This window comes from Romboutsia sp. 1001216sp1, from assembly GCF_039841805.1.
Lineage (GTDB): Bacteria > Bacillota > Clostridia > Peptostreptococcales > Peptostreptococcaceae > Romboutsia_C > Romboutsia_C hominis.
Genome location: NZ_JBDPHA010000008.1, coordinates 1 through 57,671, shown reverse-complemented (window position 1 = coordinate 57,671; position 57,671 = coordinate 1). Strand labels below are relative to the sequence as shown.

Here is a 57,671-nt window from a genome sequence, read left to right as displayed (position 1 = left end):
CAAATTAAAGCTTGCTATGGATAAACATAAAATACATATATTTGATAAAGAAACACAAGAATCTATAAATAAATCTCTAGTTTATATATAAATACTTCTAAATTAATGATATATTTAAAGTAGGATGATTAATCATCTTACTTTTTTAATTGAAAACTTCAGGGGTGGTCTTCATGCAAAATTTGATACAATTTATAGAGGGAAAGACAAATAAAAAAATTAATTTTTTTGAGTATAATAATCAAAATATTAGCAAAAACCAAAATATAGTAACCTTTAATGATAAAACATATGTTATAGAATTTATAGAAGATATAACTATAGATAATATAAAAGGTTATTTTTATATATTCTATCAACAAGACTGTGAAGTAGATAATTTAAAGGGAATATTATATAACTTGTATGATAATATAAAATTATTTTTATACGAAAATTTATTAATATTAAATTCAGATTATAAACTAGACATTAATTTCCATACACCAGAAATAATAGAATCAGAGACTTATAGAAATACTTATATTGTGGATTTAGGTGAAATATATGATATAGATATACTTAAATCTAGAGTATCTATTTTTAATGAAATACCTAAAGAATTCCTTATAAATAACACTTTTTTTAAAAACTACATAACTTTAAAAGATTTAGTAATATATAAATTTATATATTTTATAAAGCATGATAAGTCTTTTTACGATTTGATAGATTTTGAATCTATAAAAACAATGGATATAAACTTGTTAAATACAGGAATATGCTTTATAGAAAATGATCAAAATATTTCTAAAACTTCATCATCATTATTTTTACATAGAAATACACTTATATATAGATTAGATAAAATTAAAGAAATACTAAATCTTGATTTGAAAAACTTTAAAGATGCTTTAATTTTCTATTTAACTATAAAATCTTATATAAACTTTAAATAATAATTTTTATTTTAACTATTAACAGCTTAATCTATTTAAGCTGTTTTTATTTTGCCTAATCTGCATATTACTAAATTACGAATATTTTTATCATAGTTTTTATAAAATAAGATTAGCTATAACTTTAAACAAGGAGGATATTATGGGATTTTTAACTATATTTTTTACAGCATTTGCACTTTCAATGGATGCATTTGCTGTATCTCTTACAAAAGGTATGACTTTAAAGAATATAAATTTTTGGTTAGCTTCTAAAGTAGCTTTTTTCTTTGGATTATTTCAAGGCGGTATGCCTTTAATTGGTTATTTATTAGGTGTAAATTTTGAAAGCTATATAAAAGCATTTGATCACTGGATTGCTTTAATTTTACTAATCTTTCTCGGTTTAAAAATGATTTTAGATGCAAAAGACAAACCTGAAGATACTACTTCATATTACATAAATAATAAAGATCTCATTATATTGTCAATTGCAACTAGCATAGATGCACTTGCTGTTGGAGTTAGTTTTTCCTTTTTAAGTGTAAATATAATTCCTATATCTATTACTATATCTTTAGTTACATTTATAGTATGCTTTTTAGGTGTTTTATTAGGAAAAAAAATTGGTAATTTATTCAAATCATCTGCTCAGATAATAGGTGGAGTATTACTTATTTTAATAGGTTTAAACATATTCAATGATCATACAGGTATTATAAATTTACTATTTTAATATATATTACAATTTTTTAACTTTACTTTTTATTGTATAAATAATATAATATAAAATAGTTCTAAATCTAACCTTATTTAGTCAACATGGAGGTGTAAAGACGTGAAAAATATTTTTAAAATATATAAAAAAGACATAAAGGATATTTTTACAAACAAAGTATTGTTAGTAATAATACTAGGACTAACTGTCTTACCATCATTATATGCCTGGTTTAATATAAAGGCATCTTGGGATCCTTATGGTAGTACTAAAAATATATCAGTTGCTATAGTTAATAATGATAAAGGTACTGAAATAAGAGGTAAGGATATAAATGTTGGTGATGAATTAGTAAAAAAACTTAAGGAAAATGATAATTTAGGTTGGAAATTTGTAGATAAAGCTGACGCAATAAATGGAGTTAAAAAAGGTACATATTATGCCTCAGTTGAAATTCCAGAAAGCTTTTCTAAAGATTTGACTTCATTAACTTCTGATGAAGTCAAAAAAGGTAAGATAATATACACAGTTAATGAAAAAATAAACGCGATAGCCCCTAAAATTACAGATAAAGGTGCTTCAACTATACAAAATGAAGTTAATCAAACAGTAGTAAAAACTGTTAGTCAAATTATATTTGAAGTATCTAATAATTTAGGTATAGAACTTGAAAATCAACTTCCAAAGCTATCTAATTTAGAAAGTGAACTTATAGATGTTCAAAGTAAATTTAAAGATATATATAAAACTGTAAATCTTGCTTCAGATGCTACAGATAAAGTACAAGATCTTGCTAAGGAATTAAAAAAAGATGTTCCTTTAATAACTTCTACTATATCTAATACTAAAAAGTTAGCATCAGATGTAAAAGTATTTTTACAAGATAGCAAAGGTAGCTTAGATAAAGTTGCTCCTGTAATAAAAGAAGATTTGCAAATAGTATCTAAAGTTTCATCAAGTGCTTCATCAAATATATCATCTATAATAGATGCGATAAATAACGGTGCTGATAATATACCTCAACTTATAGATAGCTTATCATCAAAGCTTTCTACTTTATCAAGTACAAGTAATACAGTACTAGACTTTTTAAATAAACTAAATGCTATTAAACCAGGTGGGCCTCTAGAAAATGCTATATCATCTTTACAGTCTATAAATAATAGTTTAAATAATGCTACTAACGCTTTAAATGCTATAAAAGGACAGATTGCAAATGGAGAAAAACCTTCTTTAGATAAGTTAAATAGCATATTAAAGGTTGTAAATGATGTAAACCAAATTTCTACATCAATTTTAAATAATTTTGATTCAAAAATAGTAAATCCTATAAATAACATATTTGAGGGAAGTTTCAATACTGCTAATGAAGTTATTAGTGTGTTAGATAAAGCTCAAGCAAAACTACCTCAAGTTGAGGATATACTAAATACTACGATATCATTATCAGATAGTGCGAAAGATAATATATCATTTATAAGAAAAAAACTACCTATAGCTAAATCAACAGTTGATGAATTAGTTAATGCTATGAAAAAAATAAACTCAAGTGACGATGTTAATGAGTTAATATCTTTACTTAAAAGCGATGCTATAAAACGTGCTGAGTTCTTAAAGCAACCAGTAGAGCTAGTTACAGATAAATTATATCCAGTAGCTAACTACGGAGCTGGTATGACTCCATTTTATACAGTATTATCTTTATGGGTTGGTGTACTTTTATTAATGTCATTACTGTCTGCTAATGTACATGGAGATTACAAACCATTTGAGATATACTTTGGTAGAGGACTTACTTTCTTAACTATAGCTATAATACAAGCTTTTATAGTAAGTGCTGGTGATTTATATATTCTAAATGTTAAAGTTATTGATCCTTTATCATTTGTATTATTATCAATGTTTACAAGTATTGTATTTACAGCTATTGTATACTCATTGGTCTCTATATTTGGAAATGTAGGAAAAGCAATAGGTGTAATACTATTAGTTATACAAGTTGCTGCATCAGGAGGTACTTTCCCTATACAAGTTACTCCTCCATTTTTCCAATACGTAAACCCATTTTTACCATTTACTTATGCTATATCTGCTCTTAGAGAGACTGTAGGTGGTATTTACAAACCAGTATTGATAAAAGATATATATGTATTAATAGTATTCTTAATAATACCTATAATATTAACTATACTATTTAAAGGTATTATTAATAGATATACAAAACCTATAAGTGATAAATTTAATGAAAGTGACTTAACTGGACATTAAAATTTAATATAAAAGATTGATATATATCAATAAAAAAGTCTTCCTAAAATCTTTAGGAAGACTTTTTACTATATTAATGTTTTATGTCGTCGTAATGTATACCAACTCCAGGTCTATGCTTATTCTCTTCTCGTTCTTCATGTTCTCTTTCTTCTATTGCTTTATTTACATATCCTTCTAACTCTTCTTTACTTACATTTGTACAATTTTCTTCTATTATTCTATTTGAATTAAATTCATCTACTTTGCATTTTAGATCATCATCAAAATTATCCATGTCTTCATCACAACAATAAGCTCTGCTATCATAATCATCATAATAATATGATTCATTTTTATAATCATTGCAACAATTGAAATTTTTATTCATTCTTTTATTCTTAATAGCCTTATATGCAAAATACCCCCCTACTCCAACTAAAACTCCTCCTGTATATACTAATGCTTTTTTATTTTTTATGTCGACTCCATTTTTCATTTTACGTTTAACTAAGTACTTTACCATAGAACTTTTTCCTCCTTAAATGTCATATACTATATTAATAGTATTTGTATTATCTAATAAAAAATTCTTCTATTAAAAATAAAAAAATAACCCTTAAATTAGGGTCATTTTTTTTTATATACATATATATAGGTTATAATTAAAGTTAATACTTCAGCAAACACAGCACTTAACCATACTCCATTTACACCTAAGAATATTGGAAGTATAGTTATACCTATTATAATGAGTATAATCCCTCTTGATAATGATATTACATTAGATAATATCCTATGTTCCATGGATTGATAATATGCTCCATTAACTATATTTATCCCCATAAATATAAATGCTAAGAAGTAATATCTTATGGCATTCACAGTTATATCTACAATCTGACCTTTTTCACTTGTAAACACGCCTACTATAAATTGTGGAAATAATATACCTATAATATAGAAACTTAATCCAACAATTATAGAAGTCTTCAGACCTTTTTTTCTTACTCTCTTTACTCTATCTATCTTATTTGCACCATAATTTACACTTATTATAGGTTGCATAGCTTGTGATATCCCCGTAAATATAGCTGCTGCTACTAAAGATACATTTGCTATTATACTATATGCACTAACACCTATATTACCTACTATATTTAGTAATTTCAAGTTAAATATAAATATTACTATTCCAGATGATATTTCAACAATAAAGCTTGGTAAACCATTAAATAGTATCCTTGATATATCTTTTACATTGATTTTAAATTTTATAAATCTTAAGCTACATTTTTTAGATATAAAGTGAGTTAAAAGTATTAATAGGTTTATAAGTGATGCTATTGATGTAGCTAAACCAGCACCTTTTATCCCCATATCAAAAATAAATATTAGTAAATAATCCAAAATAACATTTGATAAACCACTAGTTACAGTAGCTATCATAGCAAGTCTTGGATTATGATCATTTCTTATAAAAGCTGATGTAGTATGAGCTAAGATATAACTAAATGAAAATATTAAAACACCACTTAAATACTCTTTTACCATATATATATTACTTATATTAGCCCCTAGTATATACCCTATTTTCTCAGTAAATATCTTCCCTAAAGTAGATAATGTAATTCCTACTAAAATAGCTATTATAATAGATTTTGTAAATATCCTTTGTGACTCAACTATTTCTCCTTTTCCTCTACTTATACTTAAGGCTGTAGCCCCTCCCATACCAAACAAAAGCCCTAATCCATTAAATAGATTAAATATAGGTATACATATATTTAAAGCAGCTAATCCATCGCTTCCTATACCTTGTCCTATAAACATAGTATCTGCTAGTATACAGAACGATACTGCTAGCATACCCAAGACACTATTAATTAAATACTTATAAAATAACTTATTTATATCTGAATTTAAAAATACACTTTCTTTATCTTTCATTAACTTCTCCTCATACATATATTTATATATAGTATTTGCTATAATGAAAGTATATTATTCATATTAGTAAGCATTCTATAAGCTTATATTTAATATATAGATATGTTTTCTAATAAATAGTAAAAAAAATAATGACATAAAAATATGTCATTATTTTTTGTGTTTTATACTATTTTAAATGGATTTAAATCTATATTACTTTTTAAAACTTCTATATCATGTATATCATCTAAAAATCTCTTCATAACATCCTTAAATATATCTTCAGTTTCAAAGTGCCCACAATCTATTATACACATCCCCATATCTATTGCATCTTGTGCATCATGATATTTAACATCTCCAGTTATTATAACTTCACAACCACTTCTTTGAGCTTTCTTAACCATATCAGCACCAGAACCTGTAACTAAAGCTATTTTACTTATAGTAGTATCTAAACTACCTACTACTCTAATATGTTTCATATTTAGCTTTTCTTTTATAGAATTACTTAAATCTTTTAAACTAATCTTTTCTTTTAACTTAGTAACTCTACCTAAACCAACTGAATTTCCTTTATTCTCTAGTTTATATAAATCATAAGCTACTTCTTCATAAGGATGAGCATTTATCATAGAGCTTAAGACTCCGCCTAATATTTTTTGAGGTACAATAGTTTCTATTTTTACCTCTTTAACACATTCTATCTCTCCTTTTGTTCCTATAAATGGATTTGTGCCCTCTAAAGGCATAAAGTTACCTTCTCCCTCGCATGTAAAGCTACAGTGACTATAATTTCCTATATGACCTGCTCCTGCTTTTCCTAAAGCATTTTTAACCTTATCTATATGAGTCTCAGGAACATAAACTGCTAGCTTATATAATACTTCGTTATTTGTAACTTCTAATACCTTACAATCTTCAAATCCCATTAATTCCATGAAGTAATCATTTAAACCATCAAATGCTATATCAAAGTTTGTATGCATAGAATAAAGTGCTATATCATTTTTTATTAATTTATGTATAAGTCTTCCTTTTAAATCCGATGTATTTATTTTATTCATCTTTTTAAATATAAATGGATGATGAGTTATTATTAAGTCTATATTATTTTCTATAGCTTCATCTATAACTCTTTCATTTGCTTCTAGAACTAATAATACTTTTTTAATATCACTGTTAAAATCACCCACTAAAAGGCCTACATTGTCCCAGTCATAAGCTAAGTTTAATGGGTATTTAGCTTCTATATTTTTTATAAGACTTTTAAGTAACATAATATCATTCCCCTTATAAAGTTTTTAATTTTTCTAATTTAGATATATTAAGTCTACTATCTTCTATTTTCTCATCTATCCCTTTTCCACTTTTTCCTTCTAATTTATTAAGTATTGAAGTGTATGTATGTATTCTTTTATCTATAAACTCATTTAGTAATTCATCTTTATTTTCTATAAGTTTATTTCCTACTTCATAAAATATTTCATCTTCTACATTAGTATTTTTCCCAGTATATTTAGCCACTATTATTTCATATATTCTGAAATCTTCTCTAACTAAAACCTCATCTAATATCTCATATCCATTATTTAATAGATATTTTCTAAGTTCTTTTTGTGCTTGCATTGGTTGAAGTATAAATTTTTCAGTACTTTGTGCTACTTCTATATTAGCTTCTAACAATTCACTTATAAGTATTCCACCCATACCTGCTATTATAACTTCATCAACTTCACATTTCTTTAATACTTCTATACCTGATCCTAATCTCAAATCAACTTTATCAATTAAATTATTATGTCTAACTTCTTTTCTTGCATTTTCAAGCGGTCCTTTATTAACATCTGCAAGTATTGCAAAATCTATGTTTCCTTCATTTAATAAATGTACTGGTATATATCCATGATCTGTTCCTATATCAGCAATTTTTTTGCCTTTAGTAACTAAAGATGCTATTTTTAATAATCTATCTGTTAACTTCATTTATATAGTCCTTTCCTTATTTCTTAGATGCAAAAAAACGCCTTATATAAAGGCGAGTTTTTGGTATAATCTAGTCTAAGTAGTCTTTTAATTTTTTAGATCTACTTGGGTGTCTTAATTTTCTTAAAGCCTTAGCTTCTATTTGTCTTATTCTTTCTCTTGTTACATCAAACTCTTTACCAACTTCTTCAAGAGTTCTTGCTCTTCCATCTTCAAGACCAAATCTTAACTTTAATACTTTTTGTTCTCTTTCATTTAAAGATCCTAAAACTTCTTCTATTTGTTCTTTAAGTAGTGAATATGCTGCAGCTTCTGCTGGTGCTGGTGCTGCATCATCTTCTATGAAATCTCCTAAATGACTATCTTCTTCTTCTCCTATTGGAGTCTCAAGAGATACTGGATCTTGAGCTATTTTCATTATTTCTCTTACTTTTTCTTCTGTCATATCCATTTCTTTAGCTATTTCTTCAGGCTTTGGATCTCTACCTAATTCTTGAAGAAGCTGTCTAGATACTCTTATTAATTTATTTATAGTCTCTACCATATGTACTGGTATTCTTATAGTTCTTGCTTGGTCAGCTATAGCACGAGTTATAGCTTGTCTTATCCACCATGTTGCATAGGTACTAAATTTAAATCCTTTTTCATAGTCAAATTTTTCAACAGCTTTTATAAGACCTAGGTTACCTTCTTGTATTAAATCAAGGAAAAGCATACCTCTTCCTACATATCTTTTAGCTATACTTACAACTAGTCTTAAGTTTGCCTCAACTAGTCTTTGTTTAGCCATTTCGTCCCCTTCATTCATTCTTCTAGCTAATTCTACTTCTTCATGCGGCTTAAGTAAAGGTATCTTACCAATTTCTTTTAGATACATTCTAACAGGATCGTCTATACTTATACCTTTAGGTAATGATAAATCTATAGCTTCTAATTCCATAGGTGCATCATCTTTTGATAATTCTTCATCTACACCATCTTCTAGCACATCTATATCTAAATCATCATCTGATGAGAAATTAATATCAGCATTTTGAGGTTTGCTTTCTATAACCTCTATACCTAAGTTTCCTAAAGTTTCATATAAATTTTCTATTTGATCTTTATCAAGTTCAGTTTCAGAGAAAGCTTCCATTATTTCCCCTAAAGTAAGAGATCCTTGCTTTTTACCTTTTTCAATTAATCCCTTAGCTGTTATTCTTTTTGATTCTTTTTTATTTGTTTTATTTTCCACACTCAGACCTCCCTTCATTAAAGCTTTTGTAGCATTCTTCTTATTTCCACGATTTTTAAAGCAATTTCCATAATCTTACCATCTACCTCTTTCGTGTCACTATTATTTTTATTTTTTTCAATTTCTTTTTGTTCTTTTAATAATCTATTCATTTTTTCATTAAGAGTATTTTTCTTTACATTCTTAATAATATCATCTACACCCTTGACATTATTCAAGCTCATATTATTCAATGATATATTTTCTATATCTTTAATGTATTCTTCGGATATGTTTAAACTTTTAATTTTGTCAATAGTTATTTTGTCCAATTCTTGATTTTTAATTATCCAATTTAAAATTTCTTTACTTTCATCTAATAAAAAATCATTGTCATTTACTTTTAGTACGATTATATCTCTTAGTTTTTTATCTTCTATCATTAATTTTATAAGATTTTTCTCAACAAACTTTTCTCCATTTGTTATAATCTTAGGTTTTTCTATTACAACTTCGTCTTTTTTTATATATTTACTTTTTTGGTATTTATTATTTCCATTTTTATTATAACTTTTTCCATATATTTCCCTTTTTATGGAATCTATACTTATTTGTATTAAATCACTTAAGTATTTAGTATAATAGTCAATTTCAACAGGACTTTTTACTTTTTTTATTATTTTAGATGCCTCTTTTGCAAATTTAACCTTATCTTCATCTTTATTTAGATTAAATTGTTTTTTTAAATTATTTATTCTAAATATTATTTGATTTATTGACTCATCTATTGCCTCTTGGTATCCTTTAACTCCATATTTTCTTATAAATTCATCTGGATCTTTGCAATCCTTTAAATTTAATACTTTAACATTTATATCTATATCACTTAATATTTCTATAGCCCTTAATGTAGCTTTTATACCTGCTTCGTCCGAATCATATGATATAATAACATTATCAGCATATCTTTTAATTAACATACCTTGTTCTTTAGTAAGTGCCGTACCTAACGTAGCTACTACATTTTTTATACCATATTGATAAAGAGATATTAAATCCATATATCCTTCAACTAATATCAAAGTCTTATTTTTTATTTCTTTCCTTGAGAAATTAAGGCCATATAAATTATACCTTTTATTAAACGTTATTGTATCTGGGGAATTTAAGTATTTAGGTAATGAATCATCAAGTACCCTACCTCCAAACCCTATAACATTTCCTCTATAATCAAATATGGGAAACATAACTCTATTTCTAAATTTATCATAAATTTTGTTACTTTCTTTTTTATGTGCTAATAGCCCACATTCTATAAGATCTTTGTTACTATAACCTTTTGATGTTAAATAGTCCATAAGTGAATTCCAAGATGCTAGTGAATACCCAAGTCCAAATTTTTTTATGATTTTGTCATCTAATCCTCTACTTCTTAGGTATGCATATCCACTATTTTTCTTAGTGTGTAGGTTAGAAAAATAAAATCTAGCCGCTTCTGTGTGTATATCTTGGAACTTTTTTATCTTTTCTAATTTTTTCTTAGATTCTTCATCCATATTAGTATTAATTTCAATTCCATACTTCTGAGCTAAAACTTTTACTGCATCAATAAAATCTAGATTTTCCATCTTCATAACGAAGTTAATTACATCTCCACCCTCTCCGCATCCAAAGCATTTATAAATTTGCTTAGATTCATTTACATAAAATGATGGTGTTTTCTCGCCATGAAAAGGACAAAGTCCCTTATAGTTTATCCCAGATGATTTAAGCTCTATATACTGGGATATTGTGCTTACTATGTCACATCTACTTTTAACTTCTTCTATTATATCTTTTATATCATTCATATTATCACCTTCTGGTGTAATTTTTTCTAACATTACTATTTTACATTATATTTTAAATTTGTCAAATCCTCATTATACACAATTCGACTTTTTTTGTTAACATCCTTCTTATTTTTTTATTTTTTTATTATTTAATTCTATCTATATATTTATTATACGTTATTTATCTACAATTTTAAAATATCACATATTTTTTGAATTAAATATGTCTTTTGCAGATTAAATCTATTCTTATATAATTTTTCCTATTTTAATATAAATACCCTTATTTTTTAATATTAATTAAATTAATTTTAGCAAAATAAAAAAAGAGGTAATTACCTCTTTTTTTATAAATTAATTGAATTCATTAAATCTTCAAATTCATTAAAGTGAAGTGACTGCATACCATCTGATAATGCATTTATAGGATCTGGGTGAACTTCTACCATTATACCATCAGCACCTGCTGCAAGAGATGCTATAGACATTGGTTTTACTAAATATCTTACTCCAGTTGCATGAGATGGATCAACTACAATAGGAAGACCTGTCTCCTTTTGTATTATAGGTACAGCTGCTAAATCTAATGTATTTCTAGTATAATCATTATATGTTCTAATTCCTCTTTCACACATGATTATTTTTTGATTTCCACCTATGGCAATATATTCTGCTGCTCCTATCCACTCACTTATAGTAGATGATAAACCTCTTTTTAACATAACAGGCTTATCTTGTTTACCTACTTCAGTAAGTAAACTAAAATTTTGCATGTTTCTAGATCCAATTTGAATTATATCAGCTACTTCATATAGTTTATCTAATTCTCTTGCATCCATAAGTTCAGTTATAACAGGCATTCCTGTTTCTTTCTTAACTGCTTTTAATATTTCTAATCCTTCTTCTTTTAATCCTTGGAATGAATTAGGAGATGTTCTAGGCTTATATGCTCCTCCTCTTAAAATATTTGCTCCTTTTGATTTAACAAATTTAGCTGTTTCTAAGAGTTGTTCATAACTTTCAATAGCACAAGGTCCTGCCATTACAAGCTTATTTTCCTTTACTATTAGCTTAGAGTTTTTATCCGTATTTATCTCAATCCTTATGTTGTCATCAAACAAATTTTTCTTCATCGCCTACGTACTCCTTTACTTGTTCTCTCTCCTCACAAGTTAGCGAATTTAAGTATTCCTCTATAGTTTTATTTTTAATTTTTAATTTTTTATTTAAATCCATAAGAGGGATAAGCACAAATGCTCTCTCACTTATTCTTGGATGAGGTATGTATAAATTTTCATCCTTCAATATTATATCATTGAAAAATAATATATCAATATCTATAGTTCTTGGTCCCCATCTTATAATTCTTTCTCTATTTAACTTTTGTTCTACCTCATGACAAAACTCAAGCAAGTCATATTCATTTAAACTTGTTTCTATTTCTAAGCACATATTTAAAAAATCTGCTTGGTCAGTATATCCCCAAGCCTTTGTTTCATATATCTTAGATTTTTTTAAAACTTTTATTTTACTGTTATTTTGTATTAATTCACAAGCAGAGTCTAAGTAATTAAGTCTATCCCCCATATTTGTTCCAAGACCCAGATATACTTTATTCATCTTTATTTCTCCTTATTTCAACGCCGAAATAGTCATATATTCCATTTACTGGAGCCTCTGGCTTTTTAACTCTAACCATTATGCCTTTAACTAAATCAAACTTCTCAAGTACTTCTTTAGCTATATTTTCTGCTACTGCTTCGATTAAATTAAATCTCTTATTTTCTACAATTTCTTTTACTACAACATATACATCAGCATAACTTACTGATTCATTCATATTATCACTTATTCCTGCTTTTTTTGTGTCTACATTTAATTCTATATCAATAAAAAACTTTTGACCTAATACACTTTCTTCCTTTAAAACACCATGATATCCATAAAAACCTAGGTTATTCATTAATATTTTATCCAATTTAATACCTACTTTCTATATATAGCATCAGCCATTTTTGCTGCCATTAAATTTTCCTTAACATCATGCACTCTTACTATAGAGATACCATCTCTAATACCTAAAACTGTAGTTGCTATAGTTCCTTCTAATCTTTCTTTTGGCTCTACATTTAATACATGTCCTATTACTGACTTTCTAGATGTTCCTAAAAGGATAGGATACCCTAATGAATTTAATTCATCAAGTCTTCTTAATACTTCTAAATTTTGTTCAACATTCTTTCCAAATCCAATACCTGGATCTAGTACTATTTTTTCTTTTTTTATGCCTGCATTAAGTCCTATTTCTATACTTTCTAATAAGGATTTTTTCATTTCTTCTATAATATCACCATCATAATTAGTACCATCTTGGTTATGCATTATACAAACGTGTGCATCATATTTTGCAATAGTACTTGCCATATCTTTATCCTTTTTTAGTCCCCATATATCATTTATCATTTCAACACCTAATTTTAAAGCTTCATCGGCAACCTTAGCTTTATATGTGTCTACTGATATGGGAACATTTACTTCTTTTTTTAATTCCTTTATAACTGGAATGATTCTTTTTATTTCTTCGTCAGCTTCAACATATTTATGACCTGGTCTTGTTGATTCTCCACCTAAGTCTATTATATCTACACCTTCTCTTACCATTTCTTTAGCACGATTTATAGCTTTATCTATATTATTAAAGTCACCGCCATCAGAAAAACTATCTGGTGTAACATTTAATATTCCCATTATATAAGTTCTCTTTGAGTAATCAAACATTTTTAATCTCCTATTACTTCATAGTTATTAAGCTCATAGCTTCTGCTCTAGCCGCTATGTCTTTTTCAAATATACCTCTTACTGCTGATGTTATAGTTTTTGAACCTGGTTTTTTAACACCTCTCATAGTCATACACATATGTTCAGCTTCAACAACAACTATAACTCCATAAGGTTCTAATTCTTGCATTATTATATCCGCTATTCCCTTAGTTATTCTTTCTTGTAATTGTGGTCTTTTAGCGAATGTTTCAACTACCCTTGCCAATTTTGAAAGACCTGTTAATTTACCGTCTTTAGGTATATATGCTATATGAGCCTTTCCAAAGAAAGGAACTATATGGTGTTCACAGCATGAATAAAAAGGTATATCTCTAACTAACACTAATTCTTCATGACTTTCATCTTGGAAAATTACTTTTAAATGCTCACTTGGGTCTTGATGAAGACCTGCAAATATTTCTTCATACATTCTAGCTACTCTATCTGGAGTTCCTATTAGCCCTTCTCTATTTGGATCTTCTCCTATAGCTTCTAATATGTCTCTTACAGCTTTTCTTATTTTATCTTTATCTACCTTGCTCATTGGTTTAGCCCCCTTGATTAGTAAGTTATTTTTATGTTTTTGCTTACTTTTATATTATTAAATGCGTAATTATACACATTTAGTAAGTCTTCATATTTTTTTGTTTTTAGCGTTTGTTCAACTAAATTATATAGATTTATATCTTCTTTTTTTAGTGTACTAAGTAGTTTTTTATCTTTAGGTACCCACTTATTGTTTATAGTAAAATACCCAACTATTATATCTTTTAAATATAAATTCGTCAAAAACTCAAATTCAAAAAAATCTATTTTACTATTATTATTTATTCTATCTAGATTACCTTTTATTTGAGATTTTAAAAACTCTTTTTCGCTTTGTGAAAGTTTTTTAGGCCCTTCGCTTAGCTTTTTTTTACATATGCTTATTAAGTCTTTTGCTTCATCATTTAAATCGTATAATATTTTTGGATTTGACATTTCTTTTAAGAAAAAATACTCTCTTGAATCTATTAACTTATAAATACCTTCTTTTGAAAAAATATTTATATCAAATTCTAAGTTATCTATAGTTTTTATAATTCTAGTTTGAGTATTCCCCTTACTAACTATTACAAATATATCAAAATCATTTATAATCATACTACTATTTTCTATATCTATACTCTTAGAAGAACCTACTAAAAATACACTTTCTGTATTTTCATAACTTATAATTTTTTCTATTTCTTTAGTATATATGTCATAAACCCTATTTCCCATTTATTTCTCCTAATTTCTATTTATATATTTTATCTTTATATGCTTTTGTTATTTTATCAAATAATTCATTTCTATTATTGAATTTGATACCTTCTATCTCAATAACTTTCATCATTTCCATTATGCTATTTGTTATAAATACAAAGTCAAATTCTTTAATTTCATCTATGTTTATATTAGTTTCTACTAGTTGTATATTCAATTCGCCACAAATTTCTATAATCCTTCTTTTTACAGTTCCACTAAGTATAGGAAATTTATCACTTATAGTAAATATCTGTTTATCTTTAATGAAAAATATATTGCTCATAGAACATTCTAGTATGTTATCTTCTGCATCTAAAAATATACCATCATCATATCCATTTTCAGTAGCATAATTTTTAGTATATATATTTTCAAAGTAATTAGTAGTTTTATGTCTATGTATTATACTATCTCCTCTTCTTATAGGGGATATATTTAATCTAAATCCAACTTCATACATTTCTTTGTTATATAGTATATTTCTAACCGATATATTATATCCTTCATCGAATACTGTTAATCTTAAGGCTTTATTTTCAATATTATTCTCTTTAATATATTTTAATATTTCTTCTTTGTAAAATTCTTTATCATTATTAATTAAAATGTTTAACTCACTAAGTGAGTTAAACATTCTATCTATATGTATATCTATATCTATTGGGCTTTTATCTACTTTTATAGTTTCAAAAACCCCTATTCCAAATTTAGCTAAACTGCTAGAAAAATTCACATTATTCTTCATAATAGCCTCTTAATGCTTTCATTATAGATTTTGCTTTATCTAATGTTTCTTGGTATTCATCTTCTGGATTTGAATCCCAAGTCATACCTCCTCCAACTTGGAAGTATACTTTCTTATCTTGTTTTATAATAGTTCTTATTGCTATATTTAAATCCATATCACCATTAAAACCTATATAACCTATAGAACCTGTATATATATTTCTTTGAGTAGGTTCTAATTCATCTATAATTTCCATAGCTCGAATTTTAGGTGCTCCTGTTATAGATCCTCCAGGGAATGTTGCTTTTATAACATCCACACAACTTCTGTTATCATCTAGCTCTCCAACTACTGTTGAAACTAAATGATTTACATTTGCATATGGTTCTATTATAAATAATTCAGGTACCTTTACCGTTCCTATTTTAGATATTCTTCCTATATCATTTCTTTCTAAATCTACTATCATAAGTAGCTCTGCTCTATCTTTTTCACTATTTCTAAGTTCTTCTTGTAATCTTAAATCTTCCTCTTTTGTTGTTCCTCTTGGTCTAGTTCCCTTTATAGGTCTAGTTTCAACTTTTTTATCTATACATTTTATAAATCTTTCTGGAGAGTTAGATAATACATTAGTATCTTCAAAGTTTAAAAAAGCTCCAAATGGTGCTGGACTTATATTTCTTAAATCTCTGTAAAGTTCATAACTAGAAAGTGTAGTTTCTCCTTCAAACCTTTGAGTAAGATTTGCTTGGTATATATCACCTTGTTTTATGTAATCTTGTACTTTTCTAACTGAATTCATAAATTCTTCTTTAGTAAAGTTTGATTTAAGTTTTATAGGATTAACTTCTATTTTTTCATAACATATAGTGTCTATTCCCTTTTTAGTAGCTTCACCAATTCTTTTTTCTATATCAAGGGCTATTTTTCCCTCTTCCTTTTCATTTAAATTTGGTGTGGCTATATATGTCTTTTCTTCTAAGTGATCTATGACTATAACCCAATTGTATAAGCCAAAATATAAATCATAAACATTTGTATCATCTTTTGCAGTCCTAGGCAATTTTTCCATATAATTTCCTAAATCATAAGATAAATATCCAACTGCTCCGCCAATAAAAGGAAGGTGTGTATTATTTTCAACTTTATATTTATTTAATTCTTCTTGTAGATTATCTAGTGGGTTATTCTCTGTATTTTTGTATTTAATAATCTTAAATGGGTTACTACTTATAAATGAATATCTACCTAGTTTATTAGGGTCCATTGCACTATCTAATATAAAACTATTACTATCATCTTTAAATATAGTAAATATTTCAAATGAGTTTAATTTAGTATCTATTAATTTTATCATTATGCTTGTCCCCCTAATCTAGCTTCGTTTATAAAGTTCTTAAGTATGTCATGCCCTTGTTCTGATAAAATAGCTTCTGGGTGAAACTGTACCCCTTCTATTAGATATTTTTTATGTCTAATTCCCATTATCTCATTTTCATTTGTGATTGCAGTTACTTCTAGTTCTTCTGGAAGATTTTTTGTATCAACTACTAAAGAATGATATCTAGTTACATTTAAAGGATTATTAAGACCTTTAAATACTCCTTTATTTGCGTGGTTTATGCTATGTACTTTTCCATGTACTGGCTTTATAGCTTTTATAACATTAGCACCAAATGCATATCCTATAGTTTGATGACCTAAACAAATACCTAGTATTGGCTTTTTACCTTTAAAATAATTTACAACATCAATACATACTCCTGCTTCATTTGGTGAACATGGTCCTGGTGATAAAACTATAATCTCTGGATTTATTCTTTCTATTTCTTCTATCGTTACTTCATCATTTCTTTTAATTATGATTTCTTCACCTAGTTCACCTATATATTGTACTAAGTTATATACAAAAGAATCATAATTATCAATCATAAGAATCATATCTATTGCCCTCCCCTAAATACTACTTTTTATTATGTTTATTCTCTTTAAGTATCTCCTATATACAATATTAATTATATATTTTTATAGAAATCTATGTCAATATAGTCATCTTTGGTCTAATTTTTTATATTTATTTATATAAAAAAAGAGAAGCTATAAACTTCTCTTTACTACTTTATATCCACTATTATAATATTTTTCTTTTTTACCTTTTTGTTTTCTAGCCTCTATTAATTCTTTAATATGATTTATATAATCATCGTCATCTGAAATTCTAACAAGACTAGATAAATAATATACATCTGTGCTTTTAGGTATTTTTTTATTTATAACCAAATCTATTGCCGTTTTTGCTGCTTCAAAATGTTTCAAATGTGTATGACCTTCTTGAAAATCCTTTTTAGTATTATATACAACATATCCTTCTTTTACTTGAAATATTATAAAACCTTTTTTTTCATATATTTTATTATACATATATTAAATCAATCCTTTTCAAGATAGTCTTTAATATATGTATATTATCTCTTTAGTCAATTGTTTCGTTTTTTTATTATTTTTACATTATTTTTAAATTATTTTTTAGATATATCTTAATAGTAAAGTGTATATATTATAAATTATTGCTATATATTATTATTTCATATATATTAGCTACTTTCTATCATTTCTGATACAGTTACAAATTTATATCCTTTTTCTATCATCTTAGGTATTAGTATATCTAGAGCTTCTACAGTGTTATTAGTTGCGTAATCATGTAGTAATACTATATCTCCATTTTTTACATTGTTTATTATTGTATCTGCTATTTTATATGCTTTAGGATTTTGCCAATCTCTTGCATCAACAGTTGTCCAAAGTACTATTTTATATTTATATTTACTTGCTATTTGACCTAAAGTTTTTTGATTATAACTTCCGTATGGTGGCCTAAATAAAGTAGGCTTTACCCCTACAACCTCTTTAATTATTTTTTCACATTTTACTATTTCATCTTCTAATTGTTGTTGACTTAAATTACTTATATCTGGATGATTAAATGTATGATTTCCAATCTCATGTCCTTCTTCTTTAGCTCTAATAATAGGCTTTGGATACCAATTAACATGTTTTCCTGCTACAAAGAATGTTGCTTTAACATTATATTTTTTTAATACATCTAACACTTCATTGGTTTCTTTTGGATGTGGACCGTCATCAAAAGTAAGCGCTATTAATTTTTTATCTCTTGAACCATTTTTTATAAATACTTTATCATTACAACTTACTGGATTTTTTAAACTAGCAATTAGCATTATACTTATTGCTATTGTCATAACTTTTATTATGCTATGCTTCATATTATGTCTTCCTTTCAGATTATATTATCTATAAAAGTTTTGAGTGTAATAAATATTATAATCTCCTCCAAATTCAACTCCTACTCCTATACTATTATAATTACCTAAAATATTTTTTCTATGTCCTTTAGAATTCATTAATGCTTCATGAGCATATATTGCACTAGTTTGACCTGCTGCAATATTTTCTCCTGCACTTATATATTTAATACCTTCTTCATTCATCCTATCAAAAGGTGTTTCATTTTCTTTATTAATATGATCAAAGTAGTTTTTATCTACCATATCTAAGCTATGTTTTTTTGAACTTGTAGTAGCCATTTCACTGTATTTTAACTTATTTAATCCATTTTTTGCTCTCACGCTATTAGTTAAATCTATAACTTGCATTTCAAAACTCTTTTTTAATTTTTCGCTTGGGCTTGCATATATAGATTTCATATCACTTTCATTTTTAGAATCTATAACTTGATATGAACATATTTTATATTCATCATGTATATCATAAAAGAATGTTATATATTTATTATTTATCTCTATTATGTCATATTGACCTTCCGAACTAATAATATATTTAATATTTCCTTTTTTCTTATATTCTATAGGTGTATACAACTTCCTTACATCATCTCTTTTATCACCTATATTTATATTTTCTGTTTCACATGAATTTAATGAATTACTATATATTCCTTTGACAACTTCATCTTCAATACCTACCATAAAAAAATTATTATAATCATTATTATATATATACCAATTAAATCCATATTCACTTTCATCTATTCTATCTGGTTGACCAAATAACGATAATAATTTTTCTTTACGCTCTCCAATTTTTATATTATAAATGTCTTTTGTATTACTAATATTTATAGACTTATTATTAACATTATTATTTGCATCTATCTCTTTTTTGCTATTATCTATATTTAAATTAAAAAGTAATAAGCTTGTTATTACTCCTCCTATTAATAATATACTTTTCAATGTATCACTCTCCCATACAGTTTATATTAGGATGATAGACATCTTTAAAATTATCATACATAATATATACTATATGTGATAATTTTAATAAAAAAATAACCTAGCGTTAAATAACGTAGGTTATTTTATATAAGAAAATATTTCATCCAGTGTTCTATTACATATTGATGGTTTATCAAATTTCCAAGTGCCTTCATATACCAATTCATCATCTATATAAAATATTCCAACACCATGCTTTTTCCCATGTGCAAATTCACCTTCATATCTTTTTCCATTTGGCCATATATAGGTTCCTTTACCATGAGCTAAATTATTTTTCCATTCTCCTTTATATATAAGTTCTTTTTCATGATCATAGCACTCGCCAATACCCTCCATTTTATTGTATTTAAACTCTCCAAAATATATACATCCATCACTCCATGTATATACTCCTACACCATGTCTTTTCCCACTACACCACTCACCTATATATTCATTACCATTACTATATACCATTTTTCCTATTCCGCTCATTAAATCTTCTTTAAACTCACCTATATACATATTTCCATTTGTAAATATGCATTCTCCATTTCCATCTTTCATATTATCTTTAAACTCACCACTATATTCTATTCCTTCTAAAAATGTATATATTCCTTTTCCGTTCATCTTTCCATCTATAACTGTTCCTATATATACATCTCCATTTGAAAAATTGTATACTTTACTAACTGGTCTTCTTGGTTTTATATCACTTTCAATTGTATTCTCTTCTTCTATCGCTTTAACTTCTTCTTCAGTAGCAACTTCTTTTTTCTTTGTCTTTAGCTTTTGTATAAATTTTACTTCTCTTTTTATATTATTTATAAACTTTACATACTGATTATATATATCAAAATATTCATTAGATAAACTCATATTATGCTTCTCCTATCAAATCTAAATTTATTATAGTCTAAACTTATTATATATTATAAATTATATACTTTTCTATATATTTTTAAATATAATAGATTTACATAAAATAAGATATGTTAATAAATTTATATTGCTAAAAAAGGGTATATCTATTTGATATACCCTTTTTATAACCAATTTGTATAATCCTAGTGATCAAAACCATTTTAATCTACCTATAATTTGACAAATCCAAATACTTTTATATATTTAACTATAGAGTTAAGTATATTTAATCATTCTCATATATATTTTTTTACTCATATTTATTTTAACTTTATAAGTACTTTTCTTTAAATCCTCTACCCTTAACCTCACTTACATCATTTACAGATATAAATGATTTTTTATCATATTTTAAAGCAATTTCCTTTATCTTAGGTATCTCATTTGATGATACTATACAGTATATAAGCTTTTTCTTCTCATGAGTATATGCACCTTCAGCTTCTAAGAAGGTTACACCTCTATGAAGTTCACTCATTATCTCTCTTGCTATACTATTGCTTTCTCTAGATACAACCATAACTGACTTTTGATAATTCATAGCATCTTTCACAAAGTTCATACAGTATGCACTTATAAACATACCTATTAATGTGTATAATGCTAAATCCATACCAAATAATACTCCGCCTATAGATACAATTAGTATATTTATAGATAATGTTGTATCTTTCATAGGAATATTTTTCTTAAATTTTAATATTGCAGCTAATATATCTGTACCACCTTGTGATGATTTTGTTCTAAATACAATACCACTTCCAATTCCTGATAATATCCCTCCATAAACACTTTGAAGTAATATATCATTTATAGGTATATATTGAGCTATATCTTGAGTTATACCTAGTAAAAAAGAAAATATCATCATGTTTATTAAACTAGATATACAAAATTCTTTTTCTAAGTATATAAACCCTAATATAAATATAGGTATATTTATTAAAAATGTTAAAAGACCTATATTTATTCCAGTTAAGTAATTTATAGCTGTAGAGGCACCTGGTACTCCCCCACTTAATAGATGTGCTGGTCTTAAAAAACCATTGACACCTATACATGCTATAATCATTCCACCTATTACCACTAAATATCTAAAAAAAGCATTATCTTCTAAAGTGGTGTTAACTTTGCTCATTTTGTTCTCCCTTCAATTCGACCTAAACAAATTACCTAATAAATCAATAGGTAATTTAAATTATGCTTCTCTTTATTCATTGCACATGATATATTATATTATTTTTTTTTAATATGTCTAGTTAATTTTTTTTACCTATTTTACTTTTTTTTAACTTTTGAATAATTATCAAATTATTTAGCAATAAAAGATTTAAACGAATAATTTCTTGCATAATATATAAATACTGAACAATTTAATACACAATAAAAGGCAAGAAACTTATTTTGTTCCTTGCCTTTTATTGTGTATTATATACTTTTTAATTTGAAAATATTTTATTTCAGCCTTCATTTTTTGATATTTTAGTATATATATTTTCATTTATAAGAAAAAACTTTTTATATCATATTGATTATTATAGGTATTAATATGACTGTAATTATCCCAGATATACCTATAGATAATCCACTCATAGCACCTTCTATTTCTCCTAATTCTAAAGCCTTTGATGTTCCAAGTGCATGTGCTGATGTTCCAAGTGCTATTCCTTTTGCTACAGGATGTTTTATTCTTCCAAGCTTAAATACAAGCTCTGCCATTATAGCACCAAGTATACCTGTAAATATTATTGCCACTACAGTTATAGACTCTATACCATTTATAGTATTAGTAAGAGATAATCCCATAGGTGTCGTTATAGATTTAGGTATTAAAGAATTTATTATACTAATATCTGCATCTGTAAAACCAGCTATTATCTTTATAGAAATAAATGATACTACTACACCTGTAGTTATACCTACTAATATTTCTAGTATATGTTTTTTAAATAAGTCAAATTGCTTATATAATGGTACTGCTAATATAACCGTTACAGGCCCTAAAAAGTAATTTATACTATCTGCACCTTTTTTATAACTTTCATATGGTATCTTAGTTATATTTAAAAATAATATAATTCCAACTATTGCAATTAAAAGTGGATTCATTAAAGCACTTTTAGTTTTCCTTTGTATATAAAGTCCTATGTTAAAAAATATTATAGTTATTACTATCCCAAATATAGGTGTGTTTAAAACATTATACATGACTAATTCTCCTTAACTTTGTTTTTAATCATCTTTTCTACTACTATTCCAGTTATGTACATAACTAAAATAGTACTAAAAAATATAGTTATTAGTAATACAAATACATTTTTTTCAATAAGACCTAACGATCTTATAAGTGAAACCCCTGCCGGTATGAAAAATAAAGCCATATTATCTAGCAATAGATTACCTATATCTTCAAGCTTGTCCACTTTTATTATATTGGCTTTTAAAAGTATAAATAGTAATATCATACCAACTATACTACCCGGTACAATTACTATATTTTGTATGAATGAGCTTATGTACTCACCTAAAGCCCATACACCTAGTATTAATACTAATTGATTAAATAATTTCATTTTTGCCTCCTTTAATTCTGACTAAATCTTTAATGAAATTGTAAAGGGAGTTACAATACTCCCCCCGTATAATACTTTATCATATTTTTAGATATTTTCAAATTTATAATAGTAATTTTCCATACTTATCTATATAATTGTTATTTTTTCCATTTATTATTTCAGAGTATCCATCTTTAAAATCAGATAGAGATTCATATATTGGAAGTATCTCTATATCACCACTTTTATTTATAAATCCCCATTTCCCACATTTATTATTATTTATTCCTCTTATGAGTGAGTTAGTATCTATATTAAACCTACCTAACCCTTCTTTAAAGCTACAAGCATAGTCAAATATAGCATCTATAACTACATCACCATTTTTGTTTATATATCCCCATTTTTCATTTATACATACAGCTGCTAATCCTTCGCTAAATGGCTTTGCTTTATCAAACTTAAAATCAATCTTTAATTTCCCATATTTATCTATATATCCCCATTTATTATTATTTCTAACAGCTGCTAATCCTTCACTAAAGTCTGTTGCTATTTCATATGTAGGTTTTATTATAAACTCCCCTTTTCTATTTATATAGCCATACTTATTTTTATATTCTACTAATGAAGTATTATCTTTAAATTGATTTGCATAAGTATATTTTGGAGCTATAATCACTTCTCCATTAGAGTTTATATACCCCCACCTCTTATTTATTTTTATATTAGCTAAACCTTCACTAAAATCACCCGCACATTCATATTTAAAATCTATGGCTAAATCTAAATTTTTATCTAAATATCCATATTTATTGTAGGCTTTGGCTCTAGATAATCCTTCATTAAAATCAGATATACTATCTATGTGTAAATAGACTTTAGTATTTCCTAATTTATCTATATACCCAAATATCCACCTATTGATTCCTCTTATTTTTTTTATATATGTAATGACACTATATCCATCTTTTAGTCGCTCTGATACATACTTGAATTTAGGCCTTACAATAACATTGCCTTCTTTATCTACAAATCCATATTTTCCATCCCTAAGTATCGGGAGAAAAAGCTCTTTATTATCCATACTTATCCTCCTCGCTAAAACTTAATATCCCCTTCTATAAGTTTATTTAAAGGTAGTATTATATATGATTGTGATTTGTAAGATAATAAAAAATAAAACTACCTATTGGTAGTTTTATTTTTCTTTTAATATATCATTAACTTTTGAATTGTTATACATACTATCTGGTACTTCATTTTTTAGCCCATAGAATGTGTTTTTTGCATCTTTTAAGTCACCCATTTTATAATAAAGCATTCCTAATTGGTAAAATGCATCATCATAATATTGATCATTCTTTGTATAAGTATTTATATATTTTTTATAATATTTTACAGCTTCATCATCATTACCTATCTTTTCATTTAATAATGCTAACTGGTATACAGCTTCTGATATATATTTCTTACTTTTTCCTTGAGATACAATATATTCGAAGTTTTTTATAGCCTCTTTATAATTTTTATCCTTAGACTCATCAACTGCTTTATTATATAAAGTTTCCTCATCAGAAACTATAACTTGTGTATCTTCTTTTTTATTTTCGCTTTTTGCATTATCTAATTCTTTTTCTTTCTCTTTTATTTCTTGTTCTTTTTCATTTAGTTTTTTATCAGCTTTATCTAGTTCTTGCTCGTGATTACTTAATTTCTCATTTAATTTATCAATTTTATTTTTGCTATACATATGATATGCACCTAATGCCAAAAGTAAACATACTCCAAATATTAAAAATGGCTTACTATTCTTAGACTTTTTCTTAGGCTTAATATCTTCTTTTTTCTCTTCTTTATCTTCCTTCTTATTTTCAAACAAAGGATTATCTTTATCTACTTCTCTTAATCTACTTAGATAATGTTCTCTCTTTTTAACGTTACCTATCTTATCATATATTAAAGAAAGTATTATATATGGCTCTATTAAATCTGGGTCATCATCTATCATATTTTCAAGTATATGTATTGATTCTTGATTCATCTCCTCATTAATAAATCTTATAGAGTGATTATATCTACCTAAGAATACTTTAAATTCATCAGATGATAACATATCTACATACTTTCTAGATAGTTCATTGTTACCATAACACATAGCAGTGTAAAAACTTTCAAAAGCCTTAGCAAAATCACATTTTAATAGAGTAAGTAATCCTTTTAAATTAAGTATATCTACATCTTTTGGATTTATCTCTATAGCTTTTTCTATTAATTCATAAGCACTAGTTAAATATCCCTTTAAAGATAAATCAAGTGCATTATTATACCTTTTATATGATTCTAACTTTAATTCTTTTGAAGTATCTTCTGAATTACTCTTTAGTGTATTTTGTAAGTTTAATATTGTTTCTTCTTTATAGTTATTAGTTACATAACTTTGCTTTAATGCCTTTAATGTCTCATTCGTTTCTTCTTCATCTATATTAAAAAATGTCAAATCACTTTTGTTATCTTCAACTAAAGATATATCTAAAATTTTTCTAGGCATTTGCTTTATATCTTTTTTGATAATTTTACCTAAAATCATATTCTCCTCCTAATTTAAATATATATTCTAAGATAACACATTTAACACTACAAGTCAAAGATATACATATTTTCATATTTTTAGGCAAATTATTATAAAAAAAGATAACCTACGTTATAGGCTATCTTTTTTTAACTAATATTATAATCTTTCTTAAGATACACTTGGTGTGTCTGGATTAGGATTTTGTTCTGGTGGTGGTGTTAAAGCTTCTGGTTGTACAGGTTTTTGTTCTTGTTGATTTGGTTTTTCTGGTCTTACAGGTTTTTGTTCTGGTGTTTTAACCTCCATAGTTCCAACAGCGATAACACCTTGCTTTTTAGGATAATATGATGTATATACTTTTTCTTTTTTTAGCACTTCTCCATTACTGTTCTTATATACTCTGTAAGTTGATACTGTATATGCATTTCTTGCTTTTTCTAATTGTTTTTCTTTCCCTTTTGGAAGAGTTGGATCATCGACTCTTTTTATAGGAGCTTGAGATACTCCATCTATGTTAGTTAATATATCTACATTTTGCTTATCTGATTTACTACCATAGATTTGACATATAACTCTATTTCCTGATACATAATTTTTTAAATATATAGGCTGCTTTAAGTTATTTTTAAATACAAAGTCTATTCCTCCATCAGTTACAGTTGCATCTCTCCCTTTTGCTACATATGTAGATGGTATAGAATGATTTTTAAGTTCTACAATTTCTAATCCTGAATATAACACCGTATTATATAGTGTAGATGATACCTGACAAACTCCACCTCCTACACCTTCTTGTACTACTCCTTGTACTATAACTGGTGCATTTTTATAACCATTTGATACAGTTCTCATTAAAGTATTTTCATTGTATGAAAATGTCTCACCAGGCATTAGCAATTTATCACTAGTTCTACTTGCTGCTAATTTTATATTAGTTGTTCTACCAGCTACTGATGAATCAAATTTGGTAGAATAGCTAGCTAATAATGTATCTATATGTTGTATATCCTCTTTTTTTACATTCTGATTAGTAACTTTTACTGCTAAATCTTCTTTTTTATTGCCTTTTTTAAGTTGACTAATTATATTTTCTACACTCTTATTTACATCAACTTCTTGTCCTTTATGTCCTGATAATACCTCTACTTTCGAGTTATTTATATCTAATTTTGCATCTTCCATATCAATATTTATATCCTTAGATATATCTTTAACGCATTTTATTAATTTCTCTTTATTATAGTCTATTTTAAGCTCAAGGTTATTTTTTGCTCCGAAATTTGCTTTTATAGTTTTTTTAATATTATCTATCATAGAATCTTCTCTATTTATAGATAGTGCCTCATTAATAGTCTCGTCTAAACTATATTTTAAATCTATATCTTTACTATTTATTTTCCATAACTTATCTGAATATGAAATGTATATTTGTTTTATGTCATATTTTTTATTTAGTACATCTTTAGCTTCTTCTCTTGTCATATTTCCTATTGATATGCTGTTAACATATGTGTTTTTAAGTATTTTATTTCCGTTTATTTGAAAACTTATAAAACCTATAAAAACAATTATCCCCAATAATATTACACCCGCTGCAGCGTATACATATTTTTTTACATCTTTCATGTCTTACTCTCCTCAATCTCCCATTTTTCTCACATATTATTACTTAGCTATAAGGTTTATATATCCTCTTTTATATTTCAATATTTTAAAAAAAGTGTGTTAAAAAACACACTTTTAATATTCTTTAATCTCTTTTTGAGAAATTATATAAACTTTTTCACTATACATATTTATCATAAAAGCTTCTTTAGGTCTAAAGAATCCTTTATTTACAATTTCATAGTAATATAAGCCTTCATTTCCCTTTAATATATTTTCTAATCCTTTTTCATCTTCTACATATCTGTCAGCTTTATTTTTAGATACTTCATATATTTCTTTGTACTTTTCGTCATTTTTTTCTAATTTATTTTGAAGTATAAATTTAGCTTTTTCTTCACTTATTGCAAATTGTACTTTTCCTGAATTATCATATCTAAAATACCCATTACAGTAAGTGTTTTTGTAATCTTTATTACTATCCTTATATGAATATATTTCCTTTGTTTTCGCATTTACTAGTATTTCATCGGTTAACATTCCATACTCTAACACTTCAACACAATAATATTTTTCACCATCTATCATTTGGTAGTAAGAATTTATAGATAGGCTATTTTTAGATATGTTTCCTTTTTTAGATATTAAATTAATAATATCATCTGCTGATAATGTGTATATTGATAATTTTTCCTTATACTTTTTCTCTAAATTTAGTATATTTTCATCATCTGGATAATATTTTTTTACATACTCTATGTATCTTAATGCACTTTCATAGTCTCCATCTTTGTTACTTTCATCAGCCTTTTCTATATAATCATCATACATAAGGTCTATACATTCATCTTTTTCTTTTTGTGCTTTTTTATAATATTTATCATCTTTGTCTAGTACTTTATCATAATCTTGTATTGCTTCATAATACATGTGGTTTTCTTTGTTTTCATTTGCTTTTTCATACACCAATCTAGATTCATGTATTTGTTCTATATTACTTTTATATCCATCTAATTCATTTGAAATTCCATTTAGAGTAGATGCCATACTTATATAAGATAAAGCTGTATCATAATCTGTATTTTCTTCCTTATACATATCAGATACTCTTTGAGATTGTTCTATTATACGACCTACATCTACCTCAATATTTTCTATTGCATTTATGGTATTTATCATACCTACATATTGTTCCTTTGTAATTTCTTTATTTACGTATTTATCTCCACTTTCAAGAAGTAATTTATTTATCTTTTTAGATAATGTTTTATCAATTCTTTTCATTTTAGAATCAGAAAATTTCTTTTCGTAGTTAGAGTAATTGTCAATAGCTATATTGTATCTACGATTTTCTATATTTTCCAATAATGTATCAACCTCTTTTTGTACGCTTAATTCATCACTACTTATGAAAAATACTATAACTAATACTATTACACCTAATACTGATAATGAAATTGTGATTATATTTTTTTTATATATATCTATAAAATCTACACATTTATAAAATAATTCTTTAAAATTCATTATCGTTTCCTTTCCTATTTAGTTTTTATGTAAATATCATTATTTATTATATCATATATGTATATCTTTAACCATATTTTATATTATTAGTAAATATATGTATTTTAATTGTTTATAAATAAAAATAAGTCAATATAATGTCTATAAAACTTTTTAAATACATAATATTGACTTATTTTTTTATTTATATTAAAAACACAATGCTTATATCATCCTGACTTTTTTGCTTGCTTAACTTACTTAGTCGCTGTTTGTAAGTTCTTTTTAGAACTTCCCTAGAAAATACACTCTTATTGTACATATATATTGTATCATTAAGGCTTTTGTACAATTCATTTTTATTGTCAAAAGACTGCTCATATCCATCTGTAAATATAATAATATTTTCTTTGTATTTATTTATTTCATCATCTATATAATACATAATATTTTTATATGAATCTATTCTTCCTAAAGAATCAACTGTATCACTTTTTCTAGTTTCTAATACTTCTTTAAACTCAGTATCATCTTTTATTATAATATTTCCATCTCCTATTTTTAAATATAGCCTAAATCTATTAGTTACCAACACTGCTATTAATGTTGTAGAATATTTTATATATTCTGTTTTAAAAACTAATGGATGAAATCTTTCAAAATCTAACTTAACTAAATCCATCCATTTTGATTGAATTTCCATTTGTATTTTTTTTTCTTCTAGCATATTAACTAAATCTTTTGTATCTAAATCTGCCAAATCTTTAAGCATGCCTACTGCAATATTACAAGCTATTTTAGCTCCTCTATCACTATATTTGAAAAAATCATTACTATGGCCATCAGACACAGCAAAAACTATTCCTTTATCAAAAAAATCGAAATCTAAATAATCTTGAGATTTCGATTTTTTTAATATATTTTTATAACCAGTTACCATTTCTGAAAATATATTGTATTCCATAAGCAACCTCTCCTATAATTGTTCTTAATTATCTTTTATTATAGGTTTTATATATTTATAACTAAAATTTTATTTTCTTAAGTAAAATTTTAACTTTATTTAAGTGACTTTATCTATTACCCAAAAGTTCTTTTTTGCTACCGTGTAAAGTGGTATCATTACTTTTTAACCTATTACTATAAATTCAATAATTATGCATAATTTATAAATAGATATAATAATTAATAAGCAAAAAAAGACACCATAGTTTATTTTATTGTGCCTTTTTAAATCATTTTAATATTAAGATATTTTTCTTTTTGCTTTAACAACTTCTTTTGTATTTCCTCTTTTAATATTTTTACTCTTGCTAACTTTAGTCTTTTGTATATGTTTTTTATTTTTAAATATTCTATTGTAGTCTACAACTACTAACATAACTGTTAAACATAAAGTTAATCCTGTAAATAACATAAAGTAATATTCTAACCCTATAAACACTCCCATAATAGCATTTAACAGTATAAGTCCAAATGTTATAACAAAAGATATAATAGATGATAGAACTAAAACCTTAAATATACTTTCTATCTTTCTTAGGATAGATTTCAACATTCTCACCCCGTATAATAACAAATCTTTACATTTATCTATCTTTAAATATATCAAATATGCACATAAATAGCAATTCTTATTAGTTATTTTTCTAAAAGTATTTACAATTATATTTTCTTCGTAACAATATCACCCCTTAATTAATAAAATATAATTAGGTTATATTTTATTAATTAAGGGGTGATATATATGCCATGCCTTCCAAGTTTAGGATCGAAAGCTCCTGATTTTAAGGCTAACACAACATTTGGACCTATAAAATTATCTGATTATAATGGTAAATGGGTAGTTTTATTTTCTCATCCTGGAGATTTTACTCCAGTATGCACTACAGAATTTCTATGCTTTGCTAAGTACCATAATGAATTTAAAAAAAGAAACACAGAATTAATAGGCCTAAGTGTTGACAGTAATGCGTCTCATCTAGCTTGGATGTATAATATATTTACTATGACAGGTATTGATATTCCTTTTCCAGTTATAGATGATAATGATAAATATGTAGCTAAGCTATACGGTATGATTTCAGAACAAATGAGTAATACTTCTACAGTACGATCTGTTTTTATAATAGATGATAAACAAATACTCAGAACTATACTTTACTATCCTCTCACAACTGGTAGAAATATTCCTGAGATTTTAAGAATTATAGAAGCACTTCAAACTAGTGATAAAGATAAAGTAGTAACTCCTGCTAACTGGTTTCCTGGTATGCCAGTCATAACACCATCTCCTAAAACTTATAAAGAGTTAAAAAATAAAATTAAAAACTGTGAGAAAGAATATGCGTATATGGACTGGTATCTTTGCTTTATGCCTGATAAGGATAGACCAACTATTAATGTAAAACATAATAAAGATGTATTTATAAAATCTAAAAATACTAAAAAGTGCCAAAGACCTGAAATAACAGACCCAGATAAACAGCCTGCTATAAGTTGTCCTGATGTTAGTCCAATAGTTATGGAGTATGTATTTGGTAATCCTGGAAACGTAGATCCTAATCTACTTGATGCTGTAATCTATGCATTCGTAGAAATTAATGAAAATGGAACATTACGAGTTCCTACTCCTAATTATTTAAATCAACTTATAAGTCTTAAAAATATTAAGCCTACTTTAAAAGTTATTGCTGCCATTGGTGGATGGGGAGTTGAAGGTTTTTCTGATGCTGCTTTAACTCCTGCATCTAGATATGCATTTGCTAGAGAAGCAAATAAGCTTATAAAGCAATATAATTTAGATGGTATTGATATTGACTGGGAATATCCTGGAAGTAGTGGTGCGGGTATAAAATCTAGACCTGAAGATAAAGAAAATTTTACACTTTTACTAACCGCTCTAAGAGATGTTATAGGAGATAATAAGTGGTTAAGTGTTGCTGGTACTGGAGATATTGGTTATATAAATAGAAGTGCTGAAATATCTAAAATAGCTCCTTTAATAAACTATTTTAATCTAATGAGTTATGATTTTACAGCTGGAGAAACAGGTGAGAATGCTAAGAAACATCATGCTAATTTATATCCTTCTAATTTATCTTTAAGAGGATATAGTGTAGATTCTATGGTACAAAATTTAATAAATGCCGGTATGCCTCGTGAAAAAATACTACTTGGGGTTCCTTTTTATGGTAGACTTGGAGCTGCAATTACAAGATCATATGATCAACTTAGAAGGGATTATATAAATAAAAATGGTCATACAGTAATGTTTGATAGAGATGCTAAAGTACCTTATCTAGTAAAAGATGGAGAGTTCTCAATGTCTTATGAGGATACCCTTTCTATTTATATAAAAGCTCTATATGTATTAGATAATTGTCTTGGTGGCATTTTTTCTTGGACATCGACATATGACCAGGCAAATATTTTGGCAAAAGCTATGTATGATGGTATAAATAGACCTTCTTTTGTTTTAGCTGAATTAGAGGATTTTGGATTAAGTTAAAAATAAAGTCTTGCAAAATACTTTGCAAGACTTTTATATTCCTATAGCTTTCTTTGCTAATTTATCAGCTTCATCGTTATATTTATTACCACTATGTGCTTTTACTTTTACAAACTCAACATTTAACTTATCTTTTATATTATCATAAAATTTCTTATATTTGGTAGTTCCTTCTTTATTAGTTTTCCATAATCCTAAGCACCATTTCTCTATTCCTTCATAATCAAAATATAAAATCAAATTATTTATGTTATTATCTATACAATAATTCATCGCAATCTTTGCAGCTTCTATTTCACCTGCGACATTTCTCATTCCAACTAAATCTTTATCATTTCCTTTTTTGCTATAAGTTTTTATAACTTCTTCATTTTTTATTATAACTACCCCTGAACCATATTCTCTTATTGAATGTTCATAACTACCATCAACATAAGCTTTTACAAGTTCTTTTCCCTCTTGTATTTTTACACCACTTTCACCATATATATATGATTTTGCTTCCTCTATCGTAGTAAAACTTTTATACTCAGCGCCTGAAAAACCATTTATTTGTTCCTTACATTCATTCCATGTATTATATATACCATTGTTTCTTCCTTTTCTTACTGCATAAAACTTAACCTTAGCCAAATTTTTCACTTCCTTTCGTATAACTATTTATATAAAATTTATATTTTTCTAAATCATACATTTAATAACTATTCTATAGTAAAATAAGTAGTTTTTAAAGACTTATTATTTTACATATTATTGTGAAAATTTTCTTAAATTTTTTATTCCTAAATATTTCATGCTTTATTTTTTTTTAATTTATGGTATAATCTTTATTATCAAATAAATCGAATATAACTATTGGTAGAGGTCGCATTGTTAAATAGTAGTTTTGTGGAGGTAAGCACGAAGAAGCAAAATAAAAGGTAACTATGCCGAAATATATAAGGGAAGCTTTAAACTTATATATTGGGGTTATGCAAAATATGTATAACACTGTCACATTTATATGTGGAGTGCTATCTTTAGATTAAGCGTATTTTTAATTGTACGGTTGAATGCTTAAGTCTAGGATAATATCTTTACACCTAGACTTTTTTTATTATCTCTTTTCTCCTTAACGTTATATTCGGTATAAATTTTAGGAGGACTTTTATGACAAAAAAGGTTAAAAAACAAGCAACTTTATTTGATGCATTACTATGTGTCTCTGTTTTAGTTGCAGTTTTAGTGACATGTTTAGTATTTTTAAGAAAGTATGAAATATCTGCTCATATACCACTTATAATAGGAGCTACATTTGCAAGTTGTGTTGCAGTTTTTAGATTAGGTTTTACTTGGAAGGAATTAGAAGAAGGTATACTATCTACTATAAATACGACAATGCAATCAATACTTATACTTTTAGTAGTTGGTATGATAATAGGTACTTGGATAGCTGGTGGTATAGTTCCTGCTATGATATATTGGGGTCTTAAAATATTATCACCTGGAATATTCTTAGTGGCAACTACTTTAATCTGCGCTATAGTATCTATTTCTACTGGTTCATCTTGGACAACAGCTGGTACTGTAGGTATAGCTCTTTTAGGTATTGGTAGTGCCTTAGGTATACCTGGTAAAATAGTTGCAGGTGCTATAATATCTGGTGCTTATTTTGGGGATAAGATGTCTCCTTTATCTGATACAACAAACTTAGCTCCTGCTATGGCTGGTTCTACTTTATTTGATCATATAAAACATATGGTATATACAGCTGGTCCTGCTCTTTTAATATCACTTGTATTATACGGTATAATAGGAATGAAATATGCAGGTTCTGAAATGGATATATCTCAAATAAATCAAATTCAAAATGCTTTATTAAGTAATTACAATACATTATCTCCATTTTTACTTTTAGTTCCTTGTGCTGTTATAGCAATGGTTATATTTAAAGTCCCTACAATACCAGCACTTATAGGTGGTGTTATATTAGGTGGCGTTTGTGCAGTAGTATTTCAAGGTGCATCTATAGCTGATATACTTGTAGTTGCTAAGTCTGGTTATGTTTCATCTACTGGAATGAAGTTTGTTGATGATCTTCTTACTAGAGGTGGACTTGACAGTATGTTAGGGACAGTATCATTAATACTTTGTGCTTTAACTGTAGGTGGGGTATTAGAAAAAACTGGTATGTTACAAGTTATAGCACAGTCTATACTAAAATTTGCAAAGGGTACTTTTGGACTTATAGCTGCTACAATATTTACTTGTATCGGTACTAACTTAGCAGTTGCAGACCAATATTTAGCCATAGTTATACCAGGAAGTATGTATAAGGATGCATTTATAAGACAATGTTTATCTCCTAAGAATCTTTCTCGTGCTTTAGAAGATAGTGCCACTATAACGTCTCCACTTATTCCTTGGAATACTTGTGGAGCATATATGTCAGCAACACTTGGAATTGGATCTTTCGTATTTTTACCATATGCATTCTTTAACTTAATTTGTCCTTTAATATCATTATTCTATGGATTAACAGGATTAACAATAGAAAAACTTTCTGATGAAGATTTAATAGAAGAATTTGAAAACGGAATAGCTTAAAATAAAAAAGAGTCTTTAAAGACTCTTTTTTATTTTCTTATTATTATAAATGTCATATATAATATATACATTATAACTAATAATATACCTTCTTTTTTATTTATACGTTGCTTAGTTCCTGCAAATATATATGTTAATATTGTTATTATTATCATAATCATCATATCAACAAACACTATGCTATGAACTTGTATATTGCTTATAAATGAGGATATACCTAAAACAAATAATATATTAAACAGATTCGAACCAACTACATTACCTATAGCTATATCACTTTCACCTTTTCTAGCCGCAACTATACTCGTTACGAACTCTGGAAGAGATGTTCCTATAGATACTATAGTTAAGCCTACTAGATTTTCACTCATACCCCAAGCTAAAGCAATATTGCTTGCACTATCTACAACAAACTGACCACCTACTATTATTCCAATTATACCAAGGATACTCATTAGTATACTTTTACTCATAGGTATGCTCTCATCAGCTTGATCTATTTCCATTTCCTCTTTAGATGTTATGGCCATCTCTACTAAATAATACATAAATATACCAAATAAAGTTAGTAGCATCAGCCCATCTGCTCTTGTTAAAGCATTTTGAGTATACCCTTGAAACTTTATATCGTGAGATAATATAGATAGTACTATAGTTGCAAGTACTGCAAATGGGAATTCTTTAATTATAGTGCTCTTTTGTACCTTTATAGGATTTATTATTGCTACGACTCCCAAAACACATAAAAAGTTAAATATATTAGACCCTACTACATTGGCTATAGCCATATCATTACTTCCTTTTAATGCTGCTGTTATACTTACTGCAGCTTCTGGTGCACTAGTACCAAAAGCAACTATTGTAAGCCCAATTATAAGTGTTGGGACCTTTAATGTTTTTGCTATAGATGATGAGCCAACTACAAATACATCTGCTCCTTTTATAAGAATTAAAAAACCTATTATAAGTAATATATAACTCATATTTACATCCTTTCTTTTAACTACTTTTATAAGATTTATTTTTTCTTAAATATCTAATCTTATTCAATAATTAAAATATAGGTAAAGTCTTTTTATAATCTCATACCTTAGATTTTAATTTGATTTTTTCTTTTGGTATAGTATATCTATGATTAAAGTACTTTATATTTAATTTATCATGATTATTTGAAGTAACTCTGCACTTTATATACCTTTGATTCATTTGCTCAACTACAAACTGTTCTATATCTTTTATGTCATCTATATCTGTAATTGTTAGTAAGTTCCTAACATCTACTAATACTTCTCTCATAACCTGCTTTCTACATATATTTAGATGATTATTAGTATAGTTTTGTATATTATTTTTGCTAACTATATTTATTTTACAACCATGAAGATCTCTCTCTAATTTTTTTAAAGTATGCCCATTAGTTCCTATGTCAAAGATTATAAAACATCCGTAATCATATTTGCTTCTTAAGATCCTTCCCATAGCTTGTTTTACCTTAATAGCCATCTGAGGGTAGTTTATAGATTGATAGGTCAAGCCATATTTTTTCATAATAGTTGAGTATAAAGGATCTTTCGGATTTAGATTAGGAATTTTATCTAAGGTTACACACACAAGTCCATCCCCTGGAACATCTACGCCTTCAAAGCATCCTTTCGATCCTAATACCACACAATTTTGATTCATATTCTTTAAATTTCTAATTCCTTTTTTGTTTTTATATATATCTATGTTTTTTCCATTTAATATATGAATTAGATCTTCGTATGTTTTATCTAATCTATCTGTACTATTAAATAATGATAATAAGTGTCCATGTGTTACCTCACATATTTTGTATATAGTATTTGATATGTCTGTTGTAAAGTTTTTATTATTATAATTTGATAAATCGCTTAACCCTAATGTTAATACTTTGTTTTTATAATTATATAAAGGCTCTATCACTTTTTCGATATTTTCAACCCTATTTATACCGAGAGTATTTTTAAAATAATTCATATTGTTTTCTACGCTCAAAGTAGCAGATATAAATATACCACTTTCCACTTGACTTAATATATTTTCTTCAAACAATTTGGCTAGTTTTAAAGGAACAACTTTAGCCTCGAAGTTAGTATAATTTTTATCTATTTCAATAATTCTTGCAAAATCGTCTTCTTCAGCAAATTCCATAAATAGTTCAAATGTAGTCCTTATATCTTCTAGTTCTTTTATTCTTGCTTTACCAAATTTATATATATCAGATTCCTTATCTATACTATCATCATCTATATTTCTATCAATTATAACTAATATAGCTATTAAATTTCTTAGTATTTTATCAAAACTATCTCTAATCTTATTACTATAACTTAAATATGTTAATTCTATATATTCATCTTCTTTTTTTACCTTTCCTAGCACTTCACTTTGTTGTAGGTTAAATTCCCACCTTAAGTTATACTTACTTAAATAATTATAATCTGATTCTATACCAAATCTTAGAACAGAGTTAAGTTCCTCTAAAATTAAATTTATATTCCTACTTATTTTTTCTTTTATATCTCTTCCAAAGTGAACATGATGATAAAACTTATCAAAATACTTTATCTTTCTAGATGTTTTATATTTTTCATATATAAAAGGACTATTTCCTATATATTCATATGGATATATTTCTCTTAAAAAATATTTTAGTGCTTTGTATTCTATAGTACTTGAGAAAAAATCATATCCCTTTTCAGCTAAATTGTGACCCTCATCCACTATAATATTTTCTAGTGGTTTCTCTTCTTTATAAGGCCACTTTGCCAATAAAGAGTGATTTATAACAGTTATATCTTCTTCTTTTAATTCTTCTACCCTATTTTTGTATAGACATTCTTTATTACACTTTTTAGGTCTACATAAATTTGGATCACAACTAACATGTTTTATATGATCCCCTATTACATTAAATTCATTTAATATAGAAGGACTTATCTCCTCTATATCACCGTGTTTTCCTTCCTTAACTATTTGTTCTAGTAGTAGTATCCCTAGTATTTCTTTTTTAGTTGGTTTTTTAGAGGTATATTCATTCTTATACTGTTCTAATTTTTCTACACATATATAGTTGTTTTTTCCTTTTATGTATCCATACTTTATCTTTCCCATAAGACCTAATGAGTTTAATACATTAGGTATATCTTTATTGATCAATTGTATTTGAAGCTCTTTAGTGTCTGTAGATATTATCATTCTCTTTTTGTTTAACCTTGCTTCTAATATAGCTGGAAGTAAATATCCTACACTTTTACCTATTCCTGTTGGGGCCTCTATACATGCTATTTTATAAGTAGTAGCACTACTTATAGTTTCTCTTATAGTTTTGGTTAATTCATACTGCCCTGGCCTGTATTCATATATAAATCCTTCTTTTTTAGCCCATATACTTTCATCTTTTAATAATTCTTCATAATTTCTTTCATTTTCATTTAGTTTTCTTATTACTAGTTTTTCTTTTTTATTATCTTTTAATTTTTCTTCTGCTTTTTTTTCTAAACTTTCTAATTCTTTAATATCATCTACACTATCTATTAACTCACTCCACTCCCAATTAGGTAGTGAAAATTTATTTAAGTAAGAATTTACTTTAAATGTTAAAGGCTCTAATGTTAATTTATCTTCTTTTTTTATACTTATTATTATATTGTTTACAATATTTACAATACTTATTAAATCACTTATATACTTATCATTTGTTAATATATCATTTAAATCCTTAATATTATAATCACTATAATAGGGCTTAATTACATGCACTAACTCTTTTACATCTAATATCTTCTCGTTTATATAGTTCTCTATAAACTTTTTATTAGATGATAAACCAAACATTGCTATATAGCTATCTCCTATAAAATCATTTAAACTATTTATCTTATAATTTTTATCATCATTATTTATTATTTCCTCAAAAATGTATACTTGATTATTAAAAAACTTTACTCCTATTAACTTAATTTTATTTGAATTTTTGCTAGCTTCTATATTTAAGTAAGTTATATTATCTAAAACACTATATAACTTACTAGTTAATTGATGTATAAATTTCTCCATTTCATTTACCTTCCATCAAATATGTCTGTGCTTAAACATATTTATTTCATTGTCTTGTATACATAATTATATGATAAGTTTATCCAAAAAGTAAAAATATAATTTCCATTTACTTTTATTAGTATATTTTTAACTTAATTATTAAAACTATATATAAATTTACTACACTACTAGAGGTGACTTTATGAATAAAAAAAATACAACAAACTATCTACTAATAGGATTTTTCTTACTTATATTTACATTAATATTTACTACAAATTTTAATATAGTAAATAAATCTAAAACTCAAATATTAAATCCTATAAATACAGAATATAACTGGTACTTCAATCCAAGAAACGATGGAAAACAACCAGAACCTATTAAAGAAGCTAATTTCTTTAAAAAGTATAATTCATATTATGTCGGTGATAAGGATAAAAAAATAATATACTTAACATTTGATGCAGGATATGAAAATGGAACAACTGAAAGTATACTAAATACATTGAAAAAACATAATGTAAAAGCCCACTTTTTCGTTGTAGAAAGTTATATAAGAAATAACCCAGAGCTTATAAAAAGGATGGAAAAAGAAGGTCATTTAGTTTGCAATCATTCTAAAAATCATCCTTCAATGGCTAAAATAACAGACTTTGAAAAATTCAAAGATGAAATAACAAGTGTAGAGGATGCTTATAAAGATGTCACTGGTAAAGATATGCCTAAGTTTTTCAGACCACCTATGGGAAAATTTAGTGAGCAATCATTAAAATACACACAAGACTTAGGATATAGTTCTATATTTTGGAGCTTTGCTTATGTAGATTGGTATAATGATAATCAACCTACACCTGAATATGCAAAGGAAAAAATCTACTCAAGAACTCACCCTGGTGCTATAGTTTTACTTCATCCAAACTCTACTACTAATACTCAAATATTAGATGAAGTTATAACTCATTGGAAGGAAGAGGGATATAAGTTAGAAACACTTGATTATCTAGTTAAAAATAAATAGTTTATAAGGATACAGATATCTCTGTATCCTTTAATTTAAGCATCTATTAGTATATTTTTCCCCCTAAAATTTGCTACCCAATAAGGTTTATAAATACTCTTAACTTCTTTTATATTAATGTCTTGAAGATTAACTTTTTCTATTTCAAGTTTACTTTTTTTATTTTTTAAAAATCCCATTATCTCACATTTAACATTTTCAACCATATACTCTTCCGATATTTTTGATCTTTTTATATAACTCTTATCTACATACTTACTTATTGTACTTGGTATAATATTAACAGACTCTGAGTATCCATTATAGGTATTAACTAACATAGTTATTTTATATGTACTTATTTTGTTTCTAAATATGCCAATACTTCTTTCTTTACTTATTATTTCATAGCTAAGAACTTTAATTTCTACATATTCTAAATGTATATCTTTTATTAACATATTAAACTGTAAAACTCTGCTCATTAAAGGCATCTTTTTTAATATATATTTGAGTATATCTTTTTTATTTGTATTAACTTCCATTGCCTGTATTCTCATACTATCCTCCTATAGTATTTGATATTAATAAATTATATTAATACTACCTATATTTTCATGTATGTATATATAAAAAATACATATGATAAATAACACAATATAAGGTAAAGGAATTGATTATTTATGAGATTAAACCTTCTATTAACAATTTTAATTTTATTTATATCTTTTACATTTTCTATTTTAGGCTTTAATAGTAATATATTACATGTTAATTATTTAAATAATGATTCTGTACATGTTGATTCTTTTGATAATACTCCTCCTACTATAAAATCTATATCTCCTGGTAAATGTTCTGAATATATAGTGTCGAAACCTACTATAAAAATTAAATACTTTGATGAAAGTAAAATAGATAAATCTTCAATTAGATTACTCGTCAATTATGAAGATGTAACTAATAAAGCCACTATTTCAGATTCTAGTATAACTTATACACCAGATAAAAAATTTAAAAGAGGAAACCAAGTAGTAAGTCTTGAAATAAAAGATTTATCTCCAAATAAAAATAAGTCTAATATTGAGTGGTATTTTACAGTTGGAACACCCGTTTATAAGCATTATAGAGGACTTTTACATTCTCATACTAGTGCAAGCGATGGTCATGGTAGTTATAGTGATGCTTATTATTTAGCTCGTGATAAAGCTAATTTAGATTTTTTCTTCATAACGGAGCATTCTAATATGCTAGATAATAACTCAAATTGCGATATAAATAATGCTTCTAAAAGCAATAAATGGTCTGAACTTGTAAAAGTTAGTGATAAATTTACATGTGAAAAAAATTTTTTAGGTCTATATGGCTTTGAAATGACCTATCCTTATAATGTAGATAATCCTATAGGACATATTAACATATTTAATTCTAAGGGGTTTATAACTGAAAAACATGGTGATATGATGAATTTAGATAATTTTTATAATTTTATATATAACCAAGAAAATTTAATAGGTCAATTTAATCATCCTGGTGAGAAATTTGGAAATTTCAATAATTTTGAGTATTCATCTAAAGGAGATGCTATTATCTCATTACTAGAAGTAAGGAATGGATATAATTCTGATGATAGTAAAAATATTAAATCTTATGATATGTATCAGTTAGCATTAGATAAAGGATGGCATGTCGCGCCTACATGCAATCAAGATAATCATAGAGTTAATTTTGGTATAGCAAATGAATTTAGAACAGTAGTATTATGTAGCGAACTTACTAAGGATTCTTTATACGACGCTTTAAAAAATATGAGGTTATATGCATCTGAAGATAAAAATTTAAAAGTAGATTACACTATAAATAATCTTCCTATGGGAAGCAAAATAACTAAATGTTCAAGGCTAAACTTTTATATAAGTGCTGTTGATAATGACAAAAATGATAAGATAAAAGAGATACAAGTTATAAGTAATAAAGGTAAAGTAGTAAAGAGTAAAAATTTCGATTCTAATATAGCTAGATTAGAATTTTCAATGAAGTCTAATAAAAATAGTTTTTATTATGTAAAAATTATTCAAGACAATGAAAAAACATCTGTAACATCACCTATTTGGATTAAGTAAATAACATATATAAAAATTTATCCAAAGATGTAAATAAGTCATTAAAATATATCCTTTTTATTTATAAATACTATATTTGAATAAATTTTTATGGAGGTATTTATGAATAATCAATCTTTCAATACAAACTATAAAATAGCAAATGTATCTAAGGATGAAGAAAAAGCAATAAAAAAAATAGAGGAAGAATTAAAAAATATAACTAAAAAAGATTTTGTTATTATAGCTTGGGAAAAAGAACAATAGATATATAATACCTTATTATTTTAAATAATAAATCTATCTAAAAATTAATAAAGCTATAAATATATAATTTTATATACTTATAGCTTTATTATTCTTAATTAAGTTTTTGTTTTTAAATTTATATTTAGATTAACTTAATATAAAAAAAGTACCAGTAACAAGAAGTATTGCTCCTATGTATTTATAAAGATGTATACTTTCTTTTAAAAGAGTAGCATCTATAAAAAACCCTATTAGCATCTGAGATACCACTATAAGTGTTAATGTATTAGATACACCTAAACTTGGAACTGATTTTACTGTAAAATATATAATTAACCCACCAAGTATACCACCTATTAATAGTTTAGGATTTATACTATTTATATTAGCTAAATCCTTAAAATCTCCAGCTAATAATATACTTATCAAAAAAAATAATGCTCCTACTACTAAACTTATAAATGTAGCTATTAATGCAGTTGTATTTTTTCCAAGTTCTCCATTTACAAATGCTTCTATTGCTGTAGAAACTCCTGCTAATATAGCAAATAAAACCGCCCCTAAATTGCCCACTATATCCCTCCTTTAAATGTTCTCTATTTAATCTATGATATAGCTTGTCTATTAATGCTTACTTACAATTTATTTTTCACTATTTAATAAATATCTATTTTTTGTTATAATTACTTTAAATTTATATAAAATAATGTTAGAGGTGACAAGCTATGTTTCAAATGTTTAATATAAACTTTAGTAACATGTATAAAAAAGAAAACTCGGCTAAGTTTATGATTATAGGAGTATTACTGATAGGCTTTGGTGTTTTATCTTTTATAAATAAAGGAATCGGAATTAAACTACTTTCTTTTGCTTTTTCTTTATTACTTTTATTTTTTGCATACTTAAATTTAAAGAATATAAATGAACTTAGAAGATATGCTCCTAAAGAGGAAATTAAACCTTTTATTGGTATACAATGTATACTTTTGATTTCTGCCATATTATTGATAGTATTTCCTACTAAAATTCAAATTTTTATCTCCTCAATATTTGGAATATATATAATATATTCTCAAATAATAAACTTAATTAGAAATAAAAATAACCCTTACTATAGATTCGGTACTTTTAATTTAATTAAAGTCATATTTGGATTTATATTAATATTTTCACCATTTTTCTTATCTAGATTTATAGTTTCTATATTATCAGTAATATTGATACTTATAGGTTTTAGTATATTATCAGTAGGTAATAAATTAAAAAATATTGACATATTATAAAAATTTAATGTGATTATATTATAAATAAAGTTGATTAAATTTTATAATTAAAAAGAGGAGACATTCTCCTCTTTTTATCTATATACACTAGTATCTATATGTTTTTCATATACTTTTTTCCCTTTCTCATTATATCCATACAAATACGTATTAGCTACTTTTCCACTAGAATACCCTACAGCTTCATACTCTATTCCATCTAAAGCTTTTTCATTTGACCAAAATTCTATAGTTAATAAGTTATTACTTGTTTTAGTATTTATAACTATTGGATATTCTAAAGTATTTTTAAACTTATAATCTATACTCCCTGTAGCTAATGTAGCATCTAATCCTCTTGGCACATAGCTAACTGGCTTTGAATGGTTTCTTCTCTCTGTAGGTAGTATTCCAGACTTTAATTGAGTATTATATAACGTTGATGAAACTTGACATACACCACCACCAATTCCATCTTTTAAATCTCCATTTATTATTACAGGTGCATTTTTATATCCATTTTCTCTATCTATTTGTCCCAAAGCTTTTTCATATGAAAATTCTTCTCCTGGCATAAGTAATAAATCATCTATTTTTTTTGCTGCAACTTCTATATTATCTCCTCTTCCTCCACCTGATGCATATGAAGTTGAGTATGATGATATCTTATGATTAATATTCTTTAAACTATTTATTTTTATTGTAGGCAGTTCATTTATTTCTTTACAGTTTATAACCATGTCCTCTCTGTATATATTTTCATTATTAATGTTATATAAAATATTTTTTACAAGTCTATTTAAATCTAATCTTTTACCAGTTTTACCTTCTTTCAATGTTACAACTTCATTGTCTATAATTACTTTAGGTTCTAGTGGCTTTTTAGAATTTTCTTTATCTATAATATATCCACATCTTACTATCTTATCTTCATTTATATCTATGTTAAACTTATAATTTTTTTCTTTGTTTTTTATTATAGTCATAAATTTTTCTAATATATTTTTATTTTTATTTTCATTAACTATATCTTCATATAATTTATCTGTATTATAATTTGATACAATGTCATTCATACTAAGTACATATGTATTTTTTTTTATTTTTATTTTCACCTCTTTTTCATTTATTTCTTTTTTTAATACCTCTAACTTTTCTCTTAGTTCATTATAATTCATTCCAGATATGTCTTCTTGGTATATACTAACTCCTGGGTAAACTCTTTTGTCATACTTAGCTACAACTATATTTATGCACACACATAATGATATAACAAAAAAAACTATGATTATTATACATTGTTTTTTAGTTATACCATTTATTTTGCTTTTTATAGTATTTAAGCATTCTTTTATTATCTCTTTATATGATTTTTCTTCTTTATTACTACTCATTTTTGCCCCCCTAATACTTTGTTAATAAATATTATTAAAGAGATGTTATTTGTATTCTAAATTTTATGTAACAGTATTGTAATTCTTATTTTTAGACTAGTTATTCTAGTTTGTACATATACTTTTTTTATGGTAATATAGATAGATATAAATTATATTGATTAGAAAAGGTGATAAATTTGACGAAGTTTAAATATGCTTTTGATAACAAAAGATACCATACATGGAATTATTATCTTAGAAATACATTTGGCGAGAAAGTTTTCAAAGTTTCTATAAATGCAGGTTTTACTTGTCCTAATATAGATGGTAAGGTTTCTTATGGTGGATGTACTTATTGTAGTAAAGAAGGTTCTGGAGATTTCGCTGGAAATCCAAAGGATAATCTTATAAAACAGTTTAATGATATAAAAGAAATGATGCATAAAAAATGGCCATCAGCTAAATATATAGGATACTTCCAAGCATATACTAATACTTATGCTCCTTTAGAGGTTTTAAAAGAAAAATATGAAACAATATTAGAACTTGATGATGTCATAGGTCTTTCTATATCTACGAGACCTGATTGTCTTCCTGATGATGTTGTTGATTATTTAGATGAGTTAAATCAAAAGACTAATCTTTGGGTTGAGTTAGGGCTTCAAACTATTCATGATAAAACATCTAAACTTATAAATAGAGGTCATGATTATGAAGAATTTTTAAAAGGTGTTGAAAAGTTAAAAGCTAGAAATATAAAAGTTGTCGTTCATATAATAAATGGACTTCCTGGAGAAGATTATGATATGATGATGGAAACTGCTAAAGCAGTTGCAAATATGGGTGTTGATGGTATAAAAATACACCTTCTTCATGTAATAAAAGATACTCCTATGGAAAAAATGCTTCAAAATGGCATGCTTAATCTAATGGATAAAGATGAATATATAAAACTTGTATGTGATCAACTAGAAATACTTCCTGATACTATGATAGTTCATAGATTAACAGGTGACGGTAAAAGAGATGAACTTGTCGGGCCTTTATGGAGTTTAAAAAAATGGGAAGTGCTAAATGATATAGATGCAGAGCTAAAAAGACGTGACTCTTATCAAGGTATTAAATTTAATAATAAATAAAATTGTAGATATTTATTTACTAAAAAAAGGATATGTAAACTTGCTTTAGCAAGTTTACATATCCTTTTTTAAATATTTTTGTTAAGCATTTTTATTATAAAAATTAACTAACATTTCCTCTCTTATTTCTTTCGCTTTTTCTTCATACCCTAATGCTTTAAGTAACTCTAAAGAAAATTCAATGGCTGTTGCTGGTCCTCTACTAGTTATTATATTTTCGTCTCTTACTACTATTTCTTCTACATAAGATACACTAGATTTATCCTTTATAAATCCTGGATAAGATGTACATTTTCTATTTTTTAATACTTCAAATTCTTCTAATGTTTCTGGTGCTGCACATATTGCTGCTACTATTTTACCTGATTTATGTAACTTTTGTACAAAATCTTTAACTCTTTCGTCTTTTAAATTTGTAGCACCTGGTAAACCACCTGGAAGCACTATGGCATCATACTCATTAACATTTATATCATCTATACTACAATCTGATTTTAAAACTATATCATGAGTTCCTTTTACGTATTCTTTTTTTATTGAACACATATCACCTACAACATTTGCTCTTCTTAATACATCTACCACTGATATTGCCTCTATTTCTTCAAATCCATCTGCTAACATAACTAATACTTTTTTCATTATGTAGTCCTCCTTCTTATTTGCAATTTATGTCATTTATTATTTTTATAGCTTCAGCTACACTATCTACAATATAGTTTGCATGTTCTTTTACACTCTCTCTAGCATTTTTCATTGCAAAGCTATATTTTACTCCATTTAACATATTTATATCATTAGGAGAATCACCTATAGTAGCTATTTCATCTTCTTTTATTCCTAAAGATTTACATATATACTCTATACCCTTTCTCTTAGATACGTTTTTAGGAGTAATATTTAACGTATTTTCTGATGAAAAATATATATCTAATACTTCATTAAACTCTGCTTTTAAGTCTATTTCTATTTTGCTTAGCTCTTCTATATTTTCTGATACTACACCTATATTTCCTATTAGATTATCAAAACTTTTTCTATGGATAAATTCTTTATCAAGGATATAATTATTAGTATACTTACTAAATACATTACATTCTTCGCATAGTATTACAGTTTGATTATACTTAAAATATAATTTTGCATCATTTGACTCAAATCTAGCTATAACTTTTCTAACTATCTCATCATCTATAGTACCCTTAAATACTAATTCTTTATCTTTATTATAAATATAAGATCCATTTTCGCATATATAGTAACCTTTTATTTCAATCTGATTATCTATAATATTTAATGCATGTGGAAATATTCTACCTGTTGCTATGTTAAATACTACATCTTCCTTCTGAACTTTATTTATCTCATAAATATCTCTATCATCTATATGTCCATTATATAAAGTTCCATCTAAATCACAAAATATATACTTTATCATATGTCCTCCTAAGATAGCTCTAATAATTTTAGTCTTAATTCATTGAGTATAGTTTTAGTAGCCCTTAACCTTATCATTTGTCTATCACCATTAAAAATTTGACCTATAGCATATGTTTTACCATTTATATATATACCCATATATACAAGTCCTACCGGTTTTTTTTCACTTCCTCCATCAGGACCTGCAATACCTGTTGTTGATATTCCGATATTAGTATTAAATTTACTTGCTATGCCATAAGCCATCTCTTTTGCAATCTCTTCACTTACTGCTCCATATTTATCTAAAGTTTCTTTTTTAACACCTAACCTTTCTATCTTAGCTTCATTTGAGTATGTAACACATCCTTCAACGAAAACTTTAGATATTCCTGGGTAATTTATAAGAGTTGAACTTACCATGCCACCAGTACAAGATTCTGCTACTGATATGGTCATATTTTTATCTATTAACATAGTAGCTATAACATCTTCTAAATTTATATCTCCTACTGCATATATGCAATTTCCAAGCCTTTCTTTGATTTTATCTACAAAAGGTTCTATTAAGCTACTTGCTTCATTTTTAGTTTTAGCTTTTGCTGTTATTCTAAGACTAACTTCTCCTTCTTTTACATATGGCGCTATTGTTGGATTATTTTGTTCTTTTATAATATCTATTAAATTTTTTTCAACCAAAGACTCTCCCATACCAAGTATTTTTATATTCTTTGACATTAATACACCTTTAGTTTTATCTTGTAGATATGGCTTAACAAACTCCTCAAACATAGGCTTCATTTCCTTAGGTGGTCCTGGAAGTATTATTATAATTTTATTATTATTTTTTAGTATTGCACCTGGTGCTGTACCATTTTTATTCTCTAGTACCATAGCATTTTCTGGGAAATAAGCTTGCTTTTTATTACTATCACTTATCTCTATATTCATCTTTTTAAAGTATTTTTCTATATTTTGAAGTGATGGCTTATGAAGTACTTGTGTTTGATTAAAAAATTTACAAGCCACTTCTTTAGTTATATCATCGCTAGTTGGACCAAGTCCCCCTGTAGTTATAACAATATCACTTCTACTTAAACTTTCCTCAAATGATTTTAAAAGTCTTTCTTCATTGTCTCCTACACTACTTTGGTAGTATACATCTACTCCTATGCTTGCTAATTCCTTTGCTAAATATTGAGAATTAGTATTTATTATATCCCCAAGAAGTATTTCTGTTCCTACTGTTATTATTTCAGCTTTCATCTTCATCACCCTGACCAGTTTTGTTTTATTAATACTATAATAATCCATTTTTTTTAAGTATTTCTAAAGAATTTATTAGTTCATTTGTATCAACTATTTCTAAAGATATACTTGAATTTTTTAAATTTTTGTTTATGTATTTTATAAGTTCTATTATATTTATATTACCACTTTCTATACTACTGTGGCTATCTTTTAACCCATAATTATTGTGTATATGAAAGTGCTTAATTCTACCTCCCAATCCTTCTAACCATTCATTAACACTTATATTAGAAAATACATTTACATGACCTATATCTAAGCATACTGAAAAATTTTTATGATTTACATTATCAACTAACTCTTTTATAAAAAGATAATCTTCTTCCATAGTGTTTTCTATATGTATATCTATATTGTCATCTTTATCTGCTAAAAAATCATTCCAAAAAGTTATTGCATTATTAAGCCATTCTTCCTTAGTGTATGTATTTGGTGTATATCCATTATGATATACTATTTTTTTAGCACCTAGTTTTTTAGCTATATTATACCCTTCATTTAATCTTTTTTTAGTTACTTTTGCTATATCTTTATCTCTGCTTCCTACAGATAAATCTGCATAAGGTCCATGTACTGATATATTAGTTTTTCCATATATATCTTTTATTTCATCTTTATATGTTTTTAAATACATGTCTTTATCATCAAGTATATAAGGACTTGCAAATTGAACAACTTCTAATCCTACATTATATTTTTTAATAATGTTAAGTATCTTTTGTGTTTCATCTAATTGTGATATATATATATCCATCGATTATCCCCCATTTTCTATTTAAAATACCTTAGTATATTTAACACTTATAAGATATAATATAATTATGTTTTCTCAAATTATATTATATGCATTTTAAGTTTCACTTCTTTATATAGATTATACTCTATTATTTTTACATGTAAAATTAATTTAGTTAAGCACTATTTACCTCATCATGTAATTTATATAGATTATTTTTGGTTTTAATGTCTATATTTAATAGTTTATTAAACATGCATAAATATAATCTCTTATATAGATTTATTTAAATAAAAAATCTATTATCAAAATTAATATGAATTTAGGTGATTTTATGAATTTAATGACTTTAGAAAATATATGTAAAAGTTATTCGGAAAAAACATTGCTAGAAAATATATCCTTTGGTATTAATGAAGGAGAAAAAATAGGTATTATAGGTGTTAATGGTACTGGTAAATCTACATTACTCAAAATAATAGCAGGAGTTGAAGTTCCAGATAGTGGTACTGTTACTAAAGCTAATAGAGTTAGAGTTGAATATCTACCTCAAAATCCTGACTACAATGAAGAGTTCACTGTATTGCAGCAAGTATTTAAAGGTACATCTAGCGAAATGAAACTCTTATTAGAATATCAAGAAACTCTTGATAAACTTAATAAAACTTACAATGAAGATATAAACAATAAGCTGATATCTCTACAAGAAAAAATAGATACGCTTGGTCTTTGGGATTTAGAAAGTGAAGCTAAGATGATTTTAACAAAGCTTGGCATAACTAATTTTAGTCAAAAGGTAAAAGAGCTATCTGGTGGTCAGAGAAAAAGAATATCACTAGCTTCAGCTCTTATAACTCCTTGTGATTTATTAATACTTGATGAACCTACTAACCACTTAGATAATGAAACTATCGATTATTTAGAAGAATATCTAAATTCTAGACGTGGGTCACTAGTAATGATAACTCACGATAGATATTTCTTAGATAGAGTTTCTAATAGAATAATTGAATTAGATAAAGGTAGATTATTTAGTTATGATGGTAACTACTCTTTATTCTTAGAAAAAAAGATGGAAAGACTTGCACTTGAAGCTAGTATGGAAGAAAAACGTCAAAATTTAATGAGAAAAGAACTTGCATGGGTTAGACGCGGTGCTAAAGCTCGTACTACTAAGCAAAAAGCCAGACTTCAACGTTTTGACGACTTAGTTAATCAAGACATTATAAAACCAGATGAGCAAATGGATATATCTGTTGGTTCTACTAGACTTGGTAATAAAATAATAGAAATACACAATATATCTAAGTCTTTTGATGGTAAATGCCTTATAAACAACTTAGACTATACTATAGCTCGTACTGATAGAATAGGTATTGTTGGTAAAAATGGTATGGGTAAATCAACGTTAATTAATATATTAAATGGTAAATTAAGCCCTGATAGTGGTCATATAGAAGTTGGTGAAACTGTTAAAATTGGATGTTTCTCACAAGATGACTCTCACATGCATCCGGATATGAGAGCTATAGATTATGTTAAAGAAGGAAGTGATTATATAGAAACTTCTGATGGAAGTAAAATATCAGCCTCTCAAATGTGTGAAAGATTTTTATTTAACTCAACACTTCAGTATAGTTTAATAAATAAATTATCTGGTGGAGAAAGGCGTAGACTTCATCTACTTAGAACTCTAATGACTGCACCTAACGTACTATTATTAGACGAACCTACGAACGATTTAGATATAGAAACACTAAATAGACTAGAAGATTATTTAGATGAATTTAGAGGTGTTGTTATAACAGTATCTCATGATAGATACTTCTTAGATAGAATATGTAATAAAATATTTGCATATGAAGGTATGGGAAATATTCATATATATACTGGTAACTATAGTGATTATCAAGTTTATAAGGAAGTACAAGGTATAGAATTTGAAGAGGAAAAAATTATAAAAGAAAACTCTACTCCTAAGAAAGAAAAACCTAAATCAGCCAAAAAACTTAAGTTCTCATATAACGAACAAAGAGAGTTCGAAACTATAGATTCTGATATAGAAAAATTAGAACAAAAAATCGAACAATTAGAAAGTGATTCTACTAAATATGCCACTGACTTTGTTAAACTTCAAGAACTTCTTGATGAAAAAGCTAATCTTGAAAAAGAACTAGAATTTAAATATGAGAGATGGGAGTATTTAAATAATCTAGCCGAAGAAATAGAAAATAGCAAAAACTAATTATTAATAAAAATTTTCTAAATATTTTAATTTTACGAAATAAAATTGTTGACATTTAAAATTATTTATTTTAAGATTATAGAAAATAAATAATATAAATTCAATGAAAAAGAGAGTACATTAAATGAATTTTATAGAGAGCCGAGGATGGTGGAAGCTTGGCATTGAAGTTTAATCGAAGAGAGCTTTGGAGAAGATTATCTGAAACTAAGTATGATAATCGGGATATCTCACCTTACGAGACTTAAGTGAGTAATATATGCGCATATATTATTAATAAGAGTGGTAACGCGGAATTTTCGTCTCTTGGTCTTTTGACCAAGGGACTTTTTTAATATTTAAATTTAATTTAGGAGGTTTGATTTATGCAAGGAAATTTAGTAGGTTCTACATCGAAAAGTAGTTTTTTTAAATTTTTAATACCGTCATTATTTGGTTTATTATTATTTGTTATTCCACTACCTTATGGTAGTATGATTCCTTTAGAAGGATTATCTTCTATAAATATTGGGATAGGATTTATTGCTGAGCTTATAAAAATAGTTTTTGCTGATTATATGTTAAACATAGCCTTAGTTGTTATTATTACTTCTGCTATTTTATCTATATTGAGTAAATTTATAAATATAAAAAATGAGTTTTTAAATAGTGTTTTAAATGTCTCTCCATTTTGGCTATTATGTAGAATACTTGGTGCTATATTTATAACTATGACTTTATTTAATGTAGGTCCTAAAGTTATAATATCTGATGTTACTGGTCAAACAATAATAGGACTTTTACCAAGTCTTCTTGCAATATTTTTAGTATCAGGTTTCTTCTTACCTTTAGTGGTTGACTTTGGTCTTATGGATTTACTTGGAACTTTAATATCTAAATTTATGTATAAATTATTTAAAGTTCCTGGTCGTGCTGCTGTAGATGCTGTTTCTTCTTGGCTAGGAGATGGTACTTTAGGAGTTATGATTACTAGCACTCAGTATAAACAAGGTTATTACACTACTAAAGAAGCTGTTATAATATCTGTTTGTTTCTCTTTAGTGTCACTGCCATTTTCTACAGTTATAGCAGATCAACTTGGGCTTATGTCAATGTTTGTACCATTTTATGGAACAGTTTGTATTGCATCACTAGCTTGTGCACTTATAATGCCTCGTATATATCCATTAAATAAATTTAGTAATTCTACTTATAATGGAGTGGCTCATTTAAAGGAAGAATTAGTTCCTAGTGGTAAAAATGTTTTTGAATTTGCTTTTGAAAAAGCTTTATATAGAGCAGAAAATGCACCTTCTTTTAATACTATTATAATACAAGGAATAAAAACTGTTATAGACATGTACTTAGGATTACTTCCTTTAGTTATGGCTTGGGGGACATTAGCACTTATAACTGCAGAGTTTACACCAGTATTTAATATAATATCTTTACCTATAGTTTATGTATTAAACTTATTACAAATACCTGATGCTCATATAGCAGCTCCTGCTGTATTAGTCGGATTTACAGATATGTTTTTACCATCTATTATGGTATCTGGAGATGGAGTTAGCCAAATAACTCAATTTATAATAGGTGCTTTATCTATAAGTCAATTAATATTTTTAACTGAAACTGGAGCTGTAATATTAAAATCAGATATACCATTAAACCTAAAAGATTTATTTATTATCTTCTTAATACGTACAGCAATAGCACTGCCAATTATAACTTTAATAGCTAATCTATTATTCTAAATTAGTATCAATTTATATATAAAGTGCATAATATATATTAAGAGGAATGTATTTGACCCTTTAGCAGATAACTAATTCCTCTAAAGAGCTATCTTCAACTTTGAAGATAGCTCTTTTATGTCTTGACACCTGTATTATATATATGTAAAATAACTATAATTAGTTTATATATAAGGGGTGTATTATGGAAAATCTATTAAATGAATTAAAATCTATTAAAAACAATATTGATAATATTAAATCTAAAAATATTAATGATTTAAATCTAAATGAAACTGAGTTATTTATAGTTGACATGAATAATGGATTTGCAAAAGGTGGTTCCCTTTATTCACCTAGGATAAATGCTTTGATAAATCCTATTTATAATTTTACAAAATATTTATCTAATAAAGTGTCTAATATAACTGCCTTTACAGATTGTCATACTACTGATTCTATAGAACTTTTAAGTTATCCTCCTCACTGTATGCTAGATAGTTTTGAAAGCGATATAATAGATGAACTTAAGTCTATAGAAAACATCAAAGTTATTCCGAAAAACTCTACTAATGCCTTTTTCACATTAAAAGATATAAATTTTTCAAATACTAAAAATATAATAGTTGTAGGGGATTGTACAGATATATGTGTATATCAATTTGCAATAACGTTAAAGTCATACTTTAATCAAAATAATATAAGTAAAAATATTATAGTTCCTATTGATTTAGTAGATACATATGATAGCGAAGTTCATCCTGCAAATCTTCTAAACATGGTATTTTTAAATAGTATGCTACAAAATGGGATAGAAGTTGTAAAAACTATAAATTATTAATAAAAAAGTGTATGATTAAGTAAAATTAATCATACACTTTTTTTATTATGAGATGAAGCAAATTTTTCATTAATAGTCATACTCTGTACAATTTTCACAAAGTACTACTTTTATTTTATTATTAAATACATTTTTATATCCTAGTAAAAATTCATTTAACTCAGCATCAACTAAATTTATTTTCTTACTACTACATAATGTAACTTTTTCTTTATCTATTATAACTTCTATATCATTTGTATCATTTTTTATATAAGTAGTTACACAACCTTTAGTTTGTATTTTATTAGCATATTTTTCATAAAATGATGTTGTATTCTTTATAGAATTTATACTCTCTTCACTAATATTAGACATGTCTAAATTTGCTGGATCTATTCCAAAATTTTTAAGTTGATCTTCTACTTCTTGAGGATTCATACCATATCTTTCCATAAATTTTTTTTGTATATTCATAAACTTCTCATAAGATATATTATTATCCTTCATATAGTCAAATATCTTCTTAGAAAATTCAGCCATTGTCATACTTCCATCCATTACTGAAAAATATAAATTATATATATACTGTTCAAACTTATCTACATCAGAATCTTTAGCCTTGTTTTTTAAATTGTTAAAATCTATTACTCTATCGTCAGACATATTTATCCTCCTTTAAAAATCTTTACTTGTATATGATTATAACATATTTATATAGTTTTAAATTATTATTTATATAATATATTTGACCAATTTCAATAAATAAAAACTCTCCATTTATTATTTAACTTATCATCATATACATCTTATGTTTATCTATATTAGAATTGGAATTTATTTCACTTAATTGTTTAATAATTTTACTTTATATGATATATTTTTATATGTAATGTGATTTATTAGAATATTTTTAACTTGGAGGTAAAATTATGGAAATAAAAAGATTTGAAACAACTGAAAGAATGAGTAAAGCTGTTGTTCACAATAATACTCTTTACTTATGTGGTCAAGTTCATGCTGAAGGTGATATAAAAGAGCAAACAGCTAAAGTATTAGAGAAAATAGAAGATTTATTAAACAAGTATGGTTCAGATAAAAATCATATGTTATCAGTTACTATATATATAAAAGATATGAAAGATTTTGCTGATATGAACTCTGTTTGGGATGCTTGGGTTGAAGAAGGATTTGCTCCAGCTAGAGCATGTGTTGAAGCTAAGATGGCTAGAGAATGTCTTCTTGTTGAGATGAGTGTTGTATCTGCTATAAAGGAGTAATATAACATAAATAAAAAAGATGGTTTAATACCATCTTTTTTATTTCTCTTCTTCTTCCCACTCCATAGCTCTTTTTACAGCTTTTTTCCAGGTTTTATATAACTTCTCTTTTTTGCATTTATCCATTTTAGGAGTAAACTCTTTATCAACTCCCCACTTAACCTTTATATCATTCTTACTTTTATAAAATCCTACCGAAAGTCCTGCCAGATAAGCAGCTCCTAGTGCTGTTGTTTCTATAACCTTTGGTCTATCTATATTTACATCTAATATATCTGATTGAAATTGCATTAAAAAATTATTGCTACTTGCTCCTCCATCTACCTTTAAAAACTTAAGATTTATATTTGAATCTTGTTCCATAGCATTTAATACATCTTTAGTTTGATATGCTATAGATTCTAAAGTAGCTCTTATTATATGTTCTTTTTTAGCTCCTCTACTTAAACCTACAATGGTTCCTCTAGCATACATATCCCAGTAAGGTGCTCCAAGACCTGTAAATGCCGGAACAACATATACTCCATTGGTATCATCAACCTTTGATGCATAACTTTCACTATCCTTAGCTTCTTTTATCATTCTTAATTCATCTCTAAGCCACTGAATAGAGGCACCTCCCATAAATATACTTCCCTCTAATGCATAAGTAATTTTATTGTCTATCCCCCAAGCTATAGTTGTTATTAAACCATTTCTAGATTTAACTATTTCTTCACCTATGTTCATAAGTAAAAAACAACCTGTACCATAAGTATTTTTTGCACTTCCCTTTTCAAAACATGTTTGTCCAAACAATGCAGCTTGTTGATCCCCTGCACATCCTGATATTGGAATTTCTGCACCTGCCATCATCATAGAATCAGTATGTCCATATACATAACTAGATGGATATACATTTGGGAGCATTGATTTTGGTATATCAAGCTCTTTTAATATATCTTCATCCCACTTTAGCTCTTTTATATTATACATCATAGTTCTCGATGCATTAGAGTAATCTGTAGCATGAACTTTTCCCCTAGTTAAATTCCATATAAGCCAAGTGTCAACCGTTCCAAATAGTAATTCACCATTATTTGCTTTTTTTCTCGCGCCTTCTACATTGTCTAATATCCATTTTACTTTAGTAGCTGAAAAATAAGCATCTATTAAAAGACCTGTTTTATCTTTTATTATTTCTTCTAATCCTTTGTCTTTTAATTCTTTACATATATCTGATGTTCTTCTACACTGCCAAACTATTGCATTATATATAGGTTTTCCTGTATTTTTATCCCATACTATAGTAGTTTCTCTTTGATTAGTTATTCCTATTGCAGCAATTTCTTCCGGTCTTATACCCTTAGTTTCTATTACTTCTCTCATTACCCCACTTTGAGTTCCCCATATTTCCATAGGATCATGTTCTACCCATCCAGATTGTTTATATATTTGAGTAAATTCTTTTTGCGATTTACTTACTATTTCTCCATTTTCATCAAACAATATAGCTCTTGAACTTGTTGTGCCTTGATCTAGAGATATTATATATTTCTTTTCCATATTAATCTCCTTACTTTATTAATGAATATATACATATATATTACCACAATAAACAAAATAGCTAAATTATATTATTAAAGAATGAGATTATGTTAATTTATACTACTATATATATTTATCAAGTTTTTATAACTCATTTATTTCCTTTTTTTTAATTATATG

At 26.3% G+C, this 57,671-nt stretch carries 55 protein-coding genes, 1 riboswitch and 1 other annotated feature (1 of these 57 running past the window's edge); of the genes, 15 read left to right on the top strand and 40 right to left on the bottom strand.

The features are described 5' to 3' along the window. The 4 genes from ugpC to ABHC41_RS09330 all read left to right on the top strand — a co-directional run. Window positions 1–91 carry the 3' end of a sn-glycerol-3-phosphate ABC transporter ATP-binding protein UgpC gene (gene ugpC, locus ABHC41_RS09345; protein ID WP_271892161.1) on the top strand. It extends 1,037 nt beyond the left edge of the window, so 91 of the gene's 1,128 nt are visible here — the last part of the coding sequence; its start codon lies beyond the left edge, outside the window; the stop codon is at window positions 89–91. Window positions 92–173: 82 nt separating this feature from the next. After that, window positions 174–938 carry a helix-turn-helix domain-containing protein gene (locus tag ABHC41_RS09340; protein WP_271892163.1) on the top strand — a complete coding sequence of 255 codons (765 nt, stop codon included), beginning with the start codon at window positions 174–176 and terminating at the stop codon, window positions 936–938. A gap of 142 nt (window positions 939–1,080) precedes the next feature. Further along, on the top strand, window positions 1,081–1,653 hold the full coding sequence (locus ABHC41_RS09335) for a manganese efflux pump MntP family protein (protein WP_271892165.1): 573 nt from the start codon (window positions 1,081–1,083) through the stop codon (window positions 1,651–1,653). Between the two features lie 102 nt (window positions 1,654–1,755). Beyond that, the gene (locus tag ABHC41_RS09330) at window positions 1,756–3,903 is read left to right on the top strand and encodes a YhgE/Pip domain-containing protein (protein WP_271892167.1); all 2,148 of its coding nucleotides are present in this window, start codon (window positions 1,756–1,758) and stop codon (window positions 3,901–3,903) included. Between the two features lie 73 nt (window positions 3,904–3,976). Here the strand turns inward: ABHC41_RS09330 and ABHC41_RS09325 are convergent, their stop codons facing one another. The 28 genes from ABHC41_RS09325 to ABHC41_RS09190 all read right to left on the bottom strand — a co-directional run bounded on the left by ABHC41_RS09325 (window position 3,977) and on the right by ABHC41_RS09190 (window position 30,709). Beyond that, entirely contained in the window at window positions 3,977–4,408 is a 432-nt protein-coding gene (locus ABHC41_RS09325; RefSeq protein ID WP_271892169.1) for a hypothetical protein, read from the bottom strand. Window positions 4,409–4,512: 104 nt separating this feature from the next. Continuing rightward, a complete protein-coding gene (locus ABHC41_RS09320; protein WP_271892171.1) occupies window positions 4,513–5,832 on the bottom strand; it encodes an MATE family efflux transporter in 1,320 nt (439 codons plus the stop codon). Between the two features lie 164 nt (window positions 5,833–5,996). Next, entirely contained in the window at window positions 5,997–7,094 is a 1,098-nt protein-coding gene (locus ABHC41_RS09315; protein ID WP_271892173.1) for a Nif3-like dinuclear metal center hexameric protein, read from the bottom strand. A 13-nt stretch (window positions 7,095–7,107) separates the two neighbouring features. Then, window positions 7,108–7,800 carry a class I SAM-dependent methyltransferase gene (locus ABHC41_RS09310; RefSeq protein ID WP_271892175.1) on the bottom strand — a complete coding sequence of 231 codons (693 nt, stop codon included), beginning with the start codon at window positions 7,798–7,800 and terminating at the stop codon, window positions 7,108–7,110. Between the two features lie 70 nt (window positions 7,801–7,870). Then, window positions 7,871–9,034, bottom strand: coding sequence for an RNA polymerase sigma factor RpoD (rpoD, locus tag ABHC41_RS09305; protein ID WP_242871306.1), 1,164 nt, complete (start codon window positions 9,032–9,034; stop codon window positions 7,871–7,873). Between the two features lie 17 nt (window positions 9,035–9,051). Beyond that, window positions 9,052–10,863: a DNA primase gene (gene dnaG, locus ABHC41_RS09300; RefSeq protein WP_092927431.1), complete on the bottom strand. Its 1,812-nt coding sequence runs from the start codon at window positions 10,861–10,863 to the stop codon at window positions 9,052–9,054. A gap of 329 nt (window positions 10,864–11,192) precedes the next feature. Continuing rightward, a complete protein-coding gene (aroF, locus tag ABHC41_RS09295; protein WP_166505727.1) occupies window positions 11,193–11,978 on the bottom strand; it encodes a 3-deoxy-7-phosphoheptulonate synthase in 786 nt (261 codons plus the stop codon). Then, window positions 11,959–12,465, bottom strand: coding sequence for a 2-amino-4-hydroxy-6-hydroxymethyldihydropteridine diphosphokinase (gene folK / locus ABHC41_RS09290; protein WP_092924942.1), 507 nt, complete (start codon window positions 12,463–12,465; stop codon window positions 11,959–11,961). Before folK ends, aroF begins: the two co-directional genes overlap by 20 nt. Continuing rightward, window positions 12,458–12,823: a dihydroneopterin aldolase gene (gene folB / locus ABHC41_RS09285; protein WP_092924940.1), complete on the bottom strand. Its 366-nt coding sequence runs from the start codon at window positions 12,821–12,823 to the stop codon at window positions 12,458–12,460. Before folB ends, folK begins: the two co-directional genes overlap by 8 nt. Window positions 12,824–12,831: 8 nt before the next feature. Continuing rightward, entirely contained in the window at window positions 12,832–13,623 is a 792-nt protein-coding gene (gene folP, locus ABHC41_RS09280; protein ID WP_092924938.1) for a dihydropteroate synthase, read from the bottom strand. A 13-nt stretch (window positions 13,624–13,636) separates the two neighbouring features. Further along, window positions 13,637–14,209 (bottom strand): GTP cyclohydrolase I FolE, encoded by a 573-nt coding sequence (gene folE, locus ABHC41_RS09275; protein ID WP_092924936.1) that lies wholly within the window; start codon window positions 14,207–14,209, stop codon window positions 13,637–13,639. Window positions 14,210–14,226: 17 nt separating this feature from the next. Further along, window positions 14,227–14,928 (bottom strand): hypothetical protein, encoded by a 702-nt coding sequence (locus tag ABHC41_RS09270; protein WP_092924934.1) that lies wholly within the window; start codon window positions 14,926–14,928, stop codon window positions 14,227–14,229. A 16-nt stretch (window positions 14,929–14,944) separates the two neighbouring features. Beyond that, a complete protein-coding gene (locus ABHC41_RS09265; protein WP_092924932.1) occupies window positions 14,945–15,700 on the bottom strand; it encodes an aminotransferase class IV in 756 nt (251 codons plus the stop codon). After that, on the bottom strand, window positions 15,690–17,039 hold the full coding sequence (gene pabB, locus ABHC41_RS09260) for an aminodeoxychorismate synthase component I (RefSeq protein ID WP_092924930.1): 1,350 nt from the start codon (window positions 17,037–17,039) through the stop codon (window positions 15,690–15,692). The genes ABHC41_RS09265 and pabB overlap by 11 nt, the downstream gene beginning before the upstream one ends. Then, entirely contained in the window at window positions 17,039–17,623 is a 585-nt protein-coding gene (locus ABHC41_RS09255) for an aminodeoxychorismate/anthranilate synthase component II (RefSeq protein ID WP_092924928.1), read from the bottom strand. The genes pabB and ABHC41_RS09255 overlap by 1 nt, the downstream gene beginning before the upstream one ends. Window positions 17,624–17,779: 156 nt before the next feature. Beyond that, window positions 17,780–18,103: a hypothetical protein gene (locus ABHC41_RS09250; RefSeq protein ID WP_092924926.1), complete on the bottom strand. Its 324-nt coding sequence runs from the start codon at window positions 18,101–18,103 to the stop codon at window positions 17,780–17,782. A gap of 173 nt (window positions 18,104–18,276) precedes the next feature. Continuing rightward, window positions 18,277–18,969 (bottom strand): polysaccharide deacetylase family protein, encoded by a 693-nt coding sequence (locus ABHC41_RS09245; protein WP_195237430.1) that lies wholly within the window; start codon window positions 18,967–18,969, stop codon window positions 18,277–18,279. 24 nt (window positions 18,970–18,993) lie between these two features. Continuing rightward, entirely contained in the window at window positions 18,994–19,959 is a 966-nt protein-coding gene (locus ABHC41_RS09240; protein WP_166505731.1) for a CAP-associated domain-containing protein, read from the bottom strand. 120 nt (window positions 19,960–20,079) lie between these two features. Then, the gene (locus ABHC41_RS09235) at window positions 20,080–20,865 is read right to left on the bottom strand and encodes a hypothetical protein (protein WP_195237429.1); all 786 of its coding nucleotides are present in this window, start codon (window positions 20,863–20,865) and stop codon (window positions 20,080–20,082) included. 316 nt (window positions 20,866–21,181) lie between these two features. Continuing rightward, on the bottom strand, window positions 21,182–22,048 hold the full coding sequence (locus tag ABHC41_RS09230) for a YitT family protein (protein WP_195237428.1): 867 nt from the start codon (window positions 22,046–22,048) through the stop codon (window positions 21,182–21,184). A 380-nt stretch (window positions 22,049–22,428) separates the two neighbouring features. Then, window positions 22,429–23,118 (bottom strand): LrgB family protein, encoded by a 690-nt coding sequence (locus ABHC41_RS09225; RefSeq protein ID WP_092924916.1) that lies wholly within the window; start codon window positions 23,116–23,118, stop codon window positions 22,429–22,431. A 2-nt stretch (window positions 23,119–23,120) separates the two neighbouring features. Then, window positions 23,121–23,483, bottom strand: a complete 363-nt coding sequence (locus tag ABHC41_RS09220) for a CidA/LrgA family protein (RefSeq protein ID WP_092924914.1) — start codon at window positions 23,481–23,483, stop codon at window positions 23,121–23,123. A gap of 103 nt (window positions 23,484–23,586) precedes the next feature. Next, window positions 23,587–24,552 carry a WG repeat-containing protein gene (locus ABHC41_RS09215; RefSeq protein WP_092924912.1) on the bottom strand — a complete coding sequence of 322 codons (966 nt, stop codon included), beginning with the start codon at window positions 24,550–24,552 and terminating at the stop codon, window positions 23,587–23,589. Between the two features lie 114 nt (window positions 24,553–24,666). Continuing rightward, window positions 24,667–26,055, bottom strand: a complete 1,389-nt coding sequence (locus ABHC41_RS09210) for a tetratricopeptide repeat protein (RefSeq protein WP_243240000.1) — start codon at window positions 26,053–26,055, stop codon at window positions 24,667–24,669. A 153-nt stretch (window positions 26,056–26,208) separates the two neighbouring features. Further along, the gene (locus ABHC41_RS09205; protein WP_195237427.1) at window positions 26,209–27,666 is read right to left on the bottom strand and encodes a VanW family protein; all 1,458 of its coding nucleotides are present in this window, start codon (window positions 27,664–27,666) and stop codon (window positions 26,209–26,211) included. Between the two features lie 114 nt (window positions 27,667–27,780). Continuing rightward, a complete protein-coding gene (locus ABHC41_RS09200; RefSeq protein WP_166505733.1) occupies window positions 27,781–29,172 on the bottom strand; it encodes a UbiD family decarboxylase in 1,392 nt (463 codons plus the stop codon). Between the two features lie 184 nt (window positions 29,173–29,356). Then, window positions 29,357–30,115 carry a protein phosphatase 2C domain-containing protein gene (locus ABHC41_RS09195; RefSeq protein WP_092924907.1) on the bottom strand — a complete coding sequence of 253 codons (759 nt, stop codon included), beginning with the start codon at window positions 30,113–30,115 and terminating at the stop codon, window positions 29,357–29,359. A 282-nt stretch (window positions 30,116–30,397) separates the two neighbouring features. After that, complete coding sequence (locus tag ABHC41_RS09190; protein ID WP_141664380.1) at window positions 30,398–30,709, bottom strand: hypothetical protein; 312 nt, start codon at window positions 30,707–30,709, stop codon at window positions 30,398–30,400. 189 nt (window positions 30,710–30,898) lie between these two features. On the opposite strand from ABHC41_RS09190, the gene ABHC41_RS09185 reads away from it, so the two are divergent. Continuing rightward, window positions 30,899–32,662, top strand: a complete 1,764-nt coding sequence (locus tag ABHC41_RS09185; RefSeq protein WP_092924903.1) for a peroxiredoxin — start codon at window positions 30,899–30,901, stop codon at window positions 32,660–32,662. Window positions 32,663–32,695: 33 nt separating this feature from the next. Here ABHC41_RS09185 and ABHC41_RS09180 read toward each other — a convergent pair whose 3' ends face one another. Further along, on the bottom strand, window positions 32,696–33,304 hold the full coding sequence (locus ABHC41_RS09180; protein WP_334292230.1) for a ribonuclease H family protein: 609 nt from the start codon (window positions 33,302–33,304) through the stop codon (window positions 32,696–32,698). 209 nt (window positions 33,305–33,513) lie between these two features. Beyond that, a riboswitch (Lysine riboswitch) is annotated at window positions 33,514–33,686 on the top strand. Between the two features lie 125 nt (window positions 33,687–33,811). On the opposite strand from ABHC41_RS09180, the gene nhaC reads away from it, so the two are divergent. After that, window positions 33,812–35,248 carry a Na+/H+ antiporter NhaC gene (nhaC, locus tag ABHC41_RS09175; protein WP_271892179.1) on the top strand — a complete coding sequence of 479 codons (1,437 nt, stop codon included), beginning with the start codon at window positions 33,812–33,814 and terminating at the stop codon, window positions 35,246–35,248. A 29-nt stretch (window positions 35,249–35,277) separates the two neighbouring features. Here nhaC and ABHC41_RS09170 read toward each other — a convergent pair whose 3' ends face one another. Together ABHC41_RS09170 and ABHC41_RS09165 are read right to left on the bottom strand one after the other, a co-directional pair. Beyond that, window positions 35,278–36,231: a calcium/sodium antiporter gene (locus ABHC41_RS09170; protein ID WP_092924896.1), complete on the bottom strand. Its 954-nt coding sequence runs from the start codon at window positions 36,229–36,231 to the stop codon at window positions 35,278–35,280. Window positions 36,232–36,331: 100 nt separating this feature from the next. Further along, the gene (locus tag ABHC41_RS09165) at window positions 36,332–39,328 is read right to left on the bottom strand and encodes an ATP-dependent DNA helicase (RefSeq protein ID WP_271892182.1); all 2,997 of its coding nucleotides are present in this window, start codon (window positions 39,326–39,328) and stop codon (window positions 36,332–36,334) included. A 184-nt stretch (window positions 39,329–39,512) separates the two neighbouring features. Here ABHC41_RS09165 and pdaA point away from each other — a divergent pair, with 184 nt between their 5' ends. Beyond that, entirely contained in the window at window positions 39,513–40,331 is an 819-nt protein-coding gene (gene pdaA, locus ABHC41_RS09160) for a delta-lactam-biosynthetic de-N-acetylase (protein WP_092924892.1), read from the top strand. A gap of 35 nt (window positions 40,332–40,366) precedes the next feature. On the opposite strand, the gene ABHC41_RS09155 is transcribed toward pdaA, so the two are convergent. Next, the gene (locus tag ABHC41_RS09155; protein ID WP_240275673.1) at window positions 40,367–40,870 is read right to left on the bottom strand and encodes a hypothetical protein; all 504 of its coding nucleotides are present in this window, start codon (window positions 40,868–40,870) and stop codon (window positions 40,367–40,369) included. Window positions 40,871–40,993: 123 nt separating this feature from the next. Here ABHC41_RS09155 and ABHC41_RS09150 point away from each other — a divergent pair, with 123 nt between their 5' ends. Beyond that, window positions 40,994–42,433, top strand: a complete 1,440-nt coding sequence (locus ABHC41_RS09150) for a CehA/McbA family metallohydrolase (RefSeq protein ID WP_240275672.1) — start codon at window positions 40,994–40,996, stop codon at window positions 42,431–42,433. A gap of 102 nt (window positions 42,434–42,535) precedes the next feature. Beyond that, window positions 42,536–42,679, top strand: a complete 144-nt coding sequence (locus ABHC41_RS09145) for a hypothetical protein (protein WP_195237411.1) — start codon at window positions 42,536–42,538, stop codon at window positions 42,677–42,679. 129 nt (window positions 42,680–42,808) lie between these two features. Here the strand turns inward: ABHC41_RS09145 and ABHC41_RS09140 are convergent, their stop codons facing one another. After that, window positions 42,809–43,234 carry a DMT family transporter gene (locus tag ABHC41_RS09140; RefSeq protein ID WP_195237410.1) on the bottom strand — a complete coding sequence of 142 codons (426 nt, stop codon included), beginning with the start codon at window positions 43,232–43,234 and terminating at the stop codon, window positions 42,809–42,811. A gap of 152 nt (window positions 43,235–43,386) precedes the next feature. Between ABHC41_RS09140 and ABHC41_RS09135 the strand changes: the two genes are divergently transcribed. Further along, window positions 43,387–43,944 (top strand): DUF308 domain-containing protein, encoded by a 558-nt coding sequence (locus ABHC41_RS09135; RefSeq protein ID WP_195237409.1) that lies wholly within the window; start codon window positions 43,387–43,389, stop codon window positions 43,942–43,944. 74 nt (window positions 43,945–44,018) lie between these two features. Here ABHC41_RS09135 and ABHC41_RS09130 read toward each other — a convergent pair whose 3' ends face one another. Then, window positions 44,019–45,317 carry a VanW family protein gene (locus ABHC41_RS09130; RefSeq protein WP_195237407.1) on the bottom strand — a complete coding sequence of 433 codons (1,299 nt, stop codon included), beginning with the start codon at window positions 45,315–45,317 and terminating at the stop codon, window positions 44,019–44,021. Between the two features lie 179 nt (window positions 45,318–45,496). Here ABHC41_RS09130 and ABHC41_RS09125 point away from each other — a divergent pair, with 179 nt between their 5' ends. Then, window positions 45,497–46,438: a TIGR01212 family radical SAM protein gene (locus ABHC41_RS09125; protein ID WP_092924880.1), complete on the top strand. Its 942-nt coding sequence runs from the start codon at window positions 45,497–45,499 to the stop codon at window positions 46,436–46,438. A gap of 81 nt (window positions 46,439–46,519) precedes the next feature. Here the strand turns inward: ABHC41_RS09125 and ABHC41_RS09120 are convergent, their stop codons facing one another. From ABHC41_RS09120 to ABHC41_RS09105, 4 genes are read right to left on the bottom strand one after another with little or no spacing between them, the layout of a single operon-like run. Next, window positions 46,520–47,080 (bottom strand): DJ-1 family glyoxalase III, encoded by a 561-nt coding sequence (locus tag ABHC41_RS09120; RefSeq protein WP_271892188.1) that lies wholly within the window; start codon window positions 47,078–47,080, stop codon window positions 46,520–46,522. 16 nt (window positions 47,081–47,096) lie between these two features. Then, a complete protein-coding gene (locus tag ABHC41_RS09115; RefSeq protein WP_271892190.1) occupies window positions 47,097–47,876 on the bottom strand; it encodes an HAD family hydrolase in 780 nt (259 codons plus the stop codon). An 8-nt stretch (window positions 47,877–47,884) separates the two neighbouring features. After that, window positions 47,885–49,123 (bottom strand): competence/damage-inducible protein A, encoded by a 1,239-nt coding sequence (locus ABHC41_RS09110; protein WP_271892192.1) that lies wholly within the window; start codon window positions 49,121–49,123, stop codon window positions 47,885–47,887. A gap of 34 nt (window positions 49,124–49,157) precedes the next feature. Continuing rightward, entirely contained in the window at window positions 49,158–49,922 is a 765-nt protein-coding gene (locus tag ABHC41_RS09105) for a sugar phosphate isomerase/epimerase family protein (protein ID WP_271892194.1), read from the bottom strand. 316 nt (window positions 49,923–50,238) lie between these two features. Here ABHC41_RS09105 and ABHC41_RS09100 point away from each other — a divergent pair, with 316 nt between their 5' ends. The 3 genes from ABHC41_RS09100 to ABHC41_RS09090 all read left to right on the top strand — a co-directional run bounded on the left by ABHC41_RS09100 (window position 50,239) and on the right by ABHC41_RS09090 (window position 54,705). Beyond that, complete coding sequence (locus tag ABHC41_RS09100; protein WP_271892195.1) at window positions 50,239–52,149, top strand: ABC-F family ATP-binding cassette domain-containing protein; 1,911 nt, start codon at window positions 50,239–50,241, stop codon at window positions 52,147–52,149. Window positions 52,150–52,243: 94 nt separating this feature from the next. After that, window positions 52,244–52,459: a binding site (T-box leader), on the top strand. A 55-nt stretch (window positions 52,460–52,514) separates the two neighbouring features. Beyond that, the gene (locus ABHC41_RS09095) at window positions 52,515–53,885 is read left to right on the top strand and encodes a YjiH family protein (protein WP_271892196.1); all 1,371 of its coding nucleotides are present in this window, start codon (window positions 52,515–52,517) and stop codon (window positions 53,883–53,885) included. Between the two features lie 184 nt (window positions 53,886–54,069). Continuing rightward, window positions 54,070–54,705, top strand: a complete 636-nt coding sequence (locus ABHC41_RS09090) for an isochorismatase family cysteine hydrolase (RefSeq protein WP_271892198.1) — start codon at window positions 54,070–54,072, stop codon at window positions 54,703–54,705. Between the two features lie 69 nt (window positions 54,706–54,774). Here the strand turns inward: ABHC41_RS09090 and ABHC41_RS09085 are convergent, their stop codons facing one another. Then, window positions 54,775–55,350 carry a DUF3867 domain-containing protein gene (locus ABHC41_RS09085; protein ID WP_092924868.1) on the bottom strand — a complete coding sequence of 192 codons (576 nt, stop codon included), beginning with the start codon at window positions 55,348–55,350 and terminating at the stop codon, window positions 54,775–54,777. A gap of 266 nt (window positions 55,351–55,616) precedes the next feature. Here ABHC41_RS09085 and ABHC41_RS09080 point away from each other — a divergent pair, with 266 nt between their 5' ends. Then, entirely contained in the window at window positions 55,617–55,964 is a 348-nt protein-coding gene (locus ABHC41_RS09080; protein WP_271892201.1) for a RidA family protein, read from the top strand. 39 nt (window positions 55,965–56,003) lie between these two features. On the opposite strand, the gene glpK is transcribed toward ABHC41_RS09080, so the two are convergent. Further along, the gene (gene glpK, locus ABHC41_RS09075) at window positions 56,004–57,509 is read right to left on the bottom strand and encodes a glycerol kinase GlpK (protein ID WP_271892203.1); all 1,506 of its coding nucleotides are present in this window, start codon (window positions 57,507–57,509) and stop codon (window positions 56,004–56,006) included. Between the last annotated feature and the right edge of the window lie 162 nt (window positions 57,510–57,671).

What these genes read in the sequence shown, in the direction of transcription:
- ABHC41_RS09230 (WP_195237428.1), bottom strand. Translation starts at nt 22,048, where the DNA reads ATGAGCAAAGTTAACACCACTTTAGAAGATAATGCTTTTTTTAGATAT.
- ABHC41_RS09235 (WP_195237429.1), bottom strand. Translation starts at nt 20,865, where the DNA reads ATGAGTTTATCTAATGAATATTTTGATATATATAATCAGTATGTAAAG.
- ABHC41_RS09225 (WP_092924916.1), bottom strand. Translation starts at nt 23,118, where the DNA reads ATGTATAATGTTTTAAACACACCTATATTTGGGATAGTAATAACTATA.
- ABHC41_RS09200 (WP_166505733.1), bottom strand. Translation starts at nt 29,172, where the DNA reads ATGAATTTTAAAGAATTATTTTATAAATGTGTAGATTTTATAGATATA.
- ABHC41_RS09120 (WP_271892188.1), bottom strand. Translation starts at nt 47,080, where the DNA reads ATGAAAAAAGTATTAGTTATGTTAGCAGATGGATTTGAAGAAATAGAG.
- ABHC41_RS09185 (WP_092924903.1), top strand. Translation starts at nt 30,899, where the DNA reads ATGCCATGCCTTCCAAGTTTAGGATCGAAAGCTCCTGATTTTAAGGCT.
- ABHC41_RS09265 (WP_092924932.1), bottom strand. Translation starts at nt 15,700, where the DNA reads ATGAAGAATAATGTGAATTTTTCTAGCAGTTTAGCTAAATTTGGAATA.
- ABHC41_RS09135 (WP_195237409.1), top strand. Translation starts at nt 43,387, where the DNA reads ATGTTTCAAATGTTTAATATAAACTTTAGTAACATGTATAAAAAAGAA.
- ABHC41_RS09190 (WP_141664380.1), bottom strand. Translation starts at nt 30,709, where the DNA reads ATGTTGAAATCTATCCTAAGAAAGATAGAAAGTATATTTAAGGTTTTA.
- ABHC41_RS09100 (WP_271892195.1), top strand. Translation starts at nt 50,239, where the DNA reads ATGAATTTAATGACTTTAGAAAATATATGTAAAAGTTATTCGGAAAAA.
- ABHC41_RS09215 (WP_092924912.1), bottom strand. Translation starts at nt 24,552, where the DNA reads ATGGATAATAAAGAGCTTTTTCTCCCGATACTTAGGGATGGAAAATAT.
- ABHC41_RS09320 (WP_271892171.1), bottom strand. Translation starts at nt 5,832, where the DNA reads ATGAAAGATAAAGAAAGTGTATTTTTAAATTCAGATATAAATAAGTTA.
- folE (WP_092924936.1), bottom strand. Translation starts at nt 14,209, where the DNA reads ATGAGCAAGGTAGATAAAGATAAAATAAGAAAAGCTGTAAGAGACATA.
- ABHC41_RS09310 (WP_271892175.1), bottom strand. Translation starts at nt 7,800, where the DNA reads ATGAAGTTAACAGATAGATTATTAAAAATAGCATCTTTAGTTACTAAA.
- ABHC41_RS09205 (WP_195237427.1), bottom strand. Translation starts at nt 27,666, where the DNA reads ATGAAAGATGTAAAAAAATATGTATACGCTGCAGCGGGTGTAATATTA.
- ABHC41_RS09085 (WP_092924868.1), bottom strand. Translation starts at nt 55,350, where the DNA reads ATGTCTGACGATAGAGTAATAGATTTTAACAATTTAAAAAACAAGGCT.
- ABHC41_RS09080 (WP_271892201.1), top strand. Translation starts at nt 55,617, where the DNA reads ATGGAAATAAAAAGATTTGAAACAACTGAAAGAATGAGTAAAGCTGTT.
- ABHC41_RS09110 (WP_271892192.1), bottom strand. Translation starts at nt 49,123, where the DNA reads ATGAAAGCTGAAATAATAACAGTAGGAACAGAAATACTTCTTGGGGAT.
- ABHC41_RS09095 (WP_271892196.1), top strand. Translation starts at nt 52,515, where the DNA reads ATGCAAGGAAATTTAGTAGGTTCTACATCGAAAAGTAGTTTTTTTAAA.
- ABHC41_RS09145 (WP_195237411.1), top strand. Translation starts at nt 42,536, where the DNA reads ATGAATAATCAATCTTTCAATACAAACTATAAAATAGCAAATGTATCT.
- ABHC41_RS09090 (WP_271892198.1), top strand. Translation starts at nt 54,070, where the DNA reads ATGGAAAATCTATTAAATGAATTAAAATCTATTAAAAACAATATTGAT.
- ABHC41_RS09315 (WP_271892173.1), bottom strand. Translation starts at nt 7,094, where the DNA reads ATGTTACTTAAAAGTCTTATAAAAAATATAGAAGCTAAATACCCATTA.
- ABHC41_RS09270 (WP_092924934.1), bottom strand. Translation starts at nt 14,928, where the DNA reads ATGGGAAATAGGGTTTATGACATATATACTAAAGAAATAGAAAAAATT.
- glpK (WP_271892203.1), bottom strand. Translation starts at nt 57,509, where the DNA reads ATGGAAAAGAAATATATAATATCTCTAGATCAAGGCACAACAAGTTCA.
- ABHC41_RS09255 (WP_092924928.1), bottom strand. Translation starts at nt 17,623, where the DNA reads ATGATTCTTATGATTGATAATTATGATTCTTTTGTATATAACTTAGTA.
- ABHC41_RS09170 (WP_092924896.1), bottom strand. Translation starts at nt 36,231, where the DNA reads ATGAGTTATATATTACTTATAATAGGTTTTTTAATTCTTATAAAAGGA.
- ABHC41_RS09220 (WP_092924914.1), bottom strand. Translation starts at nt 23,483, where the DNA reads ATGAAATTATTTAATCAATTAGTATTAATACTAGGTGTATGGGCTTTA.
- ABHC41_RS09335 (WP_271892165.1), top strand. Translation starts at nt 1,081, where the DNA reads ATGGGATTTTTAACTATATTTTTTACAGCATTTGCACTTTCAATGGAT.
- ABHC41_RS09325 (WP_271892169.1), bottom strand. Translation starts at nt 4,408, where the DNA reads ATGGTAAAGTACTTAGTTAAACGTAAAATGAAAAATGGAGTCGACATA.
- ABHC41_RS09130 (WP_195237407.1), bottom strand. Translation starts at nt 45,317, where the DNA reads ATGAGTAGTAATAAAGAAGAAAAATCATATAAAGAGATAATAAAAGAA.
- ABHC41_RS09210 (WP_243240000.1), bottom strand. Translation starts at nt 26,055, where the DNA reads ATGATTTTAGGTAAAATTATCAAAAAAGATATAAAGCAAATGCCTAGA.
- folK (WP_092924942.1), bottom strand. Translation starts at nt 12,465, where the DNA reads ATGAATAAAGTATATCTGGGTCTTGGAACAAATATGGGGGATAGACTT.
- nhaC (WP_271892179.1), top strand. Translation starts at nt 33,812, where the DNA reads ATGACAAAAAAGGTTAAAAAACAAGCAACTTTATTTGATGCATTACTA.
- folP (WP_092924938.1), bottom strand. Translation starts at nt 13,623, where the DNA reads ATGTTTGATTACTCAAAGAGAACTTATATAATGGGAATATTAAATGTT.
- dnaG (WP_092927431.1), bottom strand. Translation starts at nt 10,863, where the DNA reads ATGAATGATATAAAAGATATAATAGAAGAAGTTAAAAGTAGATGTGAC.
- ABHC41_RS09340 (WP_271892163.1), top strand. Translation starts at nt 174, where the DNA reads ATGCAAAATTTGATACAATTTATAGAGGGAAAGACAAATAAAAAAATT.
- ABHC41_RS09155 (WP_240275673.1), bottom strand. Translation starts at nt 40,870, where the DNA reads ATGAGAATACAGGCAATGGAAGTTAATACAAATAAAAAAGATATACTC.
- ABHC41_RS09165 (WP_271892182.1), bottom strand. Translation starts at nt 39,328, where the DNA reads ATGGAGAAATTTATACATCAATTAACTAGTAAGTTATATAGTGTTTTA.
- ABHC41_RS09195 (WP_092924907.1), bottom strand. Translation starts at nt 30,115, where the DNA reads ATGGAATACAATATATTTTCAGAAATGGTAACTGGTTATAAAAATATA.
- ABHC41_RS09105 (WP_271892194.1), bottom strand. Translation starts at nt 49,922, where the DNA reads ATGGATATATATATATCACAATTAGATGAAACACAAAAGATACTTAAC.
- pabB (WP_092924930.1), bottom strand. Translation starts at nt 17,039, where the DNA reads ATGATAAAATTAATAGATACTAAATTAAACTCATTTGAAATATTTACT.
- aroF (WP_166505727.1), bottom strand. Translation starts at nt 11,978, where the DNA reads ATGAAGAAAAATTTGTTTGATGACAACATAAGGATTGAGATAAATACG.
- ABHC41_RS09250 (WP_092924926.1), bottom strand. Translation starts at nt 18,103, where the DNA reads ATGTATAATAAAATATATGAAAAAAAAGGTTTTATAATATTTCAAGTA.
- ABHC41_RS09115 (WP_271892190.1), bottom strand. Translation starts at nt 47,876, where the DNA reads ATGATAAAGTATATATTTTGTGATTTAGATGGAACTTTATATAATGGA.
- pdaA (WP_092924892.1), top strand. Translation starts at nt 39,513, where the DNA reads ATGAATAAAAAAAATACAACAAACTATCTACTAATAGGATTTTTCTTA.
- ABHC41_RS09150 (WP_240275672.1), top strand. Translation starts at nt 40,994, where the DNA reads ATGAGATTAAACCTTCTATTAACAATTTTAATTTTATTTATATCTTTT.
- ABHC41_RS09245 (WP_195237430.1), bottom strand. Translation starts at nt 18,969, where the DNA reads ATGAAGCATAGCATAATAAAAGTTATGACAATAGCAATAAGTATAATG.